We start from the raw sequence: 54,549 nt of genomic DNA on the forward strand, positions 1-54,549 counted from the left end.
CAGCCAGCCCGCCTCGCGCAGCGCGTGACGGACGTCGTCTCTGGCCGAATACGGCATGTGCACTCCTGCGATCTCCTGGTGGTCCTCGTGGCCGGGCCCGGCGTAGAGGATCGAGTCCCCTTCGCGCGCGAGGGCGACGGCGGCGCGCACGGCGGCGCGCGGGTCGGCGATCTCGTGGATCTCCCGGTCGGGCACGGCGGCCCGGGCGCCCTGGAGGAGCGCGGCGCGGATGGCGGCCGGATCCTCCCAGCGCGGGTGGAAGTCGGTGACGACCACGACGTCGGCGAGGCGGGCGGCGATGCCGCCCATGTCGCTCCGCTTGGTCGTGTCGCGGTCCCCGTCCGCCCCGAACACCATGAACAGGCGGCCGGGCGTGATGGTTCGCAGCGCCTCGAGCGCGTTCTGGAACGCGTCGGGGGTGTGGCCGTAGTCGACGTAGACGCGCGGTCCGCGCTCCCCCGAGACGAGCTCTGCGCGGCCCGGGATGTAGACGTCGAGACGGCTGTCCTCGAGCGCGTGCGCGACGGCGTCCAGGTCGAAGCCCGACTCCACCAGCATCACGATCGCCAGCGCGGCGTTGGACGCCATGTACCAGCCGATCAGCGAGACGGTGACGACGACGGAGCGGTTCTCGGGCCCCTCCAGGCGGAAGGTGGTGCTGTCGGGCGTCGCGTCCAGCACCGTCATCGACCAGTCGGCGGGCGTCGTCGGGGCGACTCCGACGACCGGCGAGCCGGCGAGCGTCGCGACGGGGATGCGGCTGCGCTCGGCGAGCTCGCGCCCCCAGGCGCTGTCGACCGTGACGACGCCGCGGCGTGCGCGCTCCGGCTCGAAGAGGTCGGCCTTTGCCTCGAAGTACTCGCGCAGATCGGAGTAGTCGTCGAGGTGGTCGTGGCTGAGGTTCGTGAAGCCGACGACGTCGAAGACGAGGCCGTCGATCCGGTGCCGCGTGAGCGCCTGCGCCGACACCTCGATGGAGACCGCGCGGACGGCGGACTCGCGCATCCGCGCGAGCAGGCCGTGCAGCTCGCTCGCCTCGGGAGTGGTCAGCGAGCTGACCACGGCGACGTCGCCGATCCGGCGCTCGGCGGTGGAGCTGAGGCCGGAGACGACTCCGAGCCGGCGCAGCAGCGCGTCGAGGATGTAGACGACGCTCGTCTTGCCGTTGGTCCCCGTCACGCCGAAGAGCATCGGGACGTCCTCGCGGGTGCGGTGGATCCACGCGGCGACGTCGCCGAGGGCGGCCCGCGGGTCGGGGGTCACCAGCACGGGCAGGCCGCTGTCGGCGGCGAGCTCCGCTCCGGCCGGGTCGGTCAGCACGGCGACGGCTCCGGACGCCGCGGCGGCCGACGCGAAGGCCGCGCCATGGGCACGACGTCCTGCGACACCGACGTAGAGGTCTCCGGACTCGACCTGGTTCGAGTCCAGCGTGACTCCGCTCACCTCGACGCCCTCGAGGCCGCGGACCGGGCCGAGGGAGAACTCGGCCACGAGCTGCGAGAGACTCCGCGGCACGGGGTGCTCGGGGCGGAGGGAGGACTGCGGGCGAGGGTCGTGCACTGCCCGCTCTTTCTCTCGTTCTGGTGCGTGGATCGTGGTCCCGGCGGGGCTCACCACGTCGTCGGGTACTCGACGGGCGGCACCGTGGACGGCTCCACCCGGTTGGTCTTGAGCACCTGGGTCATGACCTGCTGGAAGACGGGAGCCGTCGCCTGGGACGTGTTCATCTTAACCGGATCGGCGATGGTGACCGTCACGACGTACTCCGGGTCCTCCGCCGGCGCGAGCCCGGCGAGCGAGACGGTGTAGCTCTTCGAGTAGCCGCCCTTCCCGTCGGGCTGCTGCGCGGTACCGGTCTTGGTGGCGATGTTGTAGCCGTCGACGTGGATGTCGTTCGCCAGCCAGCCCTCGTTGTAGTGCGTCTGCAGCATGTCGACGACCTGCTTCGCGGCCGAGCTCGACACCACCTGGGTGCCCGTCGCATCGGGGACGTCCACGACGGAGCCGTCGGCCGTGGTGCAGCCGTCGATCAGCTGCGACGGGAGCCGCACTCCGCCGTTGCCGAGCGTCTGGTAGATGCTCGCGACCTGCACCGCGGTCGCCGAGACGCCCTGGCCGAACATCGTCGTGTAGTTCGTCTGGTTGTCCCAGTCCTGGTAGTCGGCGAGCAGGCCGCCCTCCTCGCCGGGGAAGCCGCTCGTAGTGGGCGTGCCGAGACCGAACTTCTGCAGGTAGTCGTAGCGGGTCTGGGCCGACAGGCGGGAGCCGAGCATCGAGATGCCGACGTTCGACGAGTCCTTGAGGATGCCGGTCAGCGTGTAGTTCGTCGGGGTGTGCGCGAAGTCGTCGCTGAACGAGGCGCCGTCCTTCTCGAAGGAGTCCGGGACGACGACCTGGGTCGTCGGGCCCGCCTGGCCCTGGTCGATCAGCATCGCGGCCGTCATCGGCTTGAAGGTCGAGCCCGGCTCGAACGGCGCGCGGAACGCGCGCGAGCTGCGGTCGGCGGAGGCGCTCGCCTCGACGTTGTTGGGGTCGACGGTCGGCGTCTCGGCCACGGCGAGCAGCCTGCCGGTCTTGACCTCCTGCACCACGACGATCCCGTAGCTGCCGCCGACCTCGGCGACGCGCTGCGAGAGGACCTGCTGGGAGTAGTACTGGAGGTCGGAGTCGATGGTGAGCTTCAGCGTCCCGCCGTCGACGGCCGGGGTCTCCGAGACGGTGCTGCCCGGGATCCGGACGTAGTCGGCGCTGCGCTCGTAGCTCTCGGACCCGTTCTGCCCCGCGAGGCAGGTGTTCTCCGCGTACTCCATGCCCTCCTGGGCCGCTCCGTCCGCCCCGACGTAGCCGACGAGGTTGCCGGCCACCGCGCCGTTGGGGTAGCTGCGTCCCTGCTGGGTCTCGAAGTAGGTCCACGGGATGTCGAGCGCGACGAGCTTCTGGTAGGCCTCGAGGTCGAGCCCCTCCGAGAGGATCAGGTAGTTGGCCTTCGCGTCCTTCGCGAGCGCGGCGTCCACCGCTCCGGTGATCTGCTCGACCGACTGCCCGGTGATCGCGCCGATCTCGGAGGCGGCCTGCTGCACGCTGACCATGACCTTCTGGTCCTCGCCCAGCTCGCGCGGGAACTCGGCCACGTTCTTCGGCGAGGTCGTCAGCCGGTAGCGCGTGGTGGTGTCCGCGAGCACCGTCCCGGAGCGGTCCACGATGGGGCCGCGCTGGCCGTAGGTGACGACGCTGTTCGACTGGTTCTGGGCGGCCGCATCGGTGAGCTCGTTCGCCCGCACGATCTGGATGTCCACCAGCTTGCCGATGAAGAGTCCGACGACGGCGACGATGATGACGAACGTGACGGCCGTGCGGCGTCTGCTCGAGCGGTGGTGTCTCACTGCGGCGGTGTCCTTCTTGCTCCGGGCGGGCGGGCCGCCGTTCGTCGGGTCCGGATGGTCGTCGTGCGCCCCACGGGGCGGGTGCCCGCGCGGAGGCGGACCGCGACGCCGTGCGTCAGTGCGTGATGGGCGCGGGCAGCTCGCCCTGCAACGGTACGGCCGCACCGTCGACAGCCGGGGAGGACGCGCTCGCGCCGGGCTGGAGAGCCGGGACGAGGGCGTTGGGCACGAGCGGCGCGGAGGCGGTGCCCGCGACTTCGCTCGACGCGGCGGAGGAGGGGTCGCCCAGCACGGCGCCGTCCGAGAGGCGGAGGTAGACCGGCGCGGTGTTGGCGACCATGCCCAGGCCCTGAGCGGCGGTGGCGAGGTTCTGCGGCGAGCTCAGCGTGTCGACGGCGTCCTGCTTCTCCGCGTTGCTGCGGGTGAGCGACTTCTGCTCGGTCTGCAGCGCCGAGATCTGGTAGGCCCCCTGCGAGAGGCCGACGCTCACCAGGAGCTGGACGACGATGATCGCGAAGAGGCCGGCGACGGCGACGATCCCGTAGACGAGCTTCGGGCGCGACTGCGCCTGACCGGCCGGGACGGCCTCGATGCGGGGGCGGGGCGCCTCCTCCTCGGGGCGTGCTCGGCGGGCGGTGTCGATGACGGCGGGGTCGATGACGGCGGTGGCGCTCATGCGGTGCTCCTGATCCTCTCGGCCGCGCGCAGACGCACGGGTGTCGCTCGGGGGTTGCGGGCCTTCTCGTCGTCGGAGGCGAGCTCGGCTCCGCGGATGACGAGTCGGAACTCGGGTCGGTGCTCCGGCAGCTCCATCGGGAGGCCGGCCGGGGCGGTGGAGGAGGACGCGGCCTGGAGCGCGCGCTTGACGATCCGGTCCTCGAGCGACTGGTACGCCTCGACGACGATCCGCCCGCCCTCGTTGATCCGGCCCAGCGCGGCGGGGATCGCCCGCTCGAGGACGGACAGCTCCTGGTTGACCTCGATCCGCAGCGCCTGGAAGACGCGCTTGGCGGGGTGGCCGTTCCGCTGGATCGCGACCGGGGTCGCCGCCTGGATGATCTCGACGAGACGGCCGGAGCGCTCCAGCGGAGCCTCGCGACGGGCCTCCACGATCTTCTTGGCGTAGCGCGCGGCGAGGCGCTCCTCGCCGTACTCGTGGAAGATGCGGCGCAGGGCGGTCTCGTCGTAGTCGGCGAGGATGCTCGCCGCCGTGAGCGGGGCGGTCGAGTCCATCCGCATGTCGAGCGGCGCGTCCTTGGAGTAGGAGAACCCGCGCTCGGTCTCGTCGAGCTGGAGCGAGGAGACGCCGAGGTCGAAGAGCGCACCGTCGATCGTGTCGATGCCCAGCTCGTCGAGCACGTCGGGCAGCTCGTCGTAGACGGCGTGCACGAGGTCGATCCGGGAGGCGTGGGCGGAGAGCCGCTCCCCCGCGAGCTGCAGCGCCTCGGGGTCGCGGTCCAGGCCCACGAGGTGCAGGCCGGGGAAGCGCTCGAGCAGCGCGAGCGAGTGCCCGCCCATGCCGAGCGTCGCGTCGACGACGACCGCCCCGTCGCGCTCCAGCGCCGGAGCGAGGAGCTCGACGCAACGCTCGAGCAGCACCGGGAGGTGCCGCTCCTCGGTCGGGCGCGGAGCGTCCTTCGGAGTGTTCTCTGCCATGGCGGTCCCGCCGTTCCCGTTCCTGTCGTCCGATCCCCATCCACCTCGCGTCCGGACACCGGGGAAGGTGCGTCCGGGCGCCGAGTGGCTGGGAGTCGCGCGACAGGACCTAGAACAGGCCGGGGATCACCTCCTCCTGGGTGTCGGAGAACACGGACTCCTGCTCCTGCAGGTAGGTCTCCCAGGCGCCCTGCGCCCAGATCTCGGCGCGGTTGCCCGCTCCGATGACGGTGAGGTCGCGGTCGAGGCCGGCGTAGGCGCGCAGCGGAGCCGGGAGGGTCACGCGGTTCTGCTTGTCCGGCGTCTCGGCGCTCGCGCCCGAGAGGAACACCCGGAGGAAGTCCCGCGCCTGCTTGCTGGTCACCGGCGCCTGCCGGATCTTCTCGTGCATCACCTCGAACTCGGCCTGGCTGAACACGTACAGGCACCGCTCCTGGCCGCGCGTGACGACGACTCCGGAGGAGAGCTCGTCGCGGAACTTGGCGGGGAGGATCACGCGGCCCTTCTCGTCGAGCTTGGGGGAATAGGTGCCGAGGAACACGGACTGCCCCCCACTTCTTCCGGCCAAGGATGGTGTGTCCTCCACAGTACTCCACTTCCCCCCACTCACAACCCCGGCGCGGCGCGGGGCGCGCCGGAGAGGCCCCGGTCATCCGCGTGTTTCCGCGGAATCGCGACAGTGGGGCGAAGTGGAGGGGGAATGCCGCGGGAGGGAGGCCGCGGGCACGAAAAAAGGGCCGATCCGTGAGGATCGACCCTGTGGTGGAGCGGAGGGGAGGCTAGCCGCGCCCGTCTCCGCGGTTGTCCCACCTGTCGTTCAGACGGTCCATGAAGCCGGACCCCTGGCGGTTGCCCGAGCGGGGCTTCGACGGACGGCCGACGTCGGGCAGGCCGGGCTCGGAGGAGCCGCCGGCGGCCGGGCGCATGGCCACGATCACGCCGCCGAGCATGAAGGCGAACCCGAGGATGCCGACGAGGGGCTGGCGCACGACCACGCCCGCGACGAGCACGGCGAGACCGAGGATGCCGAGCAGGATGCCGAGCACGAGGGCCCGGTAGTTGGTGCCGCCGCGCCCCTTGCCGACCGCCGCCACGAAATCGGCGTCGTTCTGGTAGAGGTTCCGCTCCATCTCATCGAGGAGCCGTTGCTCGTGTTCCGAAAGCGGCATCGTGACCCCTTCAGGGTGTGGCGTCGACCCTTTCGGGGATCGGCACCGGAATAGGCGGCGTCTGGGCTCGACCGGTCGGGCGGCGCTTCAGTGTAGACCGAGCCCGACGCAGGCACCAGGCACCTTCGGTGCATAGGCTGGTCGGGTGAACCACAGCTCTCGACTGGTCGATCGCGTCCAGCTCCGAATCGATGAATTCCTCACCGGGCGCACGCCAATTCTGCGCTCCATAGGAGAGGACGTCTCCGCCCTCGGCGACCTTTCGCGGGACTTTCTCAGCGGGGGCAAGCGGTTCCGCGCGCGCTTCTGCGAGGCGGGCTGGACCGCGGTGTCGAGCACCTCGAGCGAGGCCCATCCGAGCGGCTCCGATCCGATCGCGAGGGTGGGCGCCGGGCTGGAGCTGTTCCACGCCGCCGCCCTCGTCCACGACGACGTGATCGACAACTCCGACACCCGCCGCGGCGCTCCCGCGGCGCACCGGCGCTTCTCCTCCTTCCACGCCGACGGCGGCTGGACCGGCGACCGCGACGAGTTCGGCCGCTCCTCCGCGATCCTCCTCGGCGACCTCCTCCTGGTCTGGTCGGACGAGATCTTCGCCGCGGCGGAGTGGTCGCTCGGGGATCGAGTCGCGGCCGAGCGCGCGCGCGCCGAGTTCAACCTGATGCGCACCGAGGTCACGCTGGGCCAGTACCTCGACATCCTCGAGGAGAGCGCGTGGGTGCAGCACCCCGAGCACGAGCACCTGCAGCGGGCGGAGCGGGTGGTGGTCTACAAGAGCGCGAAGTACAGCATCGAGGCGCCGCTGGTGATCGGCGGCTCCCTCGCCGGCGGCGACGACGCGCAGCTGGACGCCCTGCGCCGCTTCGGGCTCCCGGTCGGGATCGCCTTCCAGCTGCGCGATGACGTCCTCGGAGTCTTCGGCGACCCGGCAGTGACGGGCAAGCCGGCCGGCGACGATCTGCGGGAGGGCAAGCGCACCGTGCTGCTCGGCCTCGCCCGCGGCGCGTGCTCGCCGGGCGAGCGGGCCGAGCTCGACGCGGTCGTGGGCCGGAACGACGCCGACGCGGCGTCCATCGCGCGGGCGCAGGAGATCATCGCGGGCAGCGGCGCCCTCGAGCGGCTCGAGGAGCGCATCGACCAGGAGGTGGCCGCGGCGATCGCGGTCCTCCCCGACGCGCCGCTCCGCACGGAGGGCGTGGCGGAGCTGCGCGAGCTGGCCGCCCAGGTCACGGTCCGCACCTCCTAGGAGCGGACCGGCGGGATCAGGCCAGGGCCTGGGCGACCCGCCGGACCTCGGCCTTGCGGCCGGCGCGGAGGGCGACGATCGGGCTCGTGCCCAGGCTCTCCTCGACCGTCAGCATCCAGTCGACCGCCTCGTCGTCGGTGAAGCCGGAGTCGGCGAGCAGGATCGCGGTGCCGCGGATCTCGCTCATCGGCTCCCCGTCGCGGAGGAAGAGGGCGGGGACCTTCAGCACGCCGTCGCGGCGGGTGCCGAGCAGGTGGCGCTCCTCGAGGAGGCGGCGGACCCGGCCGGCGCCGAGCCCGGTCAGCTCCACGAGGTCGGGGACGGTCAGCCACTCGAGCTCGGAATCGGTCGAGGTGGCGGGGGAAGCGGACGAGTCGGTCACGCGTCAAGACTGCCACGAGCCCGGAGGGCCGCCAACTGCGGGCGCCCCGGAGAAGGAGTCGGGCCCGTCCTGCGCCGCCCGGGCGTCGCTCACCGGTTCCCCCGGGGGTCTTGCCTAGACTCGTCGCGTGACCACCAGCCAGCTCGACCCTCTCCTCGGCCGTCTCGTCGACGGCCGGTACGAGGTGCGCTCGAGGATCGCCCGCGGCGGCATGGCGACGGTCTACCTCGCGCACGATCAGCGCCTCGAGCGCCGCGTGGCGATGAAGGTCATGCACGGCCACCTCTCCGACGACGCGACGTTCAAGAACCGCTTCGTCCAGGAGGCGCGCTCCGCCGCCCGTCTCGCCCACCCGAACGTGGTCAGCGTCTTCGACCAGGGCCAGGACTCGGACATGGCCTACCTGGTGATGGAGTACCTCCCCGGGATCACCCTGCGCGACCTGCTCAAGGAGCGCGGCCGGCTGACCGCCCAGCAGGTCGTCGACATCATGCACTCCGTGCTCTCGGGTCTCGCCGCCGCGCACCGCGCCGGGATCCTCCACCGCGACCTCAAGCCCGAGAACGTGCTCCTCGCCGACGACGGCCGGATCAAGATCGGCGACTTCGGCCTCGCGCGCGCCGCCTCCGCCAACACCGCCTCCGGTCAGGCCCTCCTCGGCACGATCGCCTACCTCTCCCCCGAGCTGGTCACGCGGGGCACCGCCGACACCCGCAGCGACATCTACGCCATCGGGATCATGATCTACGAGATGCTCACCGGAGAGCAGCCCTTCACGGGCGAGCAGCCGATGCAGATCGCGTACCAGCACGCGAACGACTCCGTCCCGTACCCCAGCGCGACGGTCGCCTCCGTCCCCACCTCGCTCGACGAGCTCGTCCTCTGGGCGACCGAGCGCGACCCGGACATGCGGCCCCGCGACGCCGGTGTCATGCTCGCGCAGCTGCTCGAGGCCGAGCGGCTCATGGGCATCACACCGAGCGACCGCCGCGGCGACACGCAGGCGGTCACCCCGCTCCCGGCGCCCGTCGCCGATCCGGCGCCCGCGACGGCCGTCTTCGATACGGCGGAGCCCGGGCAGACCTCGGTCTTCGACCCGGCGCCGGCCCCCGGAGCGGTGCTCGTGGTCGACGAGGACGACGACACCGTCGCCCGGCTCGCGAGCAGGCGCCGCGTCCGACGGCGCCGCGGCGTCCTGCTCACGGTGGTCGTCCTCCTCCTGGCGCTCATCGGCGGCGGGACGGCCTGGTGGTTCGGCGAGGGACCCGGCGCGATCGTGTCGATCCCGGACGTCGTCAGCCAGTCGCAGCAGGACGCGACGGCCCAGCTGCAGGCGCAGGGCTTCGAGGTGCAGCCGCAGGAGACGCCCGACCTCACCGTGCCCGCGGGGACGGTGGTGAGCTCCGATCCGCCCGGCGGGCAGGGGGTGCACAAGGGCTCCGTCATCACGCTGACCGTCTCGAGCGGGCCGCGCCAGCTGCCGGTCCCGTCTCTCGCCGGCCTCTCGGAGGCCGACGCTGCCGCCGCGGTGACGGGCGGCTCCTTCACCGTCGGCGACGTCTCGAAGATCTTCGACGCCGACGTCGACGCCGGTGTGGTCGTCTCCGCCTCGCTGCCGGACGGATCGGCCCTGCCCGAGACGATGTCCGAGACCAGCACCATCGCGATGGTGGTGAGCCTCGGACCGATCCCGAACGTCGTCGGCCTCTCGATCGACGACGCGACGGCGAAGGCGGAGGCGGCCGGTCTCGCCCTCGACCGCAGCGGCGAGGACTGGAGCGACACCGTGGCCGCGGGCGTCGTCCTCACGCAGGCGAACCCGGAGGCGCCCGCCGTGACCGGCGACACCGTCTCGGTCGTCGTGTCGAAGGGGCCCGAGCCCGTCGCCGTGCCGAACGTCGTGGGGATGAACCGCGACGAGGCGAAGGCGGCCCTCGAGGCGGCGGACCTGTCGTGGAGCTACTCCCTGACGACGCTCGGCCCGCTGATCGACGCGGCGCCGAACGAGCTGACCAAGGTCACGAACCAGTCCAACAAGGCCGGCGATCTCGTGCAGCGCGGCACGACGATCCAGCTGTCGATCACCATCACGACCTGACGCCGCCGGTCGAGCCCCTCGGCGGGGACTCGACCGGCGGTCGGGGTCGGATCAGATCGCGCGGCCCCGGAGCTCCTCCGCCACGAGGAACGCGAGCTCGAGCGACTGCATGTGGTTGAGGCGCGGGTCGCAGACCGACTCGTACCGGGTGGCGAGCGTCGCCTCGTCGATGTGCTCCGAGCCGCCGAGGCACTCGGTGACGTCGTCGCCCGTGAGCTCGACGTGGATGCCGCCCGGGTGCGTCCCCGCGGCGCGGTGCGCCTCGAAGAAGCCCTTGACCTCGTCGACCACGTCGTCGAAGCGACGGGTCTTGTAGCCGGTCGGCGTCGTCAGCCCGTTGCCGTGCATCGGATCGGTCACCCACAGCGGCAGGGCGTCGCTCCGCTTGACGGCCTCGAGCAGCGGCGGGAGGGCGTCGCGGATCCTCCCGGCACCCATGCGGGTGATGAAGGTGAGGCGACCGGGCTCCCGCTCGGGGTCGAGCTTGTCGATCAGCTCGAGCATCGTCTCGGGCGTGGTCGACGGGCCGAGCTTCACGCCGATCGGGTTGCGCACCCGCGACAGGAAGTCGACGTGCGCGCCGTCGAGCTCGCGGGTGCGCTCGCCGATCCAGATGAAGTGGCTGGAGGTGTTGTACGGCGTGCCGGTCCGCGAGTCGATGCGCGTCATGGGGCGCTCGTAGTCCATCAGCAGGCCCTCGTGGCCGGTGTAGAACTCGGTGCGCTTCATGCCCTCGAAGTCGGCCCCGCACGCCACCATGAACTTGACCGCGCGGTCGATCTCGCGGGCCAGCTGCTCGTAGCGCTGGTTCTGCGGGTTCTCGGTGAAGCCCTTGTTCCAGTAGTGGACGAGGCGCAGGTCGGCGAATCCGCCCTGCGTGAAGGCGCGGATGAGGTTCAGCGTCGAGGCGGCGGTGTGGTAGCCCTGCACGATGCGGCGCGGGTCCGCGGCGCGGGACTCCGGGGTGAAGTCGTAGCCGTTGACGATGTCGCCGCGGTAGGCGGGCAGGGTCACGTCGCCGCGGGTCTCGAGGTCGCTCGAGCGCGGCTTCGCGAACTGGCCGGCCATCCGGCCCATCTTGATGACGGGCATGCTCGCGCCGTAGGTCAGGACGACGGCCATCTGCAGCACGGTCTTGACGCGGTTGCGGATCTGCTCGGCGGTCGCTCCGGCGAAGGTCTCGGCGCAGTCGCCGCCCTGCAGGAGGAACGCCTCGCCGCGGGCCGCGGCTCCGAGACGCTCGCGCAGCTGGTCCACCTCGCCGGCGAACACCAGCGGAGGGAGCGCGGCCACCTCGGCGGACGCCGCTCGCACGGCCTCCGCATCGGGCCACTGCGGCTGCTGCTTGATCTCGAGCTCGCGCCAATAGTCCAGGCCGGCGACCACGGAGGGGGCGGCGAGGACGTACGGTTCGTTCGGATCGATGACCACGAGGGTGTTCCCGGTTCTGACGGGCGCCAGCGGCGCGCGGAGGGCCGCCGTCCGGACGGACGGCAGCGGTTGACGAGCTTATCGCCTGGCAGGGCGCTCGGCCGGGAGGGGGCCCCGGCATCGAGCGGGCGCTCAGCGGGTGAGGGCCGCGCGCTTCTCCTTGACCGAGGTCGCGTAGACGTCGAGGTACTCCTGGCCGCTCAGGGCGAGGAGCTCGTACATGATCTCGTCGGTGATCGAGCGGAGGATGAACCGGTCGCCCTCCATGCCCTCGAAGCGGCTGAAGTCGAGCGGCTCCCCGAAGACGATGCCGATGCGGCCCAGCTTCGGCAGGCGCTTGCCGATGGGCATGATGCGCGCGGTGTCGATCATGGCGACCGGGATGACGGGCACGCGGGCCTCGAGGACCATGCGCGCGACACCGGTGCGGCCGCGGTACATGCGTCCGTCGGGGCTGCGCGTGCCCTCGGGATAGATGCCCAGGGCGTGGCCGCCCGCGAGGACGCGGAGGCCCGTGTTGAGCGAGGCCTCCGACGCCTTGCCACCGGAGCGGTCGATGGGCAGCATCCCCGTGGCGGTGAAGAACGTCCGCGTCGCCCAGCCCTTGAGGCCCTTGCCGGTGAAGTAGTCGCTCTTGGCGAGGAAGACCATGTTCCGCTCGATCACCAGCGGGAGGATCACGGAGTCGATGAAGGAGAGGTGGTTGCTCGCGAGGATCACGCCGCCGTTCTGCGGCACCTTGTCGGCGCCGACCACCCACGGCCGGAAGATCGTCTTCAGGAGCGGGCCCGCGACGATGTGCTTCATGAACCAGTAGAACATCGGGCTCCTCGGCGGTGCGGCGGATCGGGTGCGGCGGGTGCCGCTAGAGGGAGCTCGCGTGCAGGCGCGCCAGGTCGGCGGCCCCCACGACTCCGGCGTCGTTGACGAGCTCCGCGATGCGGAACTCGGGCTCGGGGTGGTAGCCCCGGGCGGGGAGGTTGTCGAGGTAGGCCTGGCGGATGGGGTCCAGCAGGAGGTCGCCCGCCTGCGCCACTCCGCCGCCGATGACGAACATCTGCGGGTCGAGGACGGCGCTCAGGCTGGCCGCCGCCTCGCCCAGCCAGTGGCCGAGCTGGCGCAGCGCCGCGAGGGCGCCGAGGTCTCCGGCGGTGATCAGCTCGGAGATGAGGTGGCCGTTCAGCTCGCCGCCGTTGCGGGCGCGGGCGTCGGCGATGCCCTGGCCGATCCCGCCCGCGTCGGCCAGCTCGCCGGCGAAGCGCTGGAGCGCGCGGCCCGAGCCGTACTGCTCGATGCAGCCGCGGGCGCCGCAGCCGCAGGGCAGGCCTCCGGGGACGACGCGCATGTGCCCGATCTCGGCCGCGGCGCCGAAGCCGCCGCGCAGGAGCCGGTCGTTGATGACGATCGCGCCACCCACTCCGGTGCCGATGGTGAGCATCAGCATGTCGCTGACGAGGCGGCCCGAGCCGTAGCGGAACTCGGCCCAGCCGGCGGCGTTCGCATCGTTCTCGATGATGATCGGCAGGTCGATGCGGGCCGAGAGCTTCTCGCGGAAGGGCTCGTTGCGCCAGTTGATGTTCGGGGCGTAGTAGACGATCGACTGCGAGGCGTCGATGAAGCCGGCGGCGGCGACTCCGACCGCGGAGACGTCTCCCGGGAGCAGGCCGGAGCGCAGATGCTCGACCATCTCGACCACGACGTCGACGATCAGCTCGGGGTGCCCGGCGGGCGTGGGCCGACGGTCCTCGCGGAGGATCCCCCCGAACTCGTCGACCAGGGCTCCGGCGATCTTCGTGCCGCCGATGTCGATCCCGATCGCGTGCACGCGAACCGCCTTCCCGTCGCCACCGGCGCGGCAGCGTCGGCGGGCCGCCCTGAGCGGCGGCCAGGACGAGTGTAGTGACCGCGAGCGCTCCGATGCGGCTCAGCGGCGAGACCCGGCGACGCGTGTCGGCCCTCCTCGCGGAGCCACCGCTGGATCGTTACCCTGAACGGATCCACAGCTTGCGCCGCGCCGGTAGGGTGGAGACGACGTTCATTCAGGTACCGAAGGAGTTGCCGTGGACCAGTTCGATTCCCCCCTGGTGGTTCCGGCCGATCCCCAGGCCAATACGACCGCCCTCCTGCTGGACCGCGTCCGCGAGACGCCCGATCGCCCACTCTTCGCGTTGCCCGACGGCGACGGCTGGCGCGATGTGACGGCGCAGGAGTTCCTCGACCAGGTCACGGCCCTCGCGAAGGGCTTCGTCGCCGTCGGCCTCGAGCCGGGCGAGAAGGTCGGGCTGATCTGCAAGACGCGCTACGAGTGGACGCTGATCGACTTCGCCGTCTGGTTCGCCGGCGGGATCCTCGTCCCGGTGTACGAGACTTCCTCCCCCGCGCAGGTGCAGTGGAACCTCGCCGACTCCGGCGCGCACGCCGTGATCGTCGAGACTCCCGAGCACTTCGCCCGCTTCGACGAGATCCGCGCCGACCTTCCCGAGGTCCGACTCGCCTGGCAGATCGGGCTGGGCGATCTGGACAAGCTCGTCGCGCGCGGCGTCGACGTGCCGGACGCCGAGATCGAGCGCCGCCGCTCGCTGGCGACCGGCACCGACATCGCGACGATCATCTACACCTCCGGCTCCACCGGCCGCCCCAAGGGATGCATCATCCGGCACTCGAACTTCGTCGAGCTCAGCCGCAACTCGGCGGTCGCCCTGACGGAGCTGATCCACCAGCCCGGCGCGTCGACGCTGCTGTTCATCACCACGGCGCACGTGTTCGCCCGCTTCATCGCGATCCTCTGCGTGCACGGCGGGGTGAAGGTGGGGCACCAGGCCGACACCAGGCAGCTGCTCCCCTCGCTCGCGTCCTTCAAGCCGACGTTCCTCCTGGCCGTGCCGCGCGTGTTCGAGAAGGTCTACAACTCCGCCGAGCAGAAGGCCGAGGCCGGGGGGAAGGGGAAGATCTTCCGCCGCGCGGCCGACGTCGCCGTCGCCCACTCGATGGCGCTCGAGGCGGGCTCGGTGCCGCTCGCTCTGAAGCTGCAGTTCCTCCTCTTCGACCGGCTCGTCTACTCGAAGCTGCGCACCGCCATGGGCGGGAACGTCCGCTTCGCCGTGTCCGGCTCGGCGCCGCTGGGAGACCGGCTCGGGCACTTCTTCCACAGCCTCGGCATCAAGATCCTCGAGGGCTACGGCCTCACGGAGACGACGGCGCCCGCCACCGTCAACCGCACCGAGCGGTTCAAGATCGGCTCGGTGGGCCCGGCGATGCCCGGGGTCTCGATCCGGATCGCGGGCGACGGCGAGATCCAGGTGCGCGGCATCGACGTCTTCGGCGGCTACTGGAACAACGAGGCGGCGACGGCCGAGTCGTTCGACGGCGAGTGGTTCCGCACGGGCGACCTCGGAACCCTGGACGAGGACGGGTACCTGCGCGTCACCGGGCGGAAGAAGGAGATCATCGTCACCGCCGGCGGCAAGAACGTCGCTCCGGCGGCGCTGGAGGATCCGATCCGCGCGAACCCGCTGGTCGGCCAGGTCGTCGTCGTCGGCGACCAGCGCCCGTTCATCGCCGCTCTTGTCACGCTCGACTCCGAGATGCTGCCGACGTGGCTCGCGAACAACGGGCAGGACAAGGGCCTCTCACTCGAGGACGCGGCCGTGAACCCGGTCGTTCTGGCCGAGGTGCAGCGGGCCGTCGATGCGGCGAACGAGCGCGTGTCCCGCGCCGAGTCGATCCGGAAGTTCGTGATCCTCCCGACCGAGTTCACGGAGGCGAGCGGTCACCTGACTCCGAAGATGAGCATCAAGCGCAACGTCATCCTCGCCGACTTCGCCGACACCATCGCCGCCGTCTACTCCGCCGCCCCCGCCACCGAGGGCATCTCCCTCCGCTGACCCCGCGCTCTCCCCGCGTCACCAGCAGGCCGTCCCGATCGCAGCCGCCTCCGGGACAGCGCGCCCAGCTCTATCCCGTCGGCGGAACGCCCGACGCTCTCCTCGACGCGCCCCTGTCGCGGTGCCGACCGCGCCGGGCCGGGCAGGGACCAGATCCCCTCAACACAGCCGTATCCGGGAAAGCGCGTCCCAGCGCTTTCCCGTCGGCGGAACGCACGACGCTCCACCGAACGCCCCCACCTCGCCAAGCCGACCGCCCGGAGCCGGGCAGGGACCGGCTCCCCCTCGACACAGCCGTATCCGGTGAAGCGCGTGCCAGCGCTTCACCGTCGGCGGAACGCACGACGCTCCATGGAACGCGCCCACCTCGAAAGGCCGATCGCGCGGAGCCGGGCAAGGACCGGCTCCCCACCAACACAGCCGTATCCGGGCAAGCGCGTCCCAGCGCTTTCCCGTCGGCGGAACGCACGACGCTCCACGGAACGCCCCCACCTCGAAAAGGCGACCGCGCCGAGCCGGGCAAGGACCGGCCCCCCTCGACACAGCCGTATCCGGGAAAGCGCGTCCCAGCGCTTTCCCGTCGGCGGAACGCACGACGCTCCCCAAAACGCGCCCACCTCGAAAAGCCGACCGCGCCGAGCCGGGCAGGGACCGGCTCCCCCTCAACACAGCCGTATCCGGTGAAGCGCGTGCCAGCGCTTCACCGTCGGCGGAACGCACGACGCTCCATGGAACGCGCCCACCTCGAAAAGCCGACCGCGCCGGGCCGGGCAGGGACCGGCCCGGAATCGAACTCAGAACCAGTCGGATTCCCGGACGGCCTTCATGGCGGCGCGGCGGTCGTCCTTGGAGAGGCGGTCGAGGTAGAGGCGTCCGTCGAGGTGGTCGCATTCGTGCTGGAGGGCCTGGGCCATGAGGCCGTCGCCTTCGAGGACGATCTCGTTGCCGTCGAGGTCGGTGCCGCGGACCTTCGCGTGCGGGTAGCGGATCGCGGGGTACCAGAGGTTCGGGACGGAGAGGCAGCCCTCGTCGACCGGTTGCGGGTCTCCGCTGAGCTCGATGATCTCGGGGTTGAGGATGTACCCGATGACGCCGTCGACGTTGTAGCTGAAGGCGCGGAGGTTGACGCCGATCTGGGGGGCTGCGACGCCGGCGCGTCCGGGCGGTCGGACGCTGTCGACGAGGTCCTCGACGAGGCCGCGGACGCCGGCGTCGACCGTCTCGATGGTCGTGGACGGGGTCTTCAGCACCGGGTCCCCGAAGATGCGGATCTGGCGTTCGGTCATGTGGTGCGCTCCCTCAGGGCCTCCTCCGCGCTCAGGAGGGCGTTCTCGACGACTTCGCTCGCTGCGGGGTGCGGCCAGTACTGGCTGCGGGCGAGTCCGCGGATGCCGGTGCCGGCGCTGGCGGCCTGGACGAGCGGCTGAATGAGGATACTGGCCTGCGGCCCGATGATGTGCGCGCCGAGGAGGGTGCCGTCGAGTCCGACGACCAGGAGGCAGGCGCTGGAGTCGTCCTCGAGCGCCCAGCCGAAGGCGGTGGAGCCGTACTCCTGGGTGACGGTGACGACGTCCAGGCCCTGGTCCCGCGCTTCGGCCGCGGTGAGCCCGAAGTGGGCGATCTGCGGGTGGGCGAAGATCGCGCCGGGCACCGGCGAGAGGGTGTCGGAGAGCAGCTCGCCCGGGTGCAGGAGGTTGTGCGCCACGAGGCGCGCCTCGTGGTTGGCGACGTGCTTGAGCTGCCAGCGGGACGACACGTCGCCGAGGGCGAAGAGGCCGGGCACGGGGTGTCCGCCGGAGAGGACGCGCTGCTCGGTGTCGACGCTGATCCGGCCGTCCTCGTGCAGATCGATCCCGACGGAGGCGGCGGCGACCGTGTCGCTGTTGGGGTCGCGGCCGAGCGCGACGAGCAGCAGGTCGGTCTCGACCGTCGTGCCGTCGCTGAGGGCGACGCGGAGCCCGTCAGGGCGGGCGTCGACGCTCTCGGCGCTCACTCCGGTGAGCACCGTGTACCGCTCGGCGGCGATCCCGGTGAACCGGCGCGAGACGTCCTCGTCGAGGGCGCGGAGGAGGCGGTCGCCGCGGACGGCGACGGTCACGGCCGTGCCGAAGGAGGAGAAGACGTGGGCGAACTCGACGGCCACGGCGCCGCCGCCGAGGATCAGCATCCGCTCGGGGAGCTCGTCGAGCCGCATGACCGAGGACGAGTCCTGGATGCGGGGGTCCGGCTCGTACGCGGCGAGGAGCGGCCTGGGCCGCGAGCCGGCGGCCACGACCACCTGCGGAGCACTGATGCGGGCACCGCTGGCGCTGACGAGTACGTGCGGGCGGTCCCCGTCTCCGAGCGACTCGAAGCCGAAGCTCTCGCGGAGGACGGTCACGTTCGGGGAGCGCTGATCGCGGTACTCGAACCCGCCCTCGCTGATCGCGTCGATCCGCCCGAAGACCCGGTCGCGCACCTCGGCCCACTCGGGGCGGCGCAGGCGGGAGTGGACGCCGATCGGGCCGCCCTGGTCGACGTCGGTGACCACGTCGGCGACGTGGACGAACATCTTGGTCGGGATGCAGCCGGCGTTGAGGCAGGTGCCGCCGAACCACTCGCCGTCGTCGAGGATCGCGACCCGCAGGCCGTCGAACTCCGGACCGACGATCGAGTTGCCGGAGCCGGCCCCGATGACGATCAGGTCGAAGGCGTCGGTGGACGCGTCGGGTCCGTCGGTGCGGTCCTGGTGCGCGGCGGACGCCGCCCCGGAAGCCCGGGGCTCAGACACGTCGGACCGGCATGCCCTCGACCACGAGCGCGGCGAGCAGGCGTGCGGCGTCCTTCGTGCCCTCGCGCAGCTGCTCCCACTTCACCACGGATCCGGCGGCGAGCACCGGGTCGTAGGGGATGCGGACGATGTCGCGGACGCGGGAGCGGAAGTGCGACTCGATCTCCTCCAGCTTCACCAGGCTCGTGCCCTGCGTCGCCGTGTTGAGCGCGACGACCGCGTTGCGCACCAGGGCGCCGTAGCCGTTCGCGTCCAGCCAGGTGAGGGTCTCGGAGGCCAGGCGGGCCTCGTCGACGCTGCCGCCCGAGACGATCACCACCGTGTCGGCGCGCTGCAGCGTGGGCCGCATCACCGAGTGCACGATGCCCGTGCCGCAGTCGGTGAGCATGATCGAGTAGAAGCGCTCGACCAGGTCGGCGACCACGTTGTAGTCGTCCTCGTCGAAGGCCTCGGAGAGCTGCGGGTCGGTGTCGGAGGCGAGGACGTCGAGGCGGGTCTCGTCGCGGGAGACCATCGTCGAGAACTCGGTGAACCCGGTCACGCCGGCCGCGCGGTTCACGACGTCGCGGACGGTCGCCCGCGTCTGCTTGTGGACGCGCTCGGCCAGGGTGCCGCGGTCGGGGTTCGCGTCGACCGCGATGATGCGGTCCTCGCGCGCGTCGGCGAGGGCCATGCCCAGGAGCGTCGTGACCGTGGTCTTGCCGACGCCGCCCTTGCGGGTCATGACCGGGACGAAGCGGGTGCCGCCCTCGAACTGCCGGCCGATCCGCTCGTCCATCGCCTTCCACGCCCTCACCTTCGCGGAGTCGCCGAGGTTGACCGTGTGGAAGGTCAGGCCGTAGAGGAAGCGGTGCCAGCCGCCCGTGGGAGCGGGACGGGTCTTGCGGTTGACCTCCAGGAGCCTGTCCGGGGTGAGCATCGACGCCGACTCGGGGACGGCGGCGCTCGGCGCGGACGGGGCGGGAGCGGCGCTCGAGGACTCGGCGCGGAGGCGGTCGCGGCGCGTGGGGACGGCGGCGGGCTCCCCCGCGGACTCGGACGCCGCGGGCTTCTCGGCGGACTCCGCTCGGGCGGGGATCCCCGCCGAGACCGGTCCGTTCGCGCCGGACGGGTGAGCGGGAGCCGGTGAAGGGGTCGGAGCAGGACTCGGCTCCGGGGGCACGAGAGCGTGCGAGCGCGAGGGCGGCAGACCGAGGCGGCCGACGTCGATCGCGTCCTCGTCCTCGACCGGAGCAGGGGCGGTGGAGCGGCGCCGCGGGCCGGGCGGGGTGATCCGCACGCCGTCGGGCAGGAGGGTCGGAGCGGTGTCGCTCGCTCGCGGGGAGTACTGACCCGATTCCCGAGCCGCGTCCATGGCGGTCCGCGGCGTGGGACCGGTGCCGGTGTCGGGCTGTTCGTCGTTGCGCTCATCCATGCGAACGAGCCTCCTTCCGCTCAGGACGAGTGTACCGGCGGGCCCGGATCGCGCCGGGCGGCTTGGTCGGAGCGCGCTCCGACTGCTAGTGCGGCCCGCTTCCGGAGGCGGCGCGGACGGCGCGTGCAGCGAACGGTTAGGTTCTGCCGCCCGGAGGAACGTAAAGTAGTCAGCCATGCATGTACTCAGCGTGAGCTCCCTCAAGGGCGGCGTCGGCAAGACCACGGTGACGCTCGGCCTTGCATCCGCGGCGTTCTCGAAGGGCCTGCGAACGCTGGTCGTCGACCTCGATCCCCAGTCCGACGTGTCGACCGGAATGGACATCAACGTCGCCGGCCACCTCAACATCGCCGACGTCCTGACGTCGCCGAAGGAGAAGATCGTCCGCTCGGCGATCGCCCCCTCCGGCTGGACCAAGGAGCACCACGGCACGATCGACGTGCTGATCGGAAGCCCCTCCGCGATCAACTTCGACGGGCCGCACCCCAGCATCCGCGACATCTGGAAGCTCGAGGAGGCCCTCGCGAGCGTCGAGGCCGACTACGACCTCGTGCTGATCGACTGCGCCCCCTCGCTCAACGCCCTGACCCGCACGGCCTGGGCCGCGAGCGACCGCGTCGCCGTCGTCACGGAGCCGGGCCTGTTCTCGGTGGCCGCCGCCGACCGGGCGCTCCGGGCGATCGAGGAGATCCGCCGCGGACTCAGCCCGCGCCTCCAGCCGCTGGGCATCATCGTCAACCGCGCCCGCGTCCAGTCGCTGGAGCACCAGTTCCGGATCAAAGAGCTGCGCGACATGTTCGGGCCGCTCGTCCTCAGCCCGCAGCTCCCGGAGCGCACCTCCCTCCAGCAGGCGCAGGGCGCGGCGAAGCCCGTCCACGTCTGGCCCGGGGAGAGCGCTCAGGAGATGGCGCACAACTTCGACCTGCTGCTCGACCGCGTGATCCGCACCGGTCGCATCGGCGAGCAGGTCCCCGCCGCGACCTAGGGCCGGCGGGTCCGCCGGACTTCTCCGGCTCGAGGTCTCGGGACGCGGGCGATGCTCGGTACTCGAGGAGCGCCAGGGACGGCGCCGGCGGACGCTCGGCGTCGGAGTTCGGCGCGGACTCTCGATGCGCGGGCGGAGCCCGCCACTCGATCAGCACGGTGAGACTCGGGTAGCGCCCGTTGCTTGCACAGCACGGCTGCAGGCGGGTCCGCTCCTGACCAGTTGAGCGCGCGGAGGAGACCCGGGAGTCCCCGGAGCAGCGGCCGACCCGCGAGGGGTGGGCGGTCAGCCGACGCGGCGGGAGGCGCGGCGCTGGGCGAGCTCGTCGCCCGGGTCGACCGACTGGTGGTCGAGCTCGACGAGGCTCGACTCGACCTCGCGGAGGACCTTGCCGACGGCGATGCCGAAGACGCCCTGGCCGCGGCTGAGCAGGTCGATGACCTCGTCGTTCGAGGTGCAGAGGTAGACGCTCGCGCCGTCGCTCATCAGGGTCGTCTGCGCGAGGTCGTCGACCCCGGACTCGCGGAGCTGGTTGACCGCCGTGCGGATCTGCTGGAGCGAGATCCCGGTGTCGAGCAGGCGCTTGACCAGCTTCAGCACGAGGATGTCGCGGAAGCCGTAGAGGCGCTGCGTGCCGGAGCCGGACGCGCCGCGCACGGTGGGCTCGACGAGCTCGGTCCGCGCCCAGTAGTCGAGCTGCCGGTAGGTGATCCCCGCGGCGCGCGCCGCGACGGCCCCGCGGTAGCCCGCGTCGGCGTCGAGCTCGGGCAGTCCGTCGGTGAACAGGACGAGGTCGCGCTGGCCGCTGACGTCGCGGCTGACTTCTCTCATCCCTGTGCCTCTCGGATCCGGACGCCGGATCCTCCGAACGCGCTCCCTACCGTACCGACCGGCGCAGGCCGAGTAAACGACATCGGCCTCGGCGCCGCGGCGTGTCGCACGGGCCGCCCGACGGCCGGCGGCGCGGCCCTCACGAGCGGGCGATCCGCGAGAGGGCGCTGCGCACCATCGCCCCGCGGATCGTGCCCAGCTGGGTCGCGAGCCCCACCGCGTTCTCGGCAGCGCCGGCGGAGCCGGACGCCTCTCCGCGGCGGGCGCTGGAGGCGACGACGCTCTCGATGAGCGACATCTCGCGCTCGACGGCGACGCGGAGCGGTCGGAGATGGCGGGGCTCGATACCGGATCGGCCGAGGTCGACGAGCGCCTTGAGCGTCGTCACGGCCTCGTCCCCGAACACGTCCCCGCCCCGCACGAGCCCGGCGGCGATGGCCTCCTGGACGAGAGCGGGCGTGGCACCGGACTCGGCCGCGAGGCCCTCGCGGGTCAACCGCGTGGCGGGGCCGAGGAGCGAGGCGCTCGGACCCCCGACACCGGCCGGCAGGGCGGGCTCGCGTCCGGCGTCGATGTCGTCGAGGTATCCGCGGATGACCTTGAGGGGGAGGTAGTGGTCGCGCTGCAGAGCGAGGATCATCCGGAGCCGCTCGACGTCGGAGCCCGAGAACTTGCGGTAGCCGGAGTCGGTGCGGGCCGGCGAGACGAGCCCCTGCTCCTCGAGGAAGCGCAGCTTGGACGGGGTGACGTCCGGGAACTCACTGGTCAGCCTGGCCAGCACCTGCCCGATGCTCAGCAGAGCGGCGGAGCCGGTGGGGAGGGCGCGCGCGGAGGAGCGGCCCACGGCTCACGCGTCCGGAGCGGCGACGAGGTCGGCGCGGGACGCGTAGAAGGTGAGTCGGAACTTGCCGACCTGCACCTCGGAGCCGTCGGTGAGGATCGCGGACTCGATCCGGACCCCGTCGAAGTAGGTACCGTTCAGGGAGCCGAGGTCGTGGACCTCGAACGCCGTGCCGCGGCGGACGAACTCGGCGTGCCGGCGCGAGACCGTGACGTCGTCGAGGAAGATGCCCGCGTCGGGGTGACGGCCGACCGTCGTGGAGTCGGTGTCGAGGAGGAAGCGGGCGCCGGTGTTCGGTCCGCGGCGCACGACCAGCAGCGCGGATCCCGAGGGCAGAGCCCCGACGGCCTCGGCCTCCTCGCGGGACGCGCGGTTGTCGAGAGCGGCGAGCTGGGCACCGATGTCGTCGGTAAACGTCAGAGTCGTCTCCGTCGACGGCTCACCGGGAACGGAATTGTGCTGGGCGGATGATGCTCCACCGACGGGCTCGACCAAGACGTACCTCCTATCAGGTCAGCGTATCCGAATCGTGACCCTCGTCGGACCCCTGAGCACCTGTGCGGACCCCCGGGACGAGGTCCCGCGTCTGGACGGCGTAGACGATCCCGGCCCACCAGTAGAGGAATGCGCCCCACAGCGCGAAGGCCCAGGCGATGGGGAGCGAGGCGGGCGCGAGGGCCGGGAACGCCTGCCCCAGCATGATCAGCGGGAGCGCGTAGAAGAGGCAGAAGGTCGCGAATTTCCCCAGGTGGTGCACGGGAAGCGGTCCGTAGCCGTTGTTCGCCAGGACGACCGCCAGGACCACGAGCATCAGGTCGCGGGCGAGCAGCACGGCGACCAGCCACCAGGGCACCAGTCCGCGGGCCGCGAGGCCCAGGACGGTGGCGAAGATGTAGAGCCGGTCGGCGGCCGGATCGAGGACGCGTCCGAGGCGCGTCATCTGGTCGAAGCGGCGCGCGATCCAGCCGTCGAGGTAGTCGGTGAGGCTCGAGACCACGAGGGTCAGGAGCGCGAGCGCGTCCTCGCCGAGGACCACGAGCACGAGGAACACCGGCACCAGGGCGAGACGCACCATGCTGAGGACGTTCGGGACCGTCCAGATCCGGTCCTCACCGGTGCGCGCCATGCGCCCAGCCTAGGCGGGGCGCACGGCGGCGTGGTCAGCGCTTGTCGCGCCAGACCCGCTCGAACGGCAGGCGCCAGGCGTGCGGCGCGATCAGCTGGTGGATGGCGTTCGGCCCCCAGGAGCCGGGCGCGTAGAGACGGACGGGCGGCGGATCCTGCAGGAGCGGCGCGGAGACCTCCCAGAGCCGCTCGATGCCCTCCGCGGTGGTGAACAGCGTGTGGTCTCCGCGCATCGCGTCGAGGATCAGGCGCTCGTAGGCCTCGAGCGCGTCGCCCGCGCGGTCGGTCTCCTGGAGCGCGAACTGCATGCTCAGCTTGTCGAGCCGCATGCCGGGACCGGGGCGCTTCCCGTAGAACGAGAGCGAGACCTTCGAGGCGTCCGCCAGGTCGAAGGTGAGGTGGTCCGGGCCGTGGGCACCGACTCCGGAGCCCTGCGGGAACATGCTCTTCGGGGGCTCGCGGAACGCGATCGAGATGATGCGCTGGCCCTCGGCCATCCGCTTGCCGGTGCGGAGGTAGAACGGCACTCCCGCCCAGCGCCAGTTGTCGATCTCGCACTTCAGCGCGACGAAGGTGTCGGTCTCGGAGTCGGCGGCGACGCCCGGCTCGTCGCGGTAGCCGATGTACTGGCCGCGCACCACGTTCTCGGGGTTCAGCGGACGCATCGAGCGGAAGACCTTGTTCTTCTCCTCGCTGATGGCCTGGGGCTCCAGCGCGGTCGGCGGCTCCATCGCCATGAACGCCAGCACCTGGAAGAGGTGGGTGACGACCATGTCCTTGTACGCGCCGGTGGACTCGTAGAACTCGGCGCGACGGTCGAGCGTGAGGCGCTCGGGGATGTCGATCTGGACGTGATCGATGAAGTTGCGGTTCCAGATGGGCTCGAAGAGGCCGTTGGCGAAGCGGAAGGCGAGGATGTTCTGCGCCGGCTCCTTGCCGAGGAAGTGGTCGATCCGGAAGATCTGCTCCTCGCTGAAGGTCTCGTGGAGCTCCGCGTTGAGGACGACCGCGCTCTCGAGGTCGACGCCGAACGGCTTCTCCATGATGATCCGCGAGCGCTCGACCAGCCCGGCCTCGGCGAGCATCCGCACGACGGAGAGCGCGGCCCTGGGCGGGACGCTGAGGTAGTGCAGCCGGCTCACGTCCGGGCCGAGGACCGCCTCGGCGTCGGTCACGGCGGCGGCCAGCGCGGCCGGGCCCGCGGACTGCGGGACGTAGCGGAGCTTGGACGCGAACTCGTCCCACTGCGCCGGCGTCAGGGAGCGGCTCCCGAACTCGTCGTAGGCCAGCTTCGCGAAGGCGCGGAACGAGGCGTCGTCGTGCTCCTCGAGCGAGGTGCCGACGATCTGCAGGTCCGGTGCGAGGGAGGAGAGCGCGAGGTGGGCCATCCCCGGGATGAGCTTGCGCCGGGCCAGGTCGCCGACGGCGCCGAACAGCACGACGACATGGGGTGCCGCCTGCTCGGTCTGGACGGCGGGAGCGGGGGGTGCGGTTGTCACGGTCACCCCTCGATCATTCCAGTTCGGATCGTGACGCAGGCGTCATGTGCTCGATACGCACCGCCGCTAAGGTCTCTCCCGTGCCTCCGTTCTCCGACGCGTCCGCCGCGACCGCAGCACCCGCCTCCGCCACCGCCCCATCCTCCGCCGACGGGACGACCGCGCCTCCGCTCGACGAGAGGATCCGCGCCGACGTCCACCTGCTGGGCGAGCTGCTCGGCCAGGTGCTCCGCGAGTCGGGCGAGCCCTCCCTCTACGAGGACGTGGAGCGCCTGCGCGCGCTCACGATCAGCGCCTACGACAGCGGCGACGCGGCCGGGACCGCGGAGGCGGAGGAGTTCGTCGCCTCGCTCACGCTCGAGCGCGCCGAGGAGGTCGCCCGGGCGTTCACCTGCTACTTCCACCTCGTCAACGTGGCGGAGGAGTTCCACCGCGTCCGCGTGCTGCGCCGGCGCGAGGCCGACGCCGGTGCGCAGTCGCCCGAGGACTCGATCCTCGCCTCGATGCGCCGGCTGACCGGCGAGCTCGGGGAGGACGAGGCGTTCGCGCGCCTGTCCCGGCTGGAATTCCGCCCGGTCCTCACGGCGCACCCGACCGAGGCGCGCCGCCGCGCGGTGGCCTCGACCATCCGCCGCATCAGCGACCTGCTCGAGCAGCGAGACGACCCGCGCATGGGCGGCGTCGTGCTGGTGGAGATCCGCCGCAGGCTGCTGGCCGAGGTCGACACGCTGTGGCGCACCGCTCCGCTGCGCGAGTCCAAGCCCACTCCTCTCGACGAGGTGCGCACCGCGATGAGCGTCTTCGACGAGTCGCTGTTCTCGGTGCTCCCCCGAGTCTACCGCCGCCTCGACGACGCTCTGCTCGGCGAGGGCTCGGGCACCCGGGCTCCGGTCGCACCGGCCTTCGTCCGCCTGGGCACCTGGATCGGCGGCGACCGCGACGGCAATCCCTTCGTCACCGCCGAGACGACCCTCGCTGCGGTCGACATCGCCTCCGAGCACGTCCTCATGGGTCTCGAGCGCGTCGCCCGCCGCGTGGGCCGCGCGCTGACCCTCGACGCGTCGACCACTCCCCCGTCGGCCGCCGTCGAGGCGCTCTGGGCCTCCTGCGTCGAGCGGGCTCCCGAGCTCGCCGCCGACATCGCCGAGCGCTCGCCCAACGAGGCGCACCGCCGCGTCCTGCTCTTCGCGGCCGAGCGCCTGGCCGCGACCCGGTCCGAGGGGCCGCTGGCCTACTCCGCCGCCGCCGAGCTGCTGGCCGAGCTGCGCACCCTCCAGGAGTCCCTGGTCGAGGCCGAGGACGTCCGCGCCGCCTACGGCGACCTCCAGGACTTCGTCTGGCAGCTCGAGACCTTCGGCTTCCACCTCGCCGAGATCGAGGTGCGCCAGCACTCGAAGGTGCACCGCGAGACGATCGCCGCGATCCGCGCCGGCGAGGAGCTCGACGAGCGCGGCCTCGAGGTCCTGTCGGTGTTCCGGGCGATCGCGAAGGTCCAGGAGCGCTTCGGCACCGACGCGGCGAGGCGGTACATCGTCTCCTTCACGCAGTCGGCCGACGACCTGCGGACGGTCTTCGAACTGGCCGAGGCGGCGACCGACGGCGTGCCGCCGATCATCGACGCGGTCCCGCTCTTCGAGACCTTCGCCGACCTCGACGCCTCGACCGACATCCTCGCCGAGATGATCCGACTCCCCCAGGTGCAGGCGCGCCTCGCGGCCACCGGCAACCGGCTCGAGGTGATGCTCGGCTACTCCGACTCGTCGAAGGACGTCGGACCGGTCTCGGCGACGCTCGCGCTCTACGACGCGCAGGCGCGCATCGCGCAGTGGGCGGCCGACGAGGGCATCGTGCTCACGCTGTTCCACGGTCGCGGCGGAGCGCTCGGCCGCGGCGGCGGGCCGGCCAACCGGGCCGTCCTCGCGCAGCCGCCCGGATCGGTGGACGGCCGCTTCAAGCTGACGGAGCAGGGCGAGGTCATCTTCGCCCGCTACGGCAACCCGGACATCGCCACCCGGCACATCGAGCAGGTGGCGGGAGCGACGCTGCTCGCCTCCTCCCCCGCGGTCGGCGAGCGCAACGCGGGCGCCGCGGAGCGCTTCGCCGAGGTGGCGGCGACGATGGACCGCGAGTCGCGCCGCCGCTTCTTCGAGCTCGTGAAGGCCGACGGCTTCGCGCCGTGGTTCGCCCGGGTCACCCCGCAGGAGGAGGTGGGCCTGCTCGCCCTCGGCTCGCGTCCGGCCCGCCGCGGCCTCTCCGTCGAGTCGCTCGAGGACCTGCGAGCGATCCCGTGGGTCTTCGCCTGGACCCAGGCCCGCGTCAACCTGACCGGCTGGTTCGGGCTGGGCAGCGCGCTCGAGGCCGTCGGCGACCTCGACCTGCTCCGCGAGGCCTACGCCTCCTGGCCGCTGTTCACGACGATGGTCGACAACGTCGAGATGTCGCTCGCGAAGACCGACGAGGGCATCGCCCGCCGGTACCTCGCCCTCGACTCCCGCGACGACCTCGCCGGACTCGTGCTCGACGAGATGGCGCTCACCCGCCGGTGGGTGCTCTCGATCACCGGCGAGGAGAGCCTGCTCACGGGCCACCGCGTGCTCGGCCGTGCCGTGCGCCTGCGCACCCCGTACGTCAACGCGCTCTCGCTCCTGCAGCTGCGCGCACTGAAGGCGCTCCGCACCGACCCGGGCGGATCCGGGACGGAGCAGAACCAGCGGCTGCTCCTGCTCGCGGTCAACGGAGTCGCGGCGGGGCTGCAGAACACCGGCTGATCCCGGCTCGGAACGACGGAACCCCCGGCGGCCTCACGGCTGCCGGGGGTTCTCGTGCGTCTGCGGGCGCCTCCCGCCTGCGGAGCGGGTCGAGGCGCCGGGCGGATCAGGCCTGCGGAGCGGCGCCGGCCTCCTGAGCGGCCTTCGCCTCCTCGTACTGGCGGCGCACCTCGACCATGTCGAGGCCGCGGACCTGCTCGATCAGGTTGTCGAGCGCGGGGGCGGGCAGGGCGCCGGGCTGAGCCATCAACGGGATGCCGTCGCGGTACACCACGAGGGTGGGGATGGAGGAGATGCCGTAGCTCGCGGCGAGCTGCTGCTGGTCCTCCGTGTCGACCTTCGCGAACGTGATGTCGGCGTTCTTCTCGCTCGTGGCCTCGAAGACCGGAGCGAACTGCTTGCACGGGCCGCACCAGTCGGCCCAGAAGTCGATGAGGACGATGCCGTCGGCGATCGTCTGGTCGTGGGAGTCGAGGGTCATCGCAGTCGTAGCCATGGGGGATGCAACCGGGTGCCCCCGCGGCCTATTCCCGGGCGGGATCGAGGAGGTCGAGCAGCGACCGCGGACCGACCACGGCGGCCCCGAGCGCCTCGACGCGGGCGGCCAGCCCCCGATCGGCCGTCGCGACGACCGCGGTCTCGAGCGCGCCGACCAGCTCGACGATCGCGTCGTCGCCCGAGCCGTCGGCCGCGTGGACCGTCAGCCGCTCCATGAGAGCGCCCGGCTCCGGACGGGCGGCGCGCGCCGCTCCCTCGAGCACCACGGCGATGCGCGGCCAGACCGTGTCGGCGTCGATCCCCAGGAGACGGCCGGGGACGCCGGCCTCCGCGAGGCGGGCCAGGGAGGCGAGGAGGCGCTCCGCGGCGCCGGCTCGGTCGCGCCACCAGCCGTCGGGGCGTGAGCCGACCACGTTGGCGGCGTCCACGACGAGCACCGGGATCGCGGAGCCGAGCGCGCGCAGGCCCGGCCAGGCCGCTCCGAAGCCCGGGTGCAGCGGCAGGGAGTCGACCTCGTCGGGGGCGACCCAGCGCAGCTCGGTGCTCTCGGCGTCGCTGATGCGGGGAGTGAAGTGCTCGCGGGACTCGGCCAGGACTGTGGAGTAGCTCCACGGTCCGATCACGACGACGCTGGAGAGCACGGGCAGGATCAGGTCGGCGGGGACGCCCGCCTCCTCCTCCGACTCCCGGAGGGCCGCCTCGAAGGCCGTCTCCTCGGGGTGACGGGCGCCGCCGGGCAGCCCCCAGGTGTCCCCGAAGTGGCTCCAGCTGACGCGGTGCTGGAGCAGGACGCGTCCCGACGGATCGCGCAGGAGGAGGCCGGCGGCGCCGAAGCGTCCCCAGAAGCGGCGTCCGTCGCCGATCTCGACCCAGCCGTCGCCGAGCGACGCGTCGAAGGGGTGGCGCGGGAGCACGGCGTCCGCGCCGGGGTCCTCGCTGGTCATGCCCTCCAGCCTCCCACACCGCGCCCGCCGCGCCCGACCCCGACGGGCTGGCAGAATCGGACGATGCGCCGCTCGAGACCCCTCCGCCTCGCGACGCTCGCCTGGCTCGCGCTGATCGCCCTGATCACGCTGACGCCCGCGCCCTACCCGGCCGGGGAGCCCAACGCGCTGATCCGCGGGATCATCGCCTTCCTCGCCTCCACGCCGCTCACCGGCTGGTTCGACTTCGACGTGGCGGAGTTCACCGCGAACGTGCTGCTCTTCGTGCCGCTCGGTGCGCTGATCGCCGCGCAGCTGCCGGCGGGGCGCCGCCTGTGGGCCGCCGCCATCGGGCTCGGGGTGTCGGCGGCCGTCGAGACCGCGCAGCTGCTGTGGCTGCCGACCCGCGTCTCCGACGTGCAGGACCTGGTCTCGAACGGCAGCGGCTCTCTGATCGGCGCCCTGCTGACGATCGCGCTGCTCCGCTTCTCCCCCCGCCGCCGCTCCCGGAAGGACCGCACCGCCCATGCCCGCTGAGACCCTCGTCGTCCTCGACCGACCCTCCCTCGACGCCGAGGCGCACTCGCCGGGAGGACCCGCGCACCGCATCGATCCGAGCGGGCGCGGCGATCTGGACGTCACCGACCTCGGCTTCACCCGCGGCGACGGCGTGTTCGAGACGATCAACCTGGTCGACGGACGGCTGCAGGCGCTCGACGCGCACCTGGACCGCTTCGAGCGCTCGGCCCGGATGCTCGACCTGCCCCGGCCGGACCGGCCCGCCTGGCTCGAGGCGATCGGAGCGGCGGTGGCCGCGCACCCGCCCGTCGCCGAGGCGATGCTGAAGACGATCCTGACCCGCGGCGTCGAGGGCGGCGGGCGGCCCACCGGCGTCGTCTTCGTCCAGACCAGCCCGGACTTCGGCCCGGCCCGCCGCGACGGCGTGCGCGTGGTGCTCCTGGACCGCGGGCTGCGCTCGGACGTGCAGTCGACGTCCCCCTGGCTGCTCGCCGGCGCGAAGACGCTCTCGTACGCGGTGAATCGTGCGGCCGCGCGGGAGGCCGCCCGGCGCGGTGCCGACGACGCCCTGTTCGTGTCGAGCGACGGCTACCTGCTCGAGGGGCCGACCTCGAACCTCGTGCTGCTGACGGGCGGGGAGCTCGTGACTCCTCCGCCGAGCCTCGGGCTGCTGCCCGGCACCACGCAGGCCGACCTGTTCGCGCTCGCGCCGGGCCTCGGCCTCGGGACGGCGGTGCGTCCGCTGCGCTCGGGCGATCTGGAGGCGGCGGACGCGGCGTGGCTGGTCTCGAGCGCGCGCAACGCCGCTCCCGTCCGCGCCGTCGACGGGACCGACCGCCGTGTCGACGCCGACCTCTCGGCCCGGATCAACGCCGCGCTGCTCGCCCGCTGAGCGTCCGACCCTCCTCCGTGGGACGCCCCGCGCCGAGCGCGGACGGCGTCCCGGAGGAGAGAGGGCTCAGGAGAGGCCGTCGACGTCCGCGGGGCCGCGGCTGATCAGTCCGCCGCGGACGTGCTCGACGGTGGGGTCGAGCTGGACCGGATCGCGCTCGTCCGCCGCCTCGTCGTTGATCACGGCCGAGACGATGCCGCGCCAGTCGGTGCCCTCGGCCACGGCCTCCTCGGAGCCGACGCGGCGTGTGACGAACACGGCCTCCGACTCCTCGCCCGCGTGCGAGATGACGGCGAGGACGCCGACGGTGCGACCGCCCGGGTGCTCGATCCGCCACTCCTCGTGCCCGGACGGGACGAGCGAGAACTCCAGGCCCGCGTGCGGGAAGCCGGTGGGGCGCAGCTCGGACGGGGATCCGCTCTGCGGAGGCGCGCCGCGGGTGGGGACCCCGGTGCCCTCGCCGCTCGTCGTGCTCATGCCGACGTCGCCGCGGGTTCCGCCGGCTCCGGAGCTGTCGTTCGCCGCGACCATGCGGTCGTCGCCGCTCCGCAGCGCGTCGTCCGCTCCGGTGTAGATGCTGTCGTCTCGGTTCATGGGAACCTCCTTGTCGGCGGCCAGTGTAGGACCGCGGGGTGGGTGGCGAGCGGGCGCCGTTCGTAGACTGGGGGGATGCAGATCCCGGTGACCGGTGCCGTGCGGGTGGACGCGTGGCTCTGGGCGGTGCGCATCTACAAGACGCGCTCCGCAGCGACGACCGCGGCCCGGGCCGGCCACATCCGCGTCAACGGCGAGCGGGCCAAGGCGGCGCAGACCGTGCGGGTCGGCGACGAGGTCCGCGCCCGGATCGGCGGCTTCGACCGGGAGCTGATCGTCCGCGGACTCGTGGTCAAGCGGGTCGGTGCGCCGGTGGCCGCCGAGTGCATGGAGGACCGGACGCCCCCGCCGCCACCCCGGGAGTCCGCGCCGGGCGTGATCGTCCGTGACCGCGGAGCGGGCCGCCCGACGAAGCGCGACCGGCGCGACATCGAGCGGCTCCGCGGATTCTGACCGCGCGACCCGGCAGCGGCCTCAGGGGGCGAGCGCGCGCAGGCGCTCCAGGAGCCCCTCCGCCGCCTCGTCGAGGAACCGCTGCTGCAGCTCGTCGCCGACCTGGACGAGGGCGATGTCGGTGAACCCCGCCTCGATGTAGGGCACGAAGCTCTGGGCGAGCTCGTCGAGGTCGGGGCCGCAGGCGATCTGCTCGGCGACGTCCTCCGGGCGCACGAACTGGCTCGCTCCGGCGAAGCCGGCGGGGGTCGGCAGATCGGAGTTGACCGCCCAGCCGCCGGCGAACCAGCGGAACTGCTCGTGGGCCAGCGCCACTCCCTGCTCCTTGTCCGGCGCCCAGCAGATCGGGATCTGGCCGATCGTGCGCGAGGGGGCGGCGTCCGCACCGCGGACCGCGGTCCACTGCGAGATCAGATCCGCGTCGGGCTCGGTCGTGATGAGGTGGTCGCCGATCGGCGCGAAGCGGGCGATCGACTTCTCCCCCGAGACCGCCAGGCCGATCTCGACCGGCGTGTCCGGCAGATCCCAGATGCGGGCGGAGTCGACGCGGAAGTACTGGCCCTCCCAGGTCACCAGCTCGCCGGTGTGCAGCTCGCGGATGAGGTGGACGGCCTCCTCGAGCATGTCCTGGCGCACGGCGACCGAGGGCCAGCCCTCGCCGACGACGTGCTCGTTGAGGTTCTCGCCCGAGCCGAGGCCGAGCGTGAAGCGGTCGTCGGAGAGGATCGCGAGCGTCGCGGCCTTCTGCGCGACCACGGCCGGGTGGTAGCGGATGGTCGGCGCGGTGACGTAGGTCGTGAGGTCGATGGTCGACGTGGCCTGCGCGACCGCTCCGAGCAGCGTCCAGGCGTAGGAGGCGTGCCCCTGCTCGGTCAGCCACGGCGAGTAGTGGTCGCTCGAGACCGCGAACTCGAAGCCGAGCCTCTCGGCGTCGACCGCGTAGCCCACCAGCTGCTTGGGTCCGCTCTGCTCGGTCATCAGGGTGTATCCGAATCGCACCATGGTCCGTCCTCGTTCCGCTCGTCGTGGGATGCCCGGGGGCACGTCCCATGGTGGGCGGGGCGCCGGATGCGCGCTAACCCCTTGCCCCGGTCGCGAGCGGCGGCTAGCGCGGCGTCAGACGAAGCGGATGCGGTTCTGCACGCGGGTGCGGACCTCGAACGACTCGCCGTACCCGCCGAGCCGCGGGTCGTCCGTGCCGGAGCGCAGCAGCTGCGGCAGCAGCGAGCGGCGGATGATGACGGCGCCCTGGTGCCTGCCGCGCTCGACCTGCTCGAACGGCTGCTCCAGCGCGTCGTCCGGCACGACCACGACGCACGTCGAGAAGCGGACGCCCAGCTCGCGGCCGAGACGGCGCGTGGCCTTCGCGAGCGAGGCGATCGGCTTCTCGTCCTCGGCGATCCCGGGGCCCTCGAGCTCGCCCTTCCTCAGGCGGACCGGGTCGCCCCAGTCGGCGGAGGTCAGCGCGAGCAGGCCGGCCGGCCCGAGCACGAGGTGGTCGATCTTGAGCCCGCCGTCGCCGACCGCGACGTCGTTCCAGATCGTGTAGGCGATGCCGAGCGCGCCGACGAGCGCGGCCGTCGCCTCCTCGGCCTGAGCCTTCGCGAGCCAGGAGCGGACCTCGCGAGGAGCGGAGCGGACGATCGCCGGGTCGAAGGGGTCCTCGGTCTCGACGCCGCGGCCGAGCCACTCGCGCACCAGGCGCAGGTAGTACTCGCGCGCCGCGCCTCCCGGGTGACCGTAGGAGCGGGCGCGCACGGCCGAGGCGGTCTGCGGGCGCGGTGAGCCGGTGTACGGCGACTGCGGGGAGGACCTCCCGGGGGCGGGAGCGCCTCGGTCGTAGTCGCCGCGGGCGGAGGCGCTGCCGATCCGCTCCCAGGCGAGCTGCACCGCGTGGAACGACGCGGCGTCGCCTCCCGTGTCCGGATGGGTCTCGCGGAGGCGGAGCCGGTACGCCCGGCGGAGCTCGTCGTCGGACGCGGTGGCGGCGACGCCCAGCACCTCGTAGGGGGTGCGGGCGGCGTGGCTGTCGGGCATGTGCTTCCGGGAGGGTCGGGGCGGGGGGTTCCGAGTGTATCGACGCGGGCCGGGCGCCCGGTGGGAGCGCGCACCGCGTCGGCTCGGAACGCGCCGAGCGCCCAGCGGGGGAACGGGCGCCCGGCGGGGGTCAGTGCGCGAGCAGCTCGCGCACCCGCGGGATGACCTGCGTGCCGTAGAGCTCGATGTTGCGCATGATCGCCGGGTGCGGCAACGTCCCGGCGCTGTACTTGAGGTCGAAGCGGTCGATGCCCAGGGCCTCGACCGTTCGCGCGATCTTCCGGGCGACCGTCTCGGGCGAGCCGAGGTGGATGGCGCCGTCGGGGCCGGCCTCCTCCTCGAAGCGCTCGCGGGTCATCGGGGACCAGCCGCGCTCGCGGCCGATGGCGTCCATCATCGCCTTGTGGTGCGGGAAGTACAGCTCGCGCGCCTCCTCGTCGGTGTCGGCGACGAAGCCGGGCGAGTGCACGGCGACCGGGAGGCGGGGCTGCTCGAGCTGCTCGAGCGCGCGGCCGAAGAGGTCGACGTAGGGGCGGAAGCGGGCCGGCGAGCCGCCGATGATCGCCAGGACGAGCGGGAAGCCGTACCGGGCGGCGCGGACGACCGACTCGGGGCTGCCGCCGACGCCGATCCAGGTGCGGAGGGTGCCGTTGTCGAGGGTCGGGTAGACGCTCTGCTCGGTGAGCGCGGGGCGGGTCGTGCCCTGCCAGGTGACCGGGCCGCCCTGGATCAGGGCGTGGAAGAGGTCGAGCTTCTCCTCGAAGAGGACCTCGTACTGCGCGAGGTCGTAGCCGAAGAGCGGGAAGGACTCGGTGAAGGAGCCGCGGCCGAGGATGACCTCGGCCCGGCCGCCGGAGAGTCCGTCGAGGGTGGCGAAGCGCTGGTAGACGCGCACCGGGTCGTCCGAGGAGAGGACCGTCACGGCGGAGCCGAGGTGGATGCGCTCGGTGCGGGCCGCGATGGCGGCGAGCACGACGTCCGGTGCGCTCACGGCGAAGTCGGCGCGGTGGTGCTCGCCGATCCCGAAGAAGTCGATGCCGACCCGGTCGGCCAGGACTCCCTCCTCGACCACGTCGCGGAGGACCTGGCCGTGCGGCAGCGGGGCGCCGTCGGGGCCGGCGGTGACGTCGCCGAACGTGTCGACGCCGAACTTGACTTCATGCATACTCATGGACTTCTGCAACCTCCGGGGGTCGACGGCTATTCCTGCGGGCGGGGTCCGACGTCCCCGGGCAGGAGCGCGTCGGAAGAGACGATCCCCGCCTCGAGCGCCGGCTCGCGGTAGGCGCGCCCGAGCGAGGCGACGGTGTCGTGCGCGTTCAGGCCGCTCGGGTTCGGCAGCACCCAGAGCGGCGCGCCCGCCATGTCCTCCTCCTGCCTGCCCTGCACCGCCCTGCGGCGTCCGAACGCGATCCGGTAGGCGGTGATGCCGACGACCGCGACGGCCCGGGGCCGCACCCGCTCCACGGTGGCGACCAGCCGCTGAGCGCCCTCGCGCAGCTCCTCCGCGGTCAGCTCGTCGGCGCGGGCGGTCGCCCGGGAGGCGAGATTGGTGATGCCGACGCCGCGGGAGACGAGCTCCGCGCGGTCCGCGGCGCTCATCCCCTCGGACACGCGCGGCGCGCGCTCGAGGATCCCGGCCGCGACGAGCGCCGGGTAGAAGCGGTTGCCGGGGTGGGCGAAGTGCGCGCCGGTGGCGGCGGTCCACAGCCCCGGGTTGATGCCGACGAAGAGGAGCCGGACGTCGTCGCCCAGCAGGTCCTCGACGGTGCGGTCCTGGAACGCTGCGAGCTCGGCGCGGGTGAACGGCATGCGACCATCCTGCCGCGGCGCAAGTCCTCTCGGCTCGGGGTCGCCGGTGCCAGCATGGAGGCATGACGAACGCATCCCAGGACCACCCGATCCAGCACGGCAGCGACGACGCGCAGCTCGACGAGAAGCTGCGCGGCGTGCTGCTGCAGGTCGCCGGCGACGCCGAGCTGCGACCGGAGGAGGACGTCGAGACCCTGCTGCGCCAGCGCCTGCGCGACACGCGCATCTCGATCTCGGACGAGGCGATCCCGGGGCTCGCCAAGCGCATCCCCGGCCTCATGCAGCGCGGGGGCGGCGACGTGAACCCCGGGGCGCACTAGCCCCGAGGGACGGGCGCGGGCCGAGCGGCCGCTCGGGCCGCGCCGGCTCGCGCTACTCGGGGACCGCCGGGCCCTTGCGGTGGTGGTCGAACACCAGGCTCGTGCGCGTCGAGGCCACCGCCGGGTTCGCCGAGAGGTTCGAGACCACGAAGTCCCGCACGTCGCTGGAGTCGCGGACCGCGACGTGGATGATGAAGTCCTCCGAGCCGCCGAGGAAGAACACCTGCACCACCTCGGGCAGCGCGCGGATCTCCTCCGCGAAGCGCGTGATCGCCTGGCGCTGGCCGACGCGGATGCTGACGCTGATCAGCGCCTGCAGGGTCAAGCCGAGCGCCGCCGGGTCGAGCTCGGCGGTGAAGCCGGTGATGACGCCGCGCTCGACGAGGCCCCGGACGCGTGCGACGCAGGTCGACGGGGCGATGCCGGCGCGCTCGGCGAGCCGGCTGTTGGGCGTCCGCGCGTCGGCGCGGAGGAGGCGCACCAGGGTCCGGTCGACCGGATCCAGGTCGTCGAGGTCGTGCAGATCCTTCGGTGGCATGCGCCCGCTCCCTCACTCCGCCGACGAACCTTCGGCCCGTGCGGTGACTTCCGACCGATCCTGCGGAGTTCCCCCGCTCCGGGCACGATCTTCGCACGATGGGGGCAGAGCCGGTGCAGGATCGGCGCCCACCGCCCGCCCCGCGGGCCGCAGCGAAGGAGCCGCCGTGCGCGTCGGGATCCCCACCGAGATCAAGAACAACGAGAACCGGGTCGCCGCCACTCCGGCCGGCGTCCACGAGCTGGTGCGCCGCGGCCACGAGGTCCTCGTCGAGGCCGGCGCGGGCCTGGGCTCGCGCGTGTCGGACGACGACTTCCGCCGCGCCGGCGCCCTCGTCGTCGACGGGCCCGACGAGGTCTGGGGCGAGTCCGAGCTGGTCCTCAAGGTCAAGGAGCCGATCGAGGCCGAGTACCCGCGGATGCGCCGCGACCAGGTGCTCTTCACCTACCTCCACCTCGCCGCCTCCCGCCCGTGCACCGATGCGCTGCTCGCGGCGGGGACGACCTCCATCGCCTACGAGACGGTCCAGCTGGACGACCGGCGGCTGCCGCTGCTCTCGCCGATGAGCGAGGTCGCCGGGCGCCTGTCGATCACGGTCGGCGCCTACCACCTCATGAGTGCCGTCGGCGGACGGGGCACGCTGCTCGGCGGGGTCCCCGGCACTCCGAAGGCGAAGGTCGTCGTGATCGGCGGCGGCACGGCCGGCGAGCACGCCGCGGCCAACGCCCTCGGCATGGGGGCCGACGTCACGATCGTCGACCTCTCGCTCCCCCGCCTCGCGCAGCTCGAGAACCGCTTCCAGGGCGCGATCCAGACCCGCGCCTCCTCGGCCTACGAGATCGCCGCGCAGCTGGCCGACGCCGACCTCGTGATCGGATCCGTCCTCATCCCGGGCGCCAAGGCGCCCAAGCTGGTGACCGACGAGATGGTCGCCACGATGAAGCCGGGCTCGGTGCTGGTCGACATCGCGATCGACCAGGGCGGCTGCTTCGAGGGCTCGAGTCCGACCACGCACGACGACCCCGTGTTCCCCGTGCACCGGAGCGTCTACTACTGCGTCGCGAACATGCCCGGCGCCGTCCCCGAGACCTCGACCCGCGCGCTCACCAACGCGACGCTCCCCTACGCGCTCGCGCTGGCCGACCGCGGGTGGCGGGCCGCCCTGGCCGCCGACCCGGCGCTCGCCCGCGGCCTGAGCACCCACGACGGCCGGGTGACGAACACCGCCGTCGCCGCGGCCTTCGACCTCCCGGCCGTGCCGGTGGAGTCGCTGCTGCTCTAGGCGCCCGCGGGCGCGAGGCCGAGCCCCCCGAGGATCTCGGCGATCTCCTCCTCCGGAGCGCCGCCCACGTCGACCGTGACGTGGAGCTCGTCGTCGCCGAGGGGCTCGAGCGCCTCGAACTGCGAGTCGAGCAGCGTGGTCGGCATGAAGTGGCCGACCCGCGAGGCGAGCCGCCCGGCGATACGGTCCCTCGATCCCGCGAGGTGCGCGAAGACGAGGTCGTCGCGGCGCAGGACGTCGCGGTAGCGGCGGCGCAGGGCCGAGCAGGTCACGACGACCGAGCCGCCCGCGGCGATCCGCTGGTCCACCACGCGGGCGATCTCGGCCAGCCAGGGCGCCCGGTCCTCGTCGGTCAGCGGGATGCCGGCGTGCATCTTGTCGACGTTCGCCTGCGGGTGCAGGTCGTCCCCCTCGAGGAACTCCCAGCCGAGTCGGCGCGCCAGGAGCGACGCGACGGTCGACTTGCCGCTGCCGGAGACGCCCATGACGACGACGGCGCGGACGGGGACGGTGGGAAGAGCGGTCATCAGATACCTCCTACGAAGAGACCGATCAGGAGGACCCCGGCGAGCCCGGTCACCGAGACCAGGCACTCCATCACGGTCCAGGTCTTGAGCGTCTGGCCGATGCTGAGCCCGAGGTACTCCTTCACCAGCCAGAACCCGGCGTCGTTGACGTGCGACAGGAACACCGAGCCGGCGCCGATCGCGAGCACCATGAGGGCGACCATCGGCCCGTCCATGGTCTCGGTCAGCGGCTGGAGGATCCCTGCGGCGGTCACGGTGGCGACGGTCGCGGAGCCGGTGGCGACGCGGATCACGACGGCCACGAGCCAGGCGAGCAGCAGCGCCGAGGCGCCGCTCCCCTCCGCGAGCTGGGCGACCACCCCGCCGATCCCGGTGTCGACGAGGACCTGCTTGAAACCGCCGCCCGCGCCGACGATGAGCAGGATGCCCGCGATCGGCGGCAGCGAGCTCGAGAGCGAGGCCTGCAGCTCGGTGCGGTTCATCCGGCCACCGCGGCCGAGCAGGACCAGACCGGCCAGGAGCGCGATCCCCAGCGCGATGGTCGGCGTGCCGAGGAAGTCGAGGGCGCCCTTCCAGGCGTCCGTGGAGCCCGGGGCCGCGATGTCGGCGATCGCCTTGCCCAGCATCAGCACGACCGGCAGCAGGATGCTCGCGACGGCGGCGGCGAAGCCCGGGCGGTGCTCGCGCGTCTCGCCCGCGCCCTCGCCGAAGAGCGGCGGCGTCTCCACCGGCGCCCAGCGGGCGGCGACCCGGCCGAAGAGCGGGCCGGCGACGACGACGGTGGGGATCGCGACCAGGACGCCGAAGGCGAGGGTCACGCCGAGGTTCGCGCCGAGCGCGTCGATCGCGACCAGCGGTCCGGGGTGGGGCGGGACGAGGCCGTGCATCACCGAGAGGCCGGCGAGCGTCGGGATCGCCACCTTCATCAGCGGCAGACCGCTCCGGCGGGCGACCAGGATCACGACCGGGATCAGCAGCACGAGCCCGACCTCGAAGAACATCGGCAGCCCGATCAGCGCGCCGACGAAGCCCATCATCCAGGGCAGCGCGCGAGTGCTCGAGCGGGCGATGAGGGTGTCCACGATGCGGTCCGCGCCGCCCGAGTCGGCGAGGAGCTTGCCGTACATCGCGCCGAGGCCGATGAGGATGCCGACGCCGCCCATGGTGTTGCCGAACCCCAGCGCGAAGCTGGCGACCGCGTCCGCCGCCGCCAGCCCCGCGATCAGGCCCGTCGTCAGCGCTCCGATCAGCAGGGAGACGAAGGGGTGCAGCTTCAGCCAGGTGATCAGCACGACGATCACGGCGATGCCGACGACGGCGGCGAGGATCAGCTGCCCCTGCCCGGCGGTGGTGGCGGGGGCGTCCCCGGCGGCGGCGCGGAGGGCGGGGAGGAGGGTCGGTGTCATGAGCGTCCTTGGTCGAGCCGACGGCCAGCGGCCGGCTTTTGTCCGACATAACCTGCGTGTGTCCCGATCATGCCCGAAGATCGGCCGGGGCGCGACTCCGGCGATGGCAGGATGACCGCATGCCCGCGCCGACGCCCTCGCTGCACCACTCGGTGCTGGACGAGCTCGGCTCGCAGATCGTGCGCGGCGAGCTCGCGCCGGGCACCACCTTCAGCGCCGACGAGCGTGCGGAGCGGCGCGGGGTCTCCCGCTCGGTGATGCGGGAGGCGGTGCGCGTCCTCGAGACGCTCGGGCTCGTGACGTCCCGCCGCCGCGCGGGGACGCGGGTCCAGCCTCCGGAGTGCTGGAACGCCCTGGACACGCGGGTCGTCGCGTGGGGACTGGACGGCCCGGACCGGCGGCGCCAGCTGCACCAGCTCAGCGAGCTCCGACTCGGGGTGGAGCCGCTCGCCGCCCGGCTCGCCGCGGCGAACGCGACCGAGGAGCAGCGGCGGGCGCTCACGGAGGCGGGCGACGCCCTCTCCACCCACTCCCGCGCAGCCGACCAGTCCGCCTACCTCGCCGCCGACACCGCCTTCCACCGCTCCCTCCTGGCCGCGTCCGGCAACCGGATGCTCGCGCAGCTGGGCGATCTGGTCGCCGAGGTCCTCGCCGGCCGCACCCGCAATGCGCTCATGCCGCGCGAGGCCGACTCCACCGCGGTGCGGCTGCACCGGGCGGTGGCCGCCGCCGTCGCCTCGGGCGACGCGGACGCTGCGGAGGCCGCGATGCGGGCGATCGTCGAGGAGTCGGACCGGGCGGTGCAGGAGAGCTGACGGGGTTGCACGCCCGCAGCGCCGCGCGCACAGTGGAGCGCATGGTCGAGGGATACACGTCCGCGCAGGTGCGGGCCGCCGAGGCTCCGCACCTGGCCCGGCGGGAGCCGCTGATGCAGCGCGCCGCCGACGGCCTCGCCCGCGAGCTGCGTCTCGTGCTCGCCGGGCGCTCCGACCGCTCCCGTCCGGCCTCGGTGCTCGTCCTGGTCGGTCCGGGCGACAACGGCGGTGACGCGCTCTACGCGGCCGCCGAGCTCTCCTCCTCCGGAACCGACGTCGTCCTCGTCCTCACGGCCGAGCGGGTGCACCGCCGGGGCCTCGCCGTGGCGCTCGACGAGGGCTGCGGGCAGGTGCCGGCCGACGACGCGCCCGGCCTCGCCGCGGCGGTGGCGCGGGCGGATGTCCTGGTCGACGGGATCCTCGGCATCGGAGCGACGGAGCCCGCGCTGCGGGGACGGCCGCGCGTCGTCGTCGAGGCGGTGCTCGACGCGCTGGAGCGGCGGGCCGAGCGCCCGGTGGTCGTCGCGGTCGACCTGCCGAGCGGCGTCCATCCCGACGACGGGTCGGTCCCCGATCCCACCGTGCTGCGCGCCGATGTGACGGTCGCCTTCGGCGCGATCAAGGCCGGTCTGCTGCTGCCTCCGGGCGACTCCTACGCGGGCCGGCTGCGCCTGGTCGACATCGGCCTCGGCCCGGACCTGGCCGGAGTGGAGCCCGCGGTCCGCGAGTGAGCGAGCGGCTCAGGAGGGAGCGAGGAGGTGCGCCTTCTCGGGGTGCTGCTCGAACCACTGTCCGACGTACCAGCACATCGGCACGACGCTCCGCCCGCCGGCGGCCTCGATGTCGGCGACGGCGAAGGAGACCAGCTCCCCGGCGAGCCCGCGGCCTCGGAAGGGCGGGGTCGTGAAGGAGCGGACGAGGGAGACGCTGCCGGGCGCCTCGCGGTAGTCGAGGACGCCCACCAGGGCGCCGTCGAAGTGGAGCTCGTAGCGCGACGCGTCGTCCGCCCGGCGGAAGTCCTTGGCCATACCTCCAGAGTAGGACGGCCCGGACGGATCAGGCCTCGTCGCCGAGCATCTCGCCGTCGACGTAGAGCCAGCGACCGTCCTCGCGCAGGAAGCGGCTGCGCTCGTGCACGAGGCCGGGGCCGGCGGGCGAGCGGTAGGAGGCGCGGAACTCGACCAGGCCCTCCTCGTCGCCCTCCCCGCCGAACGAGGTGTCGACGATCTGGAGCCGGCGCCACTGCACGTCGGGATCGAGGTCGATGCGGCGCGGCCGGGTCGAGGGGTGCCAGCTCGCGAGCAGGTAGGGAGCGCTGCCGAGGACGTTCGCGCTGTAGCGGCTGCGCATCAGGCGCTCCGCCGTCGGCGAGGGCTCCTCGCCGAGGTGGGCGGGGCGGCAGCAGTCGGCGTAGTGGCGGCGGCTTCCGCAGGGGCAGGAGTCGGCGGGGTGCATCCGGCCAGTGTGGCAGGCGATGCGGCGCCCCCGGCCCGGCGCGGCTCCGGCGAGCGCCGCGACTCCCCGGGCCGTCCAGGTGTGCATCCCCTCCACATCCGCTCCGCCGCCTTGAGGGTGCCGCCGGATCCCGGCAACGTGGCCCCCTCATCGACCACGGACGGAAGGAACGACCCGATGCTCACGCTCACCGACAACGCCAGCACCGTCGTCAAGACCATCACCGGGCAGACCGAGACCCCCGTCGAGGGAGGCCTGCGCATCAGCGGCACCGATCTCGACGCCCGCAACTTCGCTGTCGCGGTCGCCGCGGCCCCCGAGACGACGGACGCCGTCGTGGAGCAGGACGGAGCGCGCGTGTTCCTCGACGTCGCCGCCTCCGTCGCTCTCGGCGACAAGGTCCTCGACGCGCAGGTGGACGAGGGCGGCTCCGTCAGCTTCGGCATCGCTCCCCAGGACTGACCCCGTCGACATCGGAGGCCGCCCCCACCGCAGTGCGGGAGGGCGGCCTCCGTCGTCCCAGGATCAGGAGAGGATGTCGCGGGTGGTGAAGCGGCCGATCGCGAGGGACCCGAACACGGCGACGTAGGCGAGCTGGAGCAGCGCGTTCTCGCCGAAGGAGCTCCACGCGATCGGGTCGCGCAGGAGGTCGGCGAAGTCGAACCACCGGTCGGTCAGCAGGAACGGGTGGAGGGCGTCCAGCTGCGAGAGCGAGCCGACGATCTGCGCCGCGATGGAGACGACGACGGTGGCCGCCATGGCGCCGACCGGCACATCGGTCAGCGTCGAGATGAAGAGGCCGATCGCCGAGAGCCCGACCAGCGAGAGCGCCGCGTACACGGCGATCGCCAGGGCCCGGCCGATCGCGTCGCCGAGCGGGACGGTGCTGCCGGAGAGGAGCGTCACCGGTCCCGCCGGGAAGAGCGCCAGGCCGATCAGGATCCCGACCACCATGACGGTGAGTGCTGCGGCGAGGCAGAAGGCGAGGGAGGCGGCGAACTTCACCGCGAGCAGCCGCACGCGGCCGACGGGGCTGACCAGCAGGTAGCGCAGCGTCCCGAGCGAGGCCTCGCCCGCGATCGCGTCGCCGGCGACGACCCCGACCGTGAGCGGGAGGAACAGCGGGACGGCGACCGTGATGGCCGCGAAGCCGGTGAAGAGGCCGTTGCCGGCGATCGCGCCCACGAAGGAGGGCCCGCCTCCGTCGCCGCCCGAGAGCCGCACCGCGACGGCGAGCACGATCGGGATGGCGGCCAGGGCCGCGAGCAGCGCCCAGGTGCGGCGCCGGCGGAAGAGCAGGGCGAGCTCGGAGGCGAGCAGGGACCCGATCCCCGCGCGGCGGACGGTCGCGTCAGCGCTCGACATCGAAGCCCTCCCCGGTCAGCTCGACGAAGCGCTCCTCGAGCGAGGGGCGGCGGACGGCGAACCCGCGGACGCGGACGTCGGCCCGCACGAGGTCGGCGACCAGCGTCTCGGCCTCGAGCCCGGGCGGCAGTGCGGCGACGACCAGCGGCGGATCGGCGGGGTGCGGGCCCGGCGCGGTGCGCGGCTCCAGACCCCGGGTGTGCAGGGCCACGATCGCGCGCTCGCGGTCGGGCGTCAGCAGCTCGACCGAGGCGGCGTCCCCGCGCAGCTCGTCGAGCCCGCCCTGGGCGACGAGGCGCCCGGTGCGCATGACGGCGGCGTGGGTGCAGAGCTGCTCGATCTCGGCGAGGAGGTGGCTGGAGACGAGGACGGTCGTGCCGTCCTGGTTCAGTCCGCGCACGAGGGCGCGAACCTCGCGGGTGCCCTGCGGATCGAGGCCGTTCGTGGGCTCGTCCAGCACGATCAGGTCGCGCGGCGAGAGGAGGGCGACCGCGATGCCGAGCCGCTGCTTCATACCCAGGGAGTAGGAGCCGACCTTCTTGCGCGCCGCGGCCGAGAGACCGACGCGGGCGAGGGCCTCCTTCGCACGGGTGTCGCGGGTGCGGGACGAGGTGCCCGCCTCCGCGGCGTCGAAGCGCCGGAGGTTGGCCGCTCCGGAGAGGAACGGGTAGAAGCCCGGCCCCTCGACCAGCGCCCCCACCCGGGGCAGGACCTCGGCCGCGCGCCGGGGCATGGCCTGCCCGAGGACGGTGATGCTGCCCGCGGTCGGCGCGGCGAGGGCGAGCAGCATCCGGATCGTCGTGGTCTTGCCCGAGCCGTTCGGGCCGAGGAAGCCGAAGACGGCGCCGCGGGGAACGGCGAGGTCGAGACCGGAGACCGCTTCCTGGCGCCCGAAGCGCTTGGTGAGGCCGCGCGTCTCGACGGCGAGCTCGCCCGCCGTCACCGAGCGGAGGCCGCGTCGCGGAGCGCCTCGGCCGGGACTGCGCCGGCGAGGACGCGTCCGTCGTCGGTGACGAGGACGGTCAGCAGGGCGGAGGAGAGGATGCGGCCGCCGTCGACCGGCGTGGTGACCGCGTCGAGCGAGGAGAGCGCGTCGGCGTCACCGGCGTGCAGCTCGACGACGCTCGTCCAGCCGGAGCCCGTGGTGACGACGTCGGAGTGCCCGGTGGTGTCCGCGGCGGGCGCGGCGGAGGCGTCCGCCTCGTCGTCGACCGGAGCGGTCTGCTCCGTCACCTCGGCGCCGGCCGGGGGCGTGAAGGAGAAGAGGGACGCGTCGGGTGTCGAGAAGTCGATGCTCGTGTACGCGACGCTGAACGCGGGCGCGGTGCCCCCGCGGGCCGTCACCGCCACTCCGAGCGGGAGGCCCGTCTCGCCGTCGACCGAGACGGTCACGGAGCCCACGAGGGTGCCGCCGTCGCGGGGCGTGAGCACGAGCTCGTACGCGTCGCGCCCGGCGACGCTGACGTCCGAGCCGACCGCGACCGTGGTCGTCGGGTCGATCGCGGCGAGCAGCTGCTCGGCGGCGGACGACGGCGTGACGACCTGATCGCCCGGCGAGGCCTCGGGGGCTCCGCCCGCGGGAGGCACGAGGTGGGTGGCGGTGTTCGCGCTCGAGTCGTAGATCCAGACTCCGTCGGTCGTCGAGGCGACGACGTCGCGCTCGGCCAGCCGGTCGAGCACCTGGAGGCGCGCGCCCTTCTCGGCGTCGACGTACACGCGCGCCTGGTGCGAGCCGGTGGCGAGCTCGACGAGGGAGTCGGCGGGGTCGGCGGACGCCGAGCCGGCGGAGCCGCCGAGCGCCGAGAGGTCGGGCAGGCCGAGGTCCGAGGTCTGCTGGATCTCGCCCGAGAACGCCGTGGCGTCGCTCTCGGCGACGAAGGCGAGGAGGTCGGCGGCGGACTTCTCGGGGAGGTCGCCCGCGGCGCTCGCCGAGAGGGGGAGGGCGACGGCCGCGGCGACGACGACCGCGGGGACGACGGCGACGGGCGTCCAGCGCTTCCAGTCAATGCTCATGCCGGGAACGCTACGCCTCGAACCTCCGCGGCGGGCCCGGAACGTCCCGGTCCACAGCCTTCCGGAAGGGGGTGCGGTCCGAGACCACGGCCGGGATGATCAGGGCATGGACCTCCCGTTCGCGCTCCCCGTCGCCCCGATGCTCGCCAAGGCCGTTCCGGCGGTGCCGGAGCAGACCGCCGTCGCGGGCGGATACTCCTACGAGCCGAAGTGGGACGGGTTCCGCGCGATCGTCTCGGTCTCCGGCGGGGAGTGCGAGATCGGGAGCCGCGGCTCCAAGCCGCTGACCCGGTACTTCCCCGAGCTCGTCGAGGCCTTCCTCCGGCTGCTCCCCGACGGCTGCGTGCTCGACGGCGAGATCGTCCTGGCGACCGGCGAGCCGGGAGCGCAGCGGCTCGACTGGGACCTGCTCTCGCAGCGCATCCATCCGGCCGCGAGCCGCGTGAGGATGCTGGCGGAGACCACCCCGGCGATGCTCGTCGCCTTCGACCTGCTCGCCGTGGACGGGCGCAGCATGCTCGAGGAGCCGTACTCGGCGCGGCGGGAGGCGCTCGCCGCGGTGATGGCCGGCGTCCCGCATCCGCTGCACCTCGGCCGCGCCACCGACGACGAGGCCCTGGCGCGCGACTGGCTGGAGCGCTTCGAGGGCGCAGGACTGGACGGCGTCGTGGCGAAGCCCCTGGCCGCGCCCTACTCCCCCGGGAAGCGCGCCGTGCTCAAGGTCAAGCACCACCGCACGGCCGACGTGATCGCGATCGGGTACCGCGAGCACGCCTCCAAGCCGGGCGTGGGCTCGATCCTGCTCGGCCTGCACGGCGACGACGGAGAGGTCCGCCAGGTCGGCGGGGCCTCGGCCTTCAGCGACGAGCGTCGCGTGCAGCTGCTGGAGGAGCTCGCGCCCGCGGTCGAGCGCGACGCGGAGGGAGCACCGGTGCGCGGCGAGGGCGAGCGGAGCCGGTTCTCGAGCGGCCGCGACACCTCCTTCGTGCGCCTGCGTCCCGAGCTCGTGCTCGAGGTCCGCTACGACCAGCGCGAGGGCGACCGCTTCCGGCACACCGTGCAGTTCGAGCGCTGGCGCCCGGACCGCGACGCCGCCTCCTGCACCATGGAGCAGCTGGAGCAGCCGACCGCGTACGACCTCGGCGACGTCCTCGGCTAGGCCTTCTTCGCGCGGCTGGGCTGCACGCGGGGCGGCTCGTCCGGCATCTTGGGGAAGTCGGGCGGGAACGGCAGCTCGCCGAGGCCGGCGGCGACATCGCGCTCCCACCAGCCGAGCAGGGCGTCGAGGCGGCCGGGGGCGTCGTGCATCCGGGCCCACGGATCACCGCGCTCGGCGAGGCGCACCGGGACCGTGCGGATCGTGAAGGCCCGCGGGTCGACGCCGTCGAGCTCGTCCCAGTCCAGCGGAGTGGAGACGGGAGCGTGCGCGAGCGGCCGCGGGCTGTAGGCACCGGCGATCGTGCGGTCGCGGTTGGCCTGGTTGAAGTCGACGAAGATCCGCTCGCCGCGCTCCTCCTTCCACCACGCCGTCGTGACCTGCTCGGGCATCCGCCGCTCCAGCTCGCGCGCCGCGGCGATCACCGCGTGGCGGACGTCGAGGAACTCGTGCTCGGCGACGATCGGCGCGAAGACGTGCAGGCCGCGGTTGCCGGACGTCTTCACGAACGGGTCGAGGCCGGCCTCCCGCAGGACCTCCCGCAGCGCGTGCGCGGCGACGACCGCGTCGGCGACGTCGGTGCCGGGCTGCGGGTCGAGGTCGATCCGGAGCTGGTCGGGCAGGTCGGGCGCATCGGCGCGGGACGCCCACGGGTGGAAGACGACGGTGTTCATCTGCGCCGCCCAGACGGCGGCCGCGGGCTCGTCGATCACGAGCTGCGGATGCACCCGCCCGCTCGGGTACGTCACCGGGACGGACCGGACGTACTCGGGCGCGCCCTTGGGCGGGTTCTTCGAGAAGAACTGCTCGCCCTCGATCCCGGAGGAGAAGCGCTGCAGCGAGACGGGGCGGCCGCCGTTCGCCGCGACGAACGGCTCGCCGACGGCGATCAGGTACTCCGCGACCTCGCGCTTGGTGATGCCCGGCTCCGGGAAGAGCACGCGCTCGGGGCTCGAGATCCGCACCTCCCGGTCGCCGTGCGGTCCGGGGACGGTGAGGACGACGGCGTCGCTGCTGGGCATCTGCTGAGGCTAGCCCGCGGCGCCGCCCGGCGACAGGGGTCCGCCGGGGCGCCGCCGCAGCCGGATCGGGCCCTTCGCCCGCGAGGGGTCGACGACCTGTCCGCCCTGCACGATGTCGATCTCGCCCCGGTCGACCAGGCGGCGCGCGGCCCGGCGCACGGGCTCCATCAGCGGCCGCCACTCCTCGCCGCCGACCCGGCGCGCGACCTCGGACGGGCACGCCGTCGACGACGCCGCTCGCGCGAGCAGGACAGTGCGGATCTCCTCCTCGAGCCGCGCCTCCTCCGGTCCGACTCCGCGACGGCGGCAGGCGTCCGAGCAGTAGCGGACGTCCTCCCAGTCCCGTGCCCACTTCGCGCGCCACTCGATCTCGCGACCGCAGGAGGCGCAGGTCTTGCTCTCGGGATGCGCGGTGGACGTGCGCTGACGGTGGGCCATGCCCTCGAGTCTGCGCGCAGACCGCGGCCGCAGCGACGGGTTGCGCTGAGGGCGAGCGACGGGCGCGCGGAGGCCGGCGCCGACGACGGGTTCCCGATCCGGCGTGATCGGGAACAGGGAGCGGCGGATCGGCGTTCCCCGAGGTGGCGGCGTCATACTCCGCAATGGGGCGGCCCTCCCCCGGCCGGTGCGCCAGTCTGGAGGAGCCGTGCTGCGGCGCGACGGCGGGCCACCACCCCGTGCCGCACCCTCGATCGATCAGGAGTCTCCGATGAGCCGCGAGAACCTCGCCACCACCCCGGACCGCGAGCCGGAGCACCGCGCCTTCGCCGGACTCTCCCCGGAGGACTTCAAGCTCGCTTTCCGCAACCACGCCGCCGGAGTCGCGCTGATCACCGCCGACCCGGGCACCGGCCCGGTCGCCCTGACCGCGACCTCCGTCTTCTCGGTGAGCGCCGAGCCGCCGCTGTTCGTCTTCTCGCTCTCGTCCGCCTCGTCCAGCTCTCCGGCCATCCAGGCGTCCGAGACGCTGGTCGTGCACCTGCTCGGGGCGGAGCAGCTCGACCTGGCGCGTCTGGGCTCGACCAGCGGCATCGACCGCTTCGCCGACACGTCGCTCTGGTCGCGGCTGCCCACGGGCGAGCCGTTCTTCCCGGGCGCCGCCGCCTGGATCCGCGGCACGGTGATCAACCGCATGGAGGCGGGATCGTCCACGATCGTCGCCGTGCACGCCCTCGAGGCCCACGTGCCCGAGGACTCCGAGACCACGGCGCCGCTCGTCTACCACAACCGCACCTGGCACCACCTCGGCGAGCACTCCCGCCTCAGCTGAGCTCCGCGGGCGCTCCGGAGCAGGCGGTTCAGGCCTCCGGGCCGGTCGCCACCGTCCGGCCCGGCGTGCTCGACCACTGCGACCAGGAGCCCGGGTAGAGCGCCGGCGCGAAGCCCGCGAGCGTGAGCGCGACGACGTCGACCGCGGCCGAGACGCCGCTGCCGCAGTACACGCCGACGGGGGCGTGCTCCCGCACGCCGAGCGCCTCGAATCCGGCGCGCAGGTCGGAGGCGGGCCGGAACCGCCCCTCGGAGTCGAGCGCCGCGGACGCGGGAGCGTTCCGAGCGCCGGGGATGTGGCCCGCCCGCGGGTCGATCGGCTCGACCTCGCCGCGGTACCGCTCAGGGGCGCGGGCGTCGAGTAGGACGCCCGCCGAGGGCAGCGCCGCCGCCTCGTCGATGTCCAGCACCGGGAGCCGACCGTAGGCCAGCTCGACGTCGCCCCGCTCGCGCGGGACGTCGCCCGTCTCGAGCTCCCGCCCCGAGCGGATCCAGCCGGCGAGCGACCCGTCGAGCAGGCGGACGTCCTCCACTCCCGTCGCCCGCAGCAGCCACCAGGCCCGCGCGGCCGGGACGCTACACGCGTCGTCGTACACGACGACGGACCGGCCCCGGCGGAGCCCCCAGCCGCGCGCCGCCTCCTGCAGCACCTCGATCGGAGGCAGCGGGTGGCGCCCCTCCTCCGGCTCGCCGTGGGCGGCCAGCTCGTGATCGAGGTCGACGTGCACCGCGCCGGGCAGGTGACCCGCGAGGTACTCCGGGCGGCCGTCGGGCCGGTCGAGGCGCCAGCGCACGTCGAGGACGAGCGGCGGCTCAGTGGAGGCCATCAGCTCGGCGAGCTCGTCAGGGGTGACCAGCAGGCTCTCGCGGCTGGAGGGGGTCGTCGGGGTCATGGCGTCCTTCCGATCCGCGTCGTCGGCGGAGTCCTGCCCCAGCATGCCGGGTCGCCCGGCGGCGCGGGAGCTCGGGCGGCAGCGGAGCATCAGTGCGCAAGGCGCCTTGTCGATGGTCGTCCGCCGGAGAGCCTCTCGCACAGGCGGGTCGTCTTCGCCACTCGATACCCGCGAGCGTGGCCCGGAGGCCTGCAGGGGACCGCTCGGGCCTGAGAGCGGAGGGCGGCGGCTCTCGTCGTCCGAGGACGGCCGAAGGCCCGCCCTCCGGCAGGGCGGGGCGGGCCTTCGTACACGATCGAATGCGATCTCGGAGTGTCAGTACGGGTAGTCCTCGCAGGCGACACCGTTCGGAGGACGGTTCTCGTCGAGTCGGGCGAAGTCGCCGTACCACTGCGCCCAGTACTCCAGGAACGCCTGCGCCTCCTGCTGGCTGCTGAAGTCTCGGCAGTCCCGATCGGCGGGACGCGGGGGCGGATTGCCGCCGGGCGCCGGCGCCGGTGCCGCGGCCTGCGTGCTCGCCCAGAGTGCGCGGCCCTGCGGCGAGTAGATCACCAGGTTGCCGTCGTTCTGCATGACCATCCGGGAGCCCGGGCTGCCCGCCGTGCCGGACTGCCAGCGCGCTCCGCCGGAGCCCGCGTAGACCACGGCGTTGCCGTCGGACTGCATCTCGAGCCGGTTGCCGCCTCCGGACGTGCCGGCCGCCCAGCGGGCCGAGCCGCGCGAGTACACGACGAGGTTGCCGTCGCCCTGCATGACCGCCTCGCTCCCTCCGTCGGAGGAGCGAAGCAGCTGTCCGGACGCGAGCCGGCTCCCGGAGGAGAGGGTGTCCCGGACGGCGGGCGCGGGCGGCGCCGGAGGGGTGTCGCTCGCCCACAGCGCGCGGCCCGAGGCGGAGTAGACGACCAGGTTGCCGTCGTTCTGCATCTGCAGGCGGGATCCCGGGTTGCCCGCCGTACCCGAGGCCCACAGGGGTCGGCCCGAGGCGGAGGTGACCACGGCGTTGCCGTCCGACTGCATCGAGAGCGTCTCGCCCTCGCCCTGGGTGCCGGCGCCCCAGCGGACGTCCCCCCGCGAGTAGACCGCGAGATTGCCGTCGCCCTGCAGGGAGGCGCGGGACCGGCCGTCCGGCGAGGTGAGCTGCTGTCCCCGGCTGAGCCGCGAGCCGGAGGAGAGGACGTCGCGGATCTCGGGCGCGCGCGAGGTCGAGCTCGCCCAGAGCGGCCGTCCGGAGGCGCCGGTGATCACCAGGTTGCCGTCGTTCTGCATCCGCAGCCGCGCGCCCGGGTTCCCGGGCGTTCCCGCCTGCCAGCGCACGCCGGACCCGGGGGCCGAGACCACCGCGTTCCCGTCGGCCTGCATCGCGAGGCGGTTGCCCGCTCCGGAGGTGACGGAGCTCCAGCGCGGCGATCCGTCCACGTAGACGACGAGATTGCCGTCGCTCTGCATCGCGGCGCGCGAGCGGCCGTCCGAGGCGGTCAGCTGCTGTCCCGGAGCGAGCTCGCGCCCGCTGTCGAGGACGTCGGCGATCGGCTCCGGCTCGGGCTCCTGCTCGTCGGCCGAGGACCAGGCCGTGTCCCCGTTCGGGCGGACGAGCACGAGCTGCCCGTCGTCCTGGATGAGGGCGAGCGCGCCGGTCTCTCCCGCGGTCCCGGACGCCCAGACGGGCGTGCCGGAGCCGGTCACGACGACGAGGTTGCCGTCCTCCTGCATCCGCACCGTGGTCGCTCCTGTGCCCTGGGTCCTGGTGCTCCAGACGGGGCGGCGCCCGGCGTCGTAGATCACGGCGTTGCCGTCCGCCTGCATCTCGAAGCTCGCGGAGTCTCCGTTCGAGAAGATGCGCTCGCCCGCGTCGAGCGAGTCGCCCCCGAGGAGGGCGTTCGTGTAGGTCTGCGATCCGCGCGCCTCTGCGGGCGGAGTCTCCCCCGGGACGAAGGCGGTCGGAGTCTCGGCGACGGCCTGCGTCGCGAGGGCGGACGGCGCCAGAGCGGCGGAACCGCCCGCGGCGAGCAGGCAGGCGAGGGCCATCGCCGCGAGGCGATGAGGAGGTCGTGGCACGGAGAGCCCTTTCGGAGGCGGCGGCGGCGGAAGCCGGGGTCGAGCGGAGCCTGGCACGCGCTCGCCACGGCCGTCCATCCGGGCCGCGCGGAACTACTCAGCCGGAGCGGGCGATCCGCGCCGGCTGCGCGGGCGCCGCCTCCGGACCACGGAGCCTCCGGCCGGCTCGCGCGCCCCGGTCGGGGTTGTCGGCGATCGACGCGGATCGACGGAGGACGTGCTCCCACGGCCGGAGCGCACCCCGCGCGGGCGCCCCGGGAGGCGGCTCGGACCTCCCGCGGCACGGAGGAGGTCCCCGTTCCTCCTAAAATCGGAGGCATGTCGAAAGTGTTGAGCAGTCTGCCCGTGGGCGAGCGTGTCGGAATCGCATTCTCGGGAGGCCTCGACACATCCGTCGCCGTCGCCTGGATGCGCGAGAAGGGCGCGGTGCCCTGCACGTACACGGCCGACATCGGCCAGTACGACGAGCCCGACATCGAGAGCGTCCCGTCCCGCGCGGCCCAGTACGGCGCCGAGATCTCGCGCCTCGTCGACGCGAAGAGCGCGCTGGTCGAGGAGGGGCTCGTCGCCCTGCAGTGCGGCGCCTTCCACATCCGCTCCGGCGGCAAGACCTACTTCAACACCACCCCCCTCGGCCGCGCCGTGACCGGAACCCTCCTCGTCCGCGCCATGCGCGAGGACGGCGTCGACATCTGGGGCGACGGCTCGACCTACAAGGGCAACGACATCGAGCGGTTCTACCGCTACGGCCTGCTCGCCAACCCCCGCCTGCGCATCTACAAGCCCTGGCTCGACGTGCAGTTCGTCAACGAGCTCGGCGGCCGCACCGAGATGTCGGAGTGGCTGGTCGCCCGCGGCTTCCCCTACCGCGACGCCACCGAGAAGGCCTACTCGACCGACGCCAACATCTGGGGCGCCACCCACGAGGCCAAGCGCCTCGAGGAGCTCTCCAGCGGCCTCGAGCTCGTCGAGCCGATCATGGGGGTCGCGTCGTGGCGCGACGAGGTCGAGATCGCCTCCAAGGTCGTCTCGGTGCGCTTCGAGGCCGGCCGTCCCGTCGCGCTGAACGGCGTCGAGTTCTCGGACGCCGTCGCGCTCGTGCTCGAGGCGAACGCGATCGGCGGACGCCACGGGCTCGGCGTCTCGGACCAGATCGAGAACCGGATCATCGAGGCCAAGAGCCGCGGCATCTACGAGGCCCCCGGCATGGCGCTGCTGCACATCGCCTACGAGCGCCTGCTGAACGCGATCCACAACGAGGACACCGTCGCCCAGTACCACTCGGAGGGCCGCCGTCTCGGCCGCCTGATGTACGAGGGCCGCTGGCTCGACCCGCAGTCGCTGATGCTGCGCGAGTCCATCCAGCGCTGGGTCGGCTCGGCCGTCTCCGGGGAGGTCACCCTGCGCCTGCGTCGCGGCGACGACTACACGATCCTCGACACGACCGGCCCCGCGCTGAGCTACCACCCCGACAAGCTCTCGATGGAGCGGGTCGGCGACGCCGCCTTCGGCCCCGAGGACCGCATCGGGCAGCTCACGATGCGCAACCTCGACATCGCCGACTCCCGCTCGCGGCTCGAGCAGTACGCGGCCGCCGGCCTCGTCGGCGGTCCGACCGCCGAGCTCGTCGGCGAGCTCGAGATCGGCGAGGCCGACGCGATCACCGAGGGCGGCGGGTCCGCAGCGGCCGATGCGCTCGGACGCGCCACCGACCTGGCCTCGGAGGGTGCGGCGTTCGACGCCGGAACCGACTGACCCCGCCCGTCCGACGCCCCCGCGCGCATCCGTCCCACCGGGACGCGAGGCGCACGGGGGCGTCGTGCTGTGCGGGCCGACCCGGCGCGCCGGGTGCGAGGGCGGGCCCGGCGCGAGAGCGGTGCTCCGGCGTTCGTCGCGACGGCCGTCAGGGCGCGGAGGATCGGACGAGCGCGAGCGCGGCGTCCACGGTGGCGAGCGACTGCGCCGGATCGACGCGGGCCAGCACGAGCGCGGCCACCAGGAGCGACACGAGGACGTCCGCCTGGGCCGACGCCCACGCCTGCGCGTCGGGCCAGCGGGCCAGCGCTCCGGCGCGCAGTGCGCCCAGCAGCTCGGCCCGGTAGTCGGCGATCACCTCGCGCACGGCGTCGTCGCGCGCGATCGGCGCGCCCGCGGCGTTGAGCAGCAGGCAGCCGCTCCTCGCGGAGAGCGTGCGGGAGTCGGCGAGCGCCGCCCGCAGCCCGGTGAAGTACTCCTCGAGCGCCGTCGGCGACGCCCCTCGCGGATCGACGAGCGGGGCGAGCCGGGGCCGCACCACCTCGTCGAGGTAGCTCTGCACGGCAGCGTCGAAGAGCCCGCGCTTGCTGCCGAAGGCGTGGTAGAGGCTGGAGCGGCGCAGTCCGGTCGCGGACTCCAGGTCCGGGAGCGACGCCTCCTCGAAGCCGCTCTCCCAGAAGACGGCGCGGGCGGCGCGGACGACCTGCTCGGTGTCGAAGCCCTGCGTGCGACCCACGGTGCTCCTCCTGAGGGGTGACAGCTGCGGCGCCGCACTGGCGCGGACCGCTCGCTCCAGTATATTGTGGACTGGTCGTTACACAATTGGTGCGGAGCCCTCCGTATCGCGACCATCGCCTGGAGGCCCGCCGTGATCGTTCTCGGACTGGTGCTCGCCGCTCTCGCCGCGGCGCTGCACGTCTACATCTTCGTGCTCGAGTCGGTCCTCTGGACGACCTCGCGCGCCCGATCGACGTTCGGCACGACCGCCGGCGAGGCGGAGGCGACGAAGGAGATGGCCTACAACCAGGGCTTCTACAACCTCTTCCTCGCCGTCGTCACCGTGGCGGGCATTGTCGCCGTCGCGATCGGCGCCACCGCCGTCGGCGCGGCCCTCGTGTTCGCCGGCGCCGGATCGATGGTCGCCGCAGCACTCGTCCTGCTCCTCTCCGCTCCGACCAAGCGCCGCGCCGCGCTGACCCAGATGACCCCGGGTCTGCTCGCGGTGGTCGCGCTCGCCGTCGGCCTCTCACTCTGATCCCCTCCGCTCCACCACCACGAAAGGTCCTATGAGCACCGTCACCAGCACCCAGATCCAGCTCGTCCGCCGCCCCGACGGCTGGCCCGTCGCCGAGGACTTCCGGACCGCGACCGTCGAGTACGGCGATCCGGCCGCGGGCGAGATCCGCGTCGAGAACGCCTTCCTCTCGGTCGACCCCTACATGCGCGGCCGCATGAACGACGTGAAGAG

Annotated in this window: 56 protein-coding genes (2 of these 56 cut by a window edge); 18 read left to right on the plus strand and 38 right to left on the minus strand. The window is 73.1% G+C overall.

What is annotated here, in order from left to right; all coding sequences use genetic code 11:
• The 6 genes from C5D50_RS13505 to C5D50_RS13530 form a co-directional block, all read right to left on the minus strand.
• On the minus strand, nt 1–1,560 hold the 5' portion of the coding sequence (locus tag C5D50_RS13505; RefSeq protein ID WP_104283732.1) for a Mur ligase family protein. The gene continues 3 nt to the left of window position 1, outside the view; 1,560 of the gene's 1,563 nt are visible here — the first part of the coding sequence; its start codon is at nt 1,558–1,560; the stop codon falls past the left edge of the window.
• A 50-nt stretch (nt 1,561–1,610) separates the two neighbouring features.
• On the minus strand, nt 1,611–3,383 hold the full coding sequence (locus C5D50_RS13510) for a penicillin-binding protein 2 (RefSeq protein WP_258069632.1): 1,773 nt from the start codon (nt 3,381–3,383) through the stop codon (nt 1,611–1,613).
• A gap of 115 nt (nt 3,384–3,498) precedes the next feature.
• Nucleotides 3,499–4,059, minus strand: coding sequence for a hypothetical protein (locus C5D50_RS13515; protein WP_104222588.1), 561 nt, complete (start codon nt 4,057–4,059; stop codon nt 3,499–3,501).
• A complete protein-coding gene (gene rsmH, locus C5D50_RS13520; protein ID WP_104255491.1) occupies nt 4,056–5,039 on the minus strand; it encodes a 16S rRNA (cytosine(1402)-N(4))-methyltransferase RsmH in 984 nt (327 codons plus the stop codon). Before rsmH ends, C5D50_RS13515 begins: the two co-directional genes overlap by 4 nt.
• A 109-nt stretch (nt 5,040–5,148) precedes the next feature.
• The gene (mraZ, locus tag C5D50_RS13525; protein ID WP_104222586.1) at nt 5,149–5,580 is read right to left on the minus strand and encodes a division/cell wall cluster transcriptional repressor MraZ; all 432 of its coding nucleotides are present in this window, start codon (nt 5,578–5,580) and stop codon (nt 5,149–5,151) included.
• Nucleotides 5,581–5,818: 238 nt separating this feature from the next.
• Nucleotides 5,819–6,208, minus strand: a complete 390-nt coding sequence (locus C5D50_RS13530) for a DUF3040 domain-containing protein (RefSeq protein WP_104233350.1) — start codon at nt 6,206–6,208, stop codon at nt 5,819–5,821.
• Nucleotides 6,209–6,353: 145 nt separating this feature from the next.
• Between C5D50_RS13530 and C5D50_RS13535 the strand changes: the two genes are divergently transcribed.
• Nucleotides 6,354–7,454, plus strand: coding sequence for a polyprenyl synthetase family protein (locus C5D50_RS13535; protein WP_104283733.1), 1,101 nt, complete (start codon nt 6,354–6,356; stop codon nt 7,452–7,454).
• A gap of 16 nt (nt 7,455–7,470) precedes the next feature.
• Here C5D50_RS13535 and C5D50_RS13540 read toward each other — a convergent pair whose 3' ends face one another.
• Entirely contained in the window at nt 7,471–7,836 is a 366-nt protein-coding gene (locus tag C5D50_RS13540) for an Rv2175c family DNA-binding protein (RefSeq protein ID WP_104222583.1), read from the minus strand.
• Between the two features lie 127 nt (nt 7,837–7,963).
• On the opposite strand from C5D50_RS13540, the gene pknB reads away from it, so the two are divergent.
• The gene (pknB, locus tag C5D50_RS13545; protein ID WP_104222582.1) at nt 7,964–9,934 is read left to right on the plus strand and encodes a Stk1 family PASTA domain-containing Ser/Thr kinase; all 1,971 of its coding nucleotides are present in this window, start codon (nt 7,964–7,966) and stop codon (nt 9,932–9,934) included.
• Nucleotides 9,935–9,985: 51 nt separating this feature from the next.
• On the opposite strand, the gene C5D50_RS13550 is transcribed toward pknB, so the two are convergent.
• The 3 genes from C5D50_RS13550 to C5D50_RS13560 form a co-directional block, all read right to left on the minus strand.
• Nucleotides 9,986–11,320 carry a class II 3-deoxy-7-phosphoheptulonate synthase gene (locus C5D50_RS13550; RefSeq protein WP_104222617.1) on the minus strand — a complete coding sequence of 445 codons (1,335 nt, stop codon included), beginning with the start codon at nt 11,318–11,320 and terminating at the stop codon, nt 9,986–9,988.
• A gap of 177 nt (nt 11,321–11,497) precedes the next feature.
• Nucleotides 11,498–12,187: a 1-acyl-sn-glycerol-3-phosphate acyltransferase gene (locus tag C5D50_RS13555; RefSeq protein ID WP_104222581.1), complete on the minus strand. Its 690-nt coding sequence runs from the start codon at nt 12,185–12,187 to the stop codon at nt 11,498–11,500.
• Nucleotides 12,188–12,230: 43 nt separating this feature from the next.
• Nucleotides 12,231–13,190: an ROK family glucokinase gene (locus C5D50_RS13560; protein ID WP_104222580.1), complete on the minus strand. Its 960-nt coding sequence runs from the start codon at nt 13,188–13,190 to the stop codon at nt 12,231–12,233.
• Between the two features lie 235 nt (nt 13,191–13,425).
• Here C5D50_RS13560 and C5D50_RS13565 point away from each other — a divergent pair, with 235 nt between their 5' ends.
• Complete coding sequence (locus tag C5D50_RS13565; protein WP_104283734.1) at nt 13,426–15,249, plus strand: long-chain fatty acid--CoA ligase; 1,824 nt, start codon at nt 13,426–13,428, stop codon at nt 15,247–15,249.
• A gap of 794 nt (nt 15,250–16,043) precedes the next feature.
• Here C5D50_RS13565 and def read toward each other — a convergent pair.
• Genes def through C5D50_RS13580 form a run of 3 tightly spaced genes read right to left on the minus strand, consistent with a single transcriptional unit; the run spans nt 16,044 to nt 19,433 of the window.
• Nucleotides 16,044–16,535, minus strand: a complete 492-nt coding sequence (def, locus tag C5D50_RS13570; RefSeq protein ID WP_104250747.1) for a peptide deformylase — start codon at nt 16,533–16,535, stop codon at nt 16,044–16,046.
• Nucleotides 16,532–18,019, minus strand: coding sequence for a mycothione reductase (locus tag C5D50_RS13575; protein ID WP_104283735.1), 1,488 nt, complete (start codon nt 18,017–18,019; stop codon nt 16,532–16,534). Before C5D50_RS13575 ends, def begins: the two co-directional genes overlap by 4 nt.
• Complete coding sequence (locus C5D50_RS13580) at nt 18,012–19,433, minus strand: MinD/ParA family protein (protein ID WP_258069633.1); 1,422 nt, start codon at nt 19,431–19,433, stop codon at nt 18,012–18,014. The genes C5D50_RS13575 and C5D50_RS13580 overlap by 8 nt, the downstream gene beginning before the upstream one ends.
• A 175-nt stretch (nt 19,434–19,608) precedes the next feature.
• On the opposite strand from C5D50_RS13580, the gene C5D50_RS13585 reads away from it, so the two are divergent.
• Nucleotides 19,609–20,418, plus strand: coding sequence for a ParA family protein (locus C5D50_RS13585; protein ID WP_104222576.1), 810 nt, complete (start codon nt 19,609–19,611; stop codon nt 20,416–20,418).
• Nucleotides 20,419–20,703: 285 nt separating this feature from the next.
• Here C5D50_RS13585 and C5D50_RS13590 read toward each other — a convergent pair whose 3' ends face one another.
• From C5D50_RS13590 to zwf, 5 genes are all read right to left on the minus strand, one after another.
• Nucleotides 20,704–21,249, minus strand: a complete 546-nt coding sequence (locus C5D50_RS13590; protein ID WP_104222575.1) for a MerR family transcriptional regulator — start codon at nt 21,247–21,249, stop codon at nt 20,704–20,706.
• Between the two features lie 139 nt (nt 21,250–21,388).
• Nucleotides 21,389–22,093 (minus strand): MerR family transcriptional regulator, encoded by a 705-nt coding sequence (locus C5D50_RS13595; RefSeq protein WP_104222574.1) that lies wholly within the window; start codon nt 22,091–22,093, stop codon nt 21,389–21,391.
• Nucleotides 22,094–22,096: 3 nt separating this feature from the next.
• Nucleotides 22,097–22,585, minus strand: coding sequence for an FHA domain-containing protein (locus C5D50_RS13600; protein WP_104222573.1), 489 nt, complete (start codon nt 22,583–22,585; stop codon nt 22,097–22,099).
• Between the two features lie 13 nt (nt 22,586–22,598).
• Nucleotides 22,599–23,216 carry a CDP-alcohol phosphatidyltransferase family protein gene (locus C5D50_RS13605; RefSeq protein ID WP_104283736.1) on the minus strand — a complete coding sequence of 206 codons (618 nt, stop codon included), beginning with the start codon at nt 23,214–23,216 and terminating at the stop codon, nt 22,599–22,601.
• A 34-nt stretch (nt 23,217–23,250) separates the two neighbouring features.
• On the minus strand, nt 23,251–24,714 hold the full coding sequence (gene zwf / locus C5D50_RS13610) for a glucose-6-phosphate dehydrogenase (RefSeq protein WP_104225448.1): 1,464 nt from the start codon (nt 24,712–24,714) through the stop codon (nt 23,251–23,253).
• 80 nt (nt 24,715–24,794) lie between these two features.
• On the opposite strand from zwf, the gene C5D50_RS13615 reads away from it, so the two are divergent.
• On the plus strand, nt 24,795–27,482 hold the full coding sequence (locus C5D50_RS13615) for a phosphoenolpyruvate carboxylase (protein ID WP_374953554.1): 2,688 nt from the start codon (nt 24,795–24,797) through the stop codon (nt 27,480–27,482).
• Nucleotides 27,483–27,588: 106 nt separating this feature from the next.
• On the opposite strand, the gene trxA is transcribed toward C5D50_RS13615, so the two are convergent.
• On the minus strand, nt 27,589–27,978 hold the full coding sequence (trxA, locus tag C5D50_RS13620) for a thioredoxin (protein WP_104225382.1): 390 nt from the start codon (nt 27,976–27,978) through the stop codon (nt 27,589–27,591).
• 28 nt (nt 27,979–28,006) lie between these two features.
• Nucleotides 28,007–28,924 carry an NUDIX hydrolase gene (locus tag C5D50_RS13625; RefSeq protein ID WP_104283737.1) on the minus strand — a complete coding sequence of 306 codons (918 nt, stop codon included), beginning with the start codon at nt 28,922–28,924 and terminating at the stop codon, nt 28,007–28,009.
• 63 nt (nt 28,925–28,987) lie between these two features.
• On the opposite strand from C5D50_RS13625, the gene C5D50_RS13630 reads away from it, so the two are divergent.
• Nucleotides 28,988–29,440, plus strand: coding sequence for a VanZ family protein (locus tag C5D50_RS13630; RefSeq protein WP_104283738.1), 453 nt, complete (start codon nt 28,988–28,990; stop codon nt 29,438–29,440).
• A complete protein-coding gene (locus C5D50_RS13635; RefSeq protein WP_104283739.1) occupies nt 29,430–30,314 on the plus strand; it encodes an aminotransferase class IV in 885 nt (294 codons plus the stop codon). Before C5D50_RS13630 ends, C5D50_RS13635 begins: the two co-directional genes overlap by 11 nt.
• Nucleotides 30,315–30,380: 66 nt before the next feature.
• Here C5D50_RS13635 and C5D50_RS13640 read toward each other — a convergent pair whose 3' ends face one another.
• Nucleotides 30,381–30,908 carry a hypothetical protein gene (locus tag C5D50_RS13640; RefSeq protein WP_104238684.1) on the minus strand — a complete coding sequence of 176 codons (528 nt, stop codon included), beginning with the start codon at nt 30,906–30,908 and terminating at the stop codon, nt 30,381–30,383.
• A 75-nt stretch (nt 30,909–30,983) separates the two neighbouring features.
• Here C5D50_RS13640 and C5D50_RS13645 point away from each other — a divergent pair, with 75 nt between their 5' ends.
• A complete protein-coding gene (locus tag C5D50_RS13645; RefSeq protein WP_181027140.1) occupies nt 30,984–31,361 on the plus strand; it encodes an RNA-binding S4 domain-containing protein in 378 nt (125 codons plus the stop codon).
• Nucleotides 31,362–31,382: 21 nt separating this feature from the next.
• On the opposite strand, the gene C5D50_RS13650 is transcribed toward C5D50_RS13645, so the two are convergent.
• The 4 genes from C5D50_RS13650 to C5D50_RS13665 all read right to left on the minus strand — a co-directional run bounded on the left by C5D50_RS13650 (nt 31,383) and on the right by C5D50_RS13665 (nt 35,210).
• Nucleotides 31,383–32,363 carry a TIGR03557 family F420-dependent LLM class oxidoreductase gene (locus C5D50_RS13650; protein ID WP_104283740.1) on the minus strand — a complete coding sequence of 327 codons (981 nt, stop codon included), beginning with the start codon at nt 32,361–32,363 and terminating at the stop codon, nt 31,383–31,385.
• A 114-nt stretch (nt 32,364–32,477) separates the two neighbouring features.
• Nucleotides 32,478–33,398, minus strand: coding sequence for a J domain-containing protein (locus C5D50_RS13655; protein ID WP_104283741.1), 921 nt, complete (start codon nt 33,396–33,398; stop codon nt 32,478–32,480).
• A gap of 130 nt (nt 33,399–33,528) precedes the next feature.
• Entirely contained in the window at nt 33,529–34,563 is a 1,035-nt protein-coding gene (locus tag C5D50_RS13660; protein WP_104283744.1) for an LLM class flavin-dependent oxidoreductase, read from the minus strand.
• Nucleotides 34,564–34,598: 35 nt separating this feature from the next.
• A complete protein-coding gene (locus C5D50_RS13665) occupies nt 34,599–35,210 on the minus strand; it encodes a mismatch-specific DNA-glycosylase (protein WP_104283745.1) in 612 nt (203 codons plus the stop codon).
• Nucleotides 35,211–35,272: 62 nt separating this feature from the next.
• Between C5D50_RS13665 and C5D50_RS13670 the strand changes: the two genes are divergently transcribed.
• Nucleotides 35,273–35,530 (plus strand): hypothetical protein, encoded by a 258-nt coding sequence (locus tag C5D50_RS13670; protein ID WP_104222561.1) that lies wholly within the window; start codon nt 35,273–35,275, stop codon nt 35,528–35,530.
• Between the two features lie 52 nt (nt 35,531–35,582).
• Here C5D50_RS13670 and C5D50_RS13675 read toward each other — a convergent pair whose 3' ends face one another.
• A complete protein-coding gene (locus C5D50_RS13675) occupies nt 35,583–36,068 on the minus strand; it encodes an Lrp/AsnC family transcriptional regulator (protein ID WP_104222560.1) in 486 nt (161 codons plus the stop codon).
• A 166-nt stretch (nt 36,069–36,234) separates the two neighbouring features.
• Here C5D50_RS13675 and ald point away from each other — a divergent pair, with 166 nt between their 5' ends.
• On the plus strand, nt 36,235–37,350 hold the full coding sequence (gene ald, locus C5D50_RS13680; RefSeq protein ID WP_104283746.1) for an alanine dehydrogenase: 1,116 nt from the start codon (nt 36,235–36,237) through the stop codon (nt 37,348–37,350).
• On the opposite strand, the gene C5D50_RS13685 is transcribed toward ald, so the two are convergent.
• Together C5D50_RS13685 and C5D50_RS13690 are read right to left on the minus strand one after the other, a co-directional pair.
• Nucleotides 37,347–37,877: a gluconokinase gene (locus C5D50_RS13685; protein WP_104225392.1), complete on the minus strand. Its 531-nt coding sequence runs from the start codon at nt 37,875–37,877 to the stop codon at nt 37,347–37,349. The two genes, ald and C5D50_RS13685, sit on opposite strands and share 4 nt — an antisense overlap.
• The gene (locus tag C5D50_RS13690; RefSeq protein WP_104273301.1) at nt 37,877–39,283 is read right to left on the minus strand and encodes a GntP family permease; all 1,407 of its coding nucleotides are present in this window, start codon (nt 39,281–39,283) and stop codon (nt 37,877–37,879) included. The genes C5D50_RS13685 and C5D50_RS13690 overlap by 1 nt, the downstream gene beginning before the upstream one ends.
• A 119-nt stretch (nt 39,284–39,402) precedes the next feature.
• Between C5D50_RS13690 and C5D50_RS13695 the strand changes: the two genes are divergently transcribed.
• A complete protein-coding gene (locus tag C5D50_RS13695; RefSeq protein WP_104225394.1) occupies nt 39,403–40,098 on the plus strand; it encodes a FadR/GntR family transcriptional regulator in 696 nt (231 codons plus the stop codon).
• Nucleotides 40,099–40,139: 41 nt separating this feature from the next.
• Entirely contained in the window at nt 40,140–40,829 is a 690-nt protein-coding gene (locus tag C5D50_RS13700) for an NAD(P)H-hydrate epimerase (protein WP_104267409.1), read from the plus strand.
• Between the two features lie 9 nt (nt 40,830–40,838).
• Here C5D50_RS13700 and C5D50_RS13705 read toward each other — a convergent pair whose 3' ends face one another.
• Complete coding sequence (locus tag C5D50_RS13705) at nt 40,839–41,126, minus strand: GNAT family N-acetyltransferase (protein WP_104283748.1); 288 nt, start codon at nt 41,124–41,126, stop codon at nt 40,839–40,841.
• Between the two features lie 28 nt (nt 41,127–41,154).
• Nucleotides 41,155–41,553, minus strand: coding sequence for a YchJ family protein (locus C5D50_RS13710; RefSeq protein WP_104225449.1), 399 nt, complete (start codon nt 41,551–41,553; stop codon nt 41,155–41,157).
• A 177-nt stretch (nt 41,554–41,730) separates the two neighbouring features.
• Here C5D50_RS13710 and C5D50_RS13715 point away from each other — a divergent pair, with 177 nt between their 5' ends.
• The gene (locus C5D50_RS13715; RefSeq protein WP_104222553.1) at nt 41,731–42,015 is read left to right on the plus strand and encodes a hypothetical protein; all 285 of its coding nucleotides are present in this window, start codon (nt 41,731–41,733) and stop codon (nt 42,013–42,015) included.
• A 63-nt stretch (nt 42,016–42,078) separates the two neighbouring features.
• On the opposite strand, the gene C5D50_RS13720 is transcribed toward C5D50_RS13715, so the two are convergent.
• Genes C5D50_RS13720 through C5D50_RS13730 form a run of 3 tightly spaced genes read right to left on the minus strand, consistent with a single transcriptional unit; the run spans nt 42,079 to nt 44,931 of the window.
• Nucleotides 42,079–42,918: an ABC transporter permease gene (locus C5D50_RS13720; RefSeq protein ID WP_104283749.1), complete on the minus strand. Its 840-nt coding sequence runs from the start codon at nt 42,916–42,918 to the stop codon at nt 42,079–42,081.
• Nucleotides 42,905–43,861 carry an ABC transporter ATP-binding protein gene (locus C5D50_RS13725; RefSeq protein ID WP_104238593.1) on the minus strand — a complete coding sequence of 319 codons (957 nt, stop codon included), beginning with the start codon at nt 43,859–43,861 and terminating at the stop codon, nt 42,905–42,907. The genes C5D50_RS13720 and C5D50_RS13725 overlap by 14 nt, the downstream gene beginning before the upstream one ends.
• Nucleotides 43,858–44,931, minus strand: coding sequence for a DUF2092 domain-containing protein (locus C5D50_RS13730; RefSeq protein ID WP_104283750.1), 1,074 nt, complete (start codon nt 44,929–44,931; stop codon nt 43,858–43,860). Before C5D50_RS13730 ends, C5D50_RS13725 begins: the two co-directional genes overlap by 4 nt.
• Nucleotides 44,932–45,037: 106 nt before the next feature.
• Between C5D50_RS13730 and C5D50_RS13735 the strand changes: the two genes are divergently transcribed.
• The gene (locus C5D50_RS13735; RefSeq protein ID WP_104225401.1) at nt 45,038–46,090 is read left to right on the plus strand and encodes an ATP-dependent DNA ligase; all 1,053 of its coding nucleotides are present in this window, start codon (nt 45,038–45,040) and stop codon (nt 46,088–46,090) included.
• On the opposite strand, the gene ligD is transcribed toward C5D50_RS13735, so the two are convergent.
• Both ligD and C5D50_RS13745 read right to left on the minus strand, forming a co-directional pair.
• The gene (gene ligD / locus C5D50_RS13740) at nt 46,087–47,109 is read right to left on the minus strand and encodes a non-homologous end-joining DNA ligase (RefSeq protein ID WP_181137349.1); all 1,023 of its coding nucleotides are present in this window, start codon (nt 47,107–47,109) and stop codon (nt 46,087–46,089) included. The two genes, C5D50_RS13735 and ligD, sit on opposite strands and share 4 nt — an antisense overlap.
• Nucleotides 47,110–47,118: 9 nt before the next feature.
• The gene (locus C5D50_RS13745; protein ID WP_104233370.1) at nt 47,119–47,547 is read right to left on the minus strand and encodes a DUF2256 and DUF3253 domain-containing protein; all 429 of its coding nucleotides are present in this window, start codon (nt 47,545–47,547) and stop codon (nt 47,119–47,121) included.
• Between the two features lie 271 nt (nt 47,548–47,818).
• Between C5D50_RS13745 and C5D50_RS13750 the strand changes: the two genes are divergently transcribed.
• Nucleotides 47,819–48,379 carry a flavin reductase family protein gene (locus C5D50_RS13750; RefSeq protein ID WP_104222547.1) on the plus strand — a complete coding sequence of 187 codons (561 nt, stop codon included), beginning with the start codon at nt 47,819–47,821 and terminating at the stop codon, nt 48,377–48,379.
• A gap of 28 nt (nt 48,380–48,407) precedes the next feature.
• Here the strand turns inward: C5D50_RS13750 and C5D50_RS13755 are convergent, their stop codons facing one another.
• Nucleotides 48,408–49,271: a sulfurtransferase gene (locus C5D50_RS13755; RefSeq protein ID WP_104283769.1), complete on the minus strand. Its 864-nt coding sequence runs from the start codon at nt 49,269–49,271 to the stop codon at nt 48,408–48,410.
• A gap of 315 nt (nt 49,272–49,586) precedes the next feature.
• Nucleotides 49,587–51,296 carry a hypothetical protein gene (locus C5D50_RS13760; RefSeq protein ID WP_181137350.1) on the minus strand — a complete coding sequence of 570 codons (1,710 nt, stop codon included), beginning with the start codon at nt 51,294–51,296 and terminating at the stop codon, nt 49,587–49,589.
• A gap of 348 nt (nt 51,297–51,644) precedes the next feature.
• On the opposite strand from C5D50_RS13760, the gene argG reads away from it, so the two are divergent.
• Nucleotides 51,645–53,081, plus strand: a complete 1,437-nt coding sequence (gene argG, locus C5D50_RS13765) for an argininosuccinate synthase (protein ID WP_104283752.1) — start codon at nt 51,645–51,647, stop codon at nt 53,079–53,081.
• A 148-nt stretch (nt 53,082–53,229) separates the two neighbouring features.
• On the opposite strand, the gene C5D50_RS13770 is transcribed toward argG, so the two are convergent.
• Nucleotides 53,230–53,817: a TetR/AcrR family transcriptional regulator gene (locus tag C5D50_RS13770; protein ID WP_104255471.1), complete on the minus strand. Its 588-nt coding sequence runs from the start codon at nt 53,815–53,817 to the stop codon at nt 53,230–53,232.
• A 132-nt stretch (nt 53,818–53,949) separates the two neighbouring features.
• On the opposite strand from C5D50_RS13770, the gene C5D50_RS13775 reads away from it, so the two are divergent.
• Together C5D50_RS13775 and C5D50_RS13780 are read left to right on the plus strand one after the other, a co-directional pair.
• Nucleotides 53,950–54,336, plus strand: a complete 387-nt coding sequence (locus C5D50_RS13775) for a DUF1304 domain-containing protein (protein WP_104283753.1) — start codon at nt 53,950–53,952, stop codon at nt 54,334–54,336.
• A gap of 31 nt (nt 54,337–54,367) precedes the next feature.
• A protein-coding gene (locus C5D50_RS13780) for an NADP-dependent oxidoreductase (RefSeq protein ID WP_104283754.1) crosses the window boundary here: on the plus strand, nt 54,368–54,549 show its 5' portion. It continues 829 nt past the right edge of the window; 182 of the gene's 1,011 nt are visible here — the first part of the coding sequence; its start codon is at nt 54,368–54,370; the stop codon falls past the right edge of the window.

The sequence above is a fragment of the Rathayibacter sp. RFBD1 genome, assembly GCF_002932915.1.
Classification (GTDB): domain Bacteria; phylum Actinomycetota; class Actinomycetes; order Actinomycetales; family Microbacteriaceae; genus Rathayibacter.

Bases quoted from the DNA above. Each gene is read 5' to 3' on its own strand.
- C5D50_RS13515 (WP_104222588.1), bottom strand. From the start codon at position 4,059: ATGAGCGCCACCGCCGTCATCGACCCCGCCGTCATCGACACCGCCCGC.
- rsmH (WP_104255491.1), bottom strand. From the start codon at position 5,039: ATGGCAGAGAACACTCCGAAGGACGCTCCGCGCCCGACCGAGGAGCGG.
- C5D50_RS13530 (WP_104233350.1), bottom strand. From the start codon at position 6,208: ATGCCGCTTTCGGAACACGAGCAACGGCTCCTCGATGAGATGGAGCGG.
- C5D50_RS13555 (WP_104222581.1), bottom strand. From the start codon at position 12,187: ATGTTCTACTGGTTCATGAAGCACATCGTCGCGGGCCCGCTCCTGAAG.
- def (WP_104250747.1), bottom strand. From the start codon at position 16,535: ATGACCGAACGCCAGATCCGCATCTTCGGGGACCCGGTGCTGAAGACC.
- C5D50_RS13580 (WP_258069633.1), bottom strand. From the start codon at position 19,433: ATGGATGAGCGCAACGACGAACAGCCCGACACCGGCACCGGTCCCACG.
- C5D50_RS13585 (WP_104222576.1), top strand. From the start codon at position 19,609: ATGCATGTACTCAGCGTGAGCTCCCTCAAGGGCGGCGTCGGCAAGACC.
- C5D50_RS13590 (WP_104222575.1), bottom strand. From the start codon at position 21,249: ATGAGAGAAGTCAGCCGCGACGTCAGCGGCCAGCGCGACCTCGTCCTG.
- C5D50_RS13605 (WP_104283736.1), bottom strand. From the start codon at position 23,216: ATGGCGCGCACCGGTGAGGACCGGATCTGGACGGTCCCGAACGTCCTC.
- trxA (WP_104225382.1), bottom strand. From the start codon at position 27,978: ATGGCTACGACTGCGATGACCCTCGACTCCCACGACCAGACGATCGCC.
- C5D50_RS13625 (WP_104283737.1), bottom strand. From the start codon at position 28,924: ATGACCAGCGAGGACCCCGGCGCGGACGCCGTGCTCCCGCGCCACCCC.
- C5D50_RS13630 (WP_104283738.1), top strand. From the start codon at position 28,988: ATGCGCCGCTCGAGACCCCTCCGCCTCGCGACGCTCGCCTGGCTCGCG.
- C5D50_RS13635 (WP_104283739.1), top strand. From the start codon at position 29,430: ATGCCCGCTGAGACCCTCGTCGTCCTCGACCGACCCTCCCTCGACGCC.
- C5D50_RS13640 (WP_104238684.1), bottom strand. From the start codon at position 30,908: ATGAACCGAGACGACAGCATCTACACCGGAGCGGACGACGCGCTGCGG.
- C5D50_RS13645 (WP_181027140.1), top strand. From the start codon at position 30,984: ATGCAGATCCCGGTGACCGGTGCCGTGCGGGTGGACGCGTGGCTCTGG.
- C5D50_RS13650 (WP_104283740.1), bottom strand. From the start codon at position 32,363: ATGGTGCGATTCGGATACACCCTGATGACCGAGCAGAGCGGACCCAAG.
- C5D50_RS13655 (WP_104283741.1), bottom strand. From the start codon at position 33,398: ATGCCCGACAGCCACGCCGCCCGCACCCCCTACGAGGTGCTGGGCGTC.
- C5D50_RS13660 (WP_104283744.1), bottom strand. From the start codon at position 34,563: ATGCATGAAGTCAAGTTCGGCGTCGACACGTTCGGCGACGTCACCGCC.
- C5D50_RS13665 (WP_104283745.1), bottom strand. From the start codon at position 35,210: ATGCCGTTCACCCGCGCCGAGCTCGCAGCGTTCCAGGACCGCACCGTC.
- C5D50_RS13670 (WP_104222561.1), top strand. From the start codon at position 35,273: ATGACGAACGCATCCCAGGACCACCCGATCCAGCACGGCAGCGACGAC.
- C5D50_RS13675 (WP_104222560.1), bottom strand. From the start codon at position 36,068: ATGCCACCGAAGGATCTGCACGACCTCGACGACCTGGATCCGGTCGAC.
- C5D50_RS13685 (WP_104225392.1), bottom strand. From the start codon at position 37,877: ATGACCGCTCTTCCCACCGTCCCCGTCCGCGCCGTCGTCGTCATGGGC.
- C5D50_RS13690 (WP_104273301.1), bottom strand. From the start codon at position 39,283: ATGACACCGACCCTCCTCCCCGCCCTCCGCGCCGCCGCCGGGGACGCC.
- C5D50_RS13695 (WP_104225394.1), top strand. From the start codon at position 39,403: ATGCCCGCGCCGACGCCCTCGCTGCACCACTCGGTGCTGGACGAGCTC.
- C5D50_RS13700 (WP_104267409.1), top strand. From the start codon at position 40,140: ATGGTCGAGGGATACACGTCCGCGCAGGTGCGGGCCGCCGAGGCTCCG.
- C5D50_RS13705 (WP_104283748.1), bottom strand. From the start codon at position 41,126: ATGGCCAAGGACTTCCGCCGGGCGGACGACGCGTCGCGCTACGAGCTC.
- C5D50_RS13710 (WP_104225449.1), bottom strand. From the start codon at position 41,553: ATGCACCCCGCCGACTCCTGCCCCTGCGGAAGCCGCCGCCACTACGCC.
- C5D50_RS13715 (WP_104222553.1), top strand. From the start codon at position 41,731: ATGCTCACGCTCACCGACAACGCCAGCACCGTCGTCAAGACCATCACC.
- C5D50_RS13720 (WP_104283749.1), bottom strand. From the start codon at position 42,918: ATGTCGAGCGCTGACGCGACCGTCCGCCGCGCGGGGATCGGGTCCCTG.
- C5D50_RS13730 (WP_104283750.1), bottom strand. From the start codon at position 44,931: ATGAGCATTGACTGGAAGCGCTGGACGCCCGTCGCCGTCGTCCCCGCG.
- C5D50_RS13735 (WP_104225401.1), top strand. From the start codon at position 45,038: ATGGACCTCCCGTTCGCGCTCCCCGTCGCCCCGATGCTCGCCAAGGCC.
- ligD (WP_181137349.1), bottom strand. From the start codon at position 47,109: ATGCCCAGCAGCGACGCCGTCGTCCTCACCGTCCCCGGACCGCACGGC.
- C5D50_RS13745 (WP_104233370.1), bottom strand. From the start codon at position 47,547: ATGGCCCACCGTCAGCGCACGTCCACCGCGCATCCCGAGAGCAAGACC.
- C5D50_RS13750 (WP_104222547.1), top strand. From the start codon at position 47,819: ATGAGCCGCGAGAACCTCGCCACCACCCCGGACCGCGAGCCGGAGCAC.
- C5D50_RS13755 (WP_104283769.1), bottom strand. From the start codon at position 49,271: ATGACCCCGACGACCCCCTCCAGCCGCGAGAGCCTGCTGGTCACCCCT.
- C5D50_RS13760 (WP_181137350.1), bottom strand. From the start codon at position 51,296: ATGGCCCTCGCCTGCCTGCTCGCCGCGGGCGGTTCCGCCGCTCTGGCG.
- argG (WP_104283752.1), top strand. From the start codon at position 51,645: ATGTCGAAAGTGTTGAGCAGTCTGCCCGTGGGCGAGCGTGTCGGAATC.